We start from the raw sequence: 57,468 nt of genomic DNA, 5'->3' as shown, positions 1-57,468 counted from the left end.
GTAACAAGGGCCGTTTTCAAACTATTGTCAGTCATACAGGACTCCTGATTTGCAAGTCAGTGGGCGACGATGCCCTTGAGTCCTATGTTGCTTGTTTGCCAGAACTGGATAAATACAGCTAAATGGCCAACAAAATTCCACCGGGAACAACAATAGATGGATCGCTTCGATTCACTCCAGCTGTTCGCGCGTATCGTTGAGTTGAGCAGCTTCAGCCGCGCAGCGGCAGCGCTCGACATTCCACGTGCCACCGCGACTCACGCCATCAAAGAGCTGGAAAGTCGACTGGGGATTCGACTACTGGAACGCACCACTCGGCATGTACGACCGACAGTCGACGGGCAGGCGTTCTACGAGCGATGTGTTTTCGTGCTGAGTGAACTGGACGATGCCGAGTCATCATTGCGCCACGTAGCGTCTAATCCGCAAGGATTGCTGCGCGTGGATATGCACGGTACTCATGCGACCAAGATTGTGCTGCCAAGGATTGATGAGTTTCGGGCGCGCTATCCAGGAATCGAATTGACAGCCAGTGGTGGTGATCGCTTGGTGGATCTCGTTCGGGAGGGGGTAGATTGCGTCGTGCGCGCAGGCACCCCCCAAGACTCGACGCTGGTAGCCAGGCCTCTTGCGGTGATGCCCCAGATCATTTGCGCGAGTCCTGAATACCTGACGCGTTTCGGCAGCCCTAAAAAACCTGAAGATTTGGCCGTGCATCAAACAGTAAAGTTCTTTTCGAGCAATGGCTCCTCGAATCTTCCTTTGGAATTGGTCCTCGGTGGCCAGATACGCCAGTTCACACTCAATGGCTGGATGGCAGTGAACGATGCTGAAAGCTACGTCGTATGTTCATTGCGTGGCTGCGGTCTGATTCAGGTGCCTCGTTACCACATTGAAGAGTATCTGGAAGCGGGGCGCCTGGTGGAAGTCTTGAGCGACTGGAAGAGCCCCGGCCTGACAGTTTCTGCCATGTACCCGCATCATCGGCACCTGTCGCCACGGGTACGCGTTTTCATTGACTGGCTGGGTGAGATCTACAGCGACATGTTTGGCACACTTCCAGCCAACTACTTGCAATCGACTTGAGGCGCTGGGGTGTCCAGTCGCGATGAGCTTTGTGCGATGCCGGCATGTGTTCGCTCTGGGTGCTGTAGGCGCCGCGCGAGCAACAGGTGGGTGGCGACCCGGCGATGTCCGTGCAGGATCTCGACGGTAAGTTGCACATAACGTGAAACCGGCACGCCTACGAACGCACTGAATTGTCGATGGAAGTGAAACGTCGAAAAGTTCGCCACCTGGCTTAACGCCCTCACCGACAGGTCGCCTTCGAGATTGGCATCTCTGTAGGCGAGTACGGCGTTGAAACGTTTTGTGTAAGCGAAATGGGTCGGCATGTAGGCACGGGAAAAAGCTCCTGGAAGTACGGCCATCAATAGAGTCGACTATAGCGTCGTGAGCACGCCTCGCCGCATTTGCTAAAGACACGCTTTGGGTTTGCCGATGCGATCCTCTTCCAAGGCGATTTAAAGGGCGGGGCAGTTCAACAATGAGACGGATCGAGCGGGCGTACCGACGCAGTGGTGCCGTACGCCGAGGCTCAGTTAAAGCTGCCCAGGTAGGAAATCGCTGTCTGGATGCCCACATCGGCTGTTATGTTTCGAGCCTCACGAGCAAAGGGAAGTGTCATGAAACCGCCAGCAACCAACGCGGCACTGCTGATCATCGATATGCAGCAAGGCATGAACCAGCCGAAGCTGGGGCGTCGCAATAACCTCGACGCCGAAGTGCAGATACAGCGTTTATTGAGCGCGTGGCGCCAATCCAACCGTCCTGTCGTTCACATCCGGCACATATCCCGCTCACCCGTCTCGGTATTCTGGCCGGGCCAGCCGGGCTGTGAGTTCCAGCCCGCGCTGCAACCACTGGCGCATGAGCATGTGGTGGAGAAGAACGTTCCGGATGCCTTCACCGCCACCGGCCTGGAGCGCTGGCTGCATGCACGCTCGATCCGGCAGTTGGTGATCGTTGGCGTGATCACTAACAATTCCGTCGAAGCCACGGCGCGCTCTGGCGGCAACCTGGGTTTTGCTGTGAGCGTGGTGGCGGATGCTTGTTATACGTTTGATCAGACTGATTTATCCGGACGGCTGTGGCCGGCGGAGGATGTGCATGCGTTGTCGCTGAGTAACCTGGCGATGGACTACGCCAAGGTTGTGGACGCCTCCGTAGTCCTGGGCGGGCTATGAATAGTTGGCGCGTCGCTGGCTTATCATTTGGCGAGTAAAGGCGCGAATGTCACCGCGCTGTGTGCCCTCGCCCGGCATGCCGATGTTGTGGTGCTCACCTGCTCGACCTTGGGTCCATCCATTGAAAGAATCGCACCCGATATTCAGGTACCGATTTTGAGAGCGGATGAAGCCTTGGCCGCTACGGCGGTTCGCCACGGCGGCAAGATCGTCGTGCTTTGCGCCATCGAGACAACCGTAGAACCCACCACACGGCTATTTCACAAGGCCGCTCAGCAATCAAACGCAGAGGTTGATGTACAGCTGGTTCCGGGTGCATGGCATCAGTTCAAGGCGGGAGAGTACCAGGACCTGCCCGAAGAGCTGAAGAAAGAGGTACTCGCGTTTGCCGATATCAACGTAGCGTGGCTCGCAGCAGTTCTCACGGACATCGGCAATGGCAGTGCCACTGACCACGAGCGGCGCGCGCGCGCCATCTACACCGCCATCGCGGGCGCGCAGTTGATTGCTCGTACGCGCATCGATATCGGCCTGTATGACGAACTCGTTCAGAGCTATCAGGACGCAGGGCTTATTCCGGCCTGATGGACTGAAGGGTCACCTGCGACAGGTAGACGAAAATGCCCTTGTTCATCGATGACCTCGCCCTCTGATCCGAACACATGGACATCCCATGGCCGCGTCGTTGGGGCTCGACAGCTCCCACAGTCGCTCAACCTACCCCCACCTCCACCACCCCACCGTTCAAACGCACCGGCCAGACGCGCAGGCGCTGGTCTGGCGCCTCCAGGCATTGCCCGTCAGCCAGGCGGTAATGCTGCTTGTAGATCGGCGCAGCCACCACCAACTCGCCTTTGATACTGCCAATCAACCCCCTACCGATCACATTCGCCCCCGATTCCGGGTCGTGGTTATCAATGGCATACAGCGTCTGGTCTTGCGCACCCGGCAGGTAGAACAACGCCACTTGCGCGCCGTCCAACCACACCACCACGCCGGAGTTGGTCACCAGGTCTTGCCTGTTGCACACGGTTTTCCAGATGGGCTGGCTCATCACGCAATCTCCTCGATGACCGGAATCAAGTTGAGTTCAGAGGCCATGATCGGCCGGCGCTGGCCGCGCTCCTGGACGAAGTGGATGTCCGGGTCCGGGCGTTTGTCGTTGACGAAGGTGCGGAAGCGCTTGAGTTTCTCCGGGTCCGCGAGCGCGTTGGCCCACTCGCATTCGTAGCGGTCGACCACCCGTTGCATCTGCGCTTCGAGCTCGGCGCCCAGCCCCAGGCTGTCCTCAAGGATCACGTCCTTGAGGAAATCCAGGCCGCCCTCCAGGCTTTCGCGCCATACCGAAGTACGCTGCAACTTGTCGGCGGTGCGGATGTAGAACATCAGGAAGCGGTCGATGTAGCGGATCAGCGTGGCATCATCCAGGTCGGTGGCGAACAGCTCCGCATGGCGTGGGCGCATACCACCGTTGCCAGCGATGTAGAGGTTCCAGCCCTTCTCGGTGGCGATCACGCCGACGTCCTTGCTCTGGGCTTCAGCGCATTCTCGGGTGCAGCCAGACACCGCGAACTTGAGCTTGTGCGGCGAGCGCAGGCCTTTGTAGCGATCCTCGATCAGCAGCGCCATTTTCACGCTGTCCTGCACGCCGTAGCGGCACCAGGTGCTGCCCACGCAAGACTTCACCGTGCGCGTGGATTTGCCATAGGCATGCCCGGTCTCGAACCCCGCCGCGATCAGTTCGCCCCAAATGTCCGGCAGTTCATGCAGCTGCGCGCCAAACAGGTCGATGCGCTGGCCGCCGGTGATCTTGGTGTAGAGGTCGTATTTCTTCGCCACTTCGCCGATCACAATGAGTTTTTCTGCAGTGATCTCACCCCCCGGAATGCGTGGTACCACCGAGTAGGTGCCGTTCTTCTGCATGTTGGCCATGAACGTATCGTTGGTGTCCTGCAACGGCACCAAGGATGCGTCCATGATCGGCTGGTTCCAGCACGATGCCAGGATCGAGCCGACTGCCGGCTTGCACACATCGCAACCGGTGTGGCCACGGCCGTGTTTGGCCAGCAGTTCGTCAAACGTGATGATGCCGTCCACACGCACCAAGGCGTACAGTTCCTGCCGGGTGTAGGCGAAGTGTTCGCACAGGCTTTTGTCAACGCTGACGCCACGGGCGATCAGCTCATGCTCGAACACCTGCTTGAGCAACCCGGCGCAGCCGCCGCAACCGGTGCAGGCCTTGGTCTGGGCTTTAAGCAGGCCGAGGTCGCTGCAGCCGCCGTCAATGGCTGAGCAGATCGAACCTTTGGTCACGTTGTGGCAGGAGCACACGGTAGCCGACTCCGGCAACGCGCCGGGGCCCAGGGTGGGAGCGCCGCTGGACGATGGCAGGATCAGGCTGGCCGGCTCGGACGGCAATGTGATGCTGTTCTGCATGTATTGCAGCAAGGTGTCGTAGTAGCTGTTGTCGCCCACCAGTACAGCACCAATCACATGCTTGCCCGAAGCATCCACCACCAGGCGCCGGTAACTGGCGCTGGCTTCGTCGATAAACTGGTAGCTGCGCGCGCCGGGCGTGTGGGCATGGGCATCGCCGATGGAGCCCACGTCCACACCGAGCAACTTGAGTTTGGTCGACATGTCGGCGCCCACAAACGGCTCGCCGGTTTGCTCGCAGAGCAGCGCGGCAACGCCTCGGGCCATCTGGTAGCCCGGCGCGACGAGGCCGAACAGGCTGCCGTTCCAGGACGCGCACTCACCAATCGCGTAGATATTCGGGTCGATGCTCAGGCACTCATCGTTGATCACCACGCCGCCGCGCGGGCCGATTTCCAGGCCAGCCTGGCGAGCCAGCGCGTCTTGGGCACGGATGCCAGCGGAGAACACGATCACGTCGGTTTCCAGGAATTCGTCATTGGCGAAGTTCATGCGGTAGCGATACTCCGCGCCCGCGCTGATCGACTGGGTTGCACGGGACAAATGCACACCGACGCCCAGCCGCTCGATCTGCGCCTTGAGCGCGAGGCCGCCAAAATCGTCGAGTTGCACCGGCATCAAGCGCGGCGCGAACTCCACTACATGCGCTTCAAGCCCCAGGCTTTTCAGCGCGTTAGCGGCTTCCAGACCGAGCAGGCCGCCCCCCACCACCACGCCGCGTCGCGCATTGGCGGCCGCCTTGCGAATCGCATCCAGATCCTCAAGCGTGCGATACACCAGCCGCGAATCGCCTTCAGCGCCTTCGATGGGCGGCACAAATGGATAGGAACCGGTGGCCAACACCAGCTTGTCATAGGCCACGCAGCCGTCGGCGGTGATCACCTCGCAGCGGGCGCGGTCGATCTCCAGCACCGGCACGCCCAGGTGCAAGGTCACGCCTGGGGTCTGGTACAACGAAGCGTCGGACAATGCCAGCGACTCGGCATCACGGCCGGTGAAATATTCGGACAGGTGCACCCGGTCATAGGCGCGCATCGGCTCCTCGCTGAACACGTGCAAGCGGTAGTGATCCAGCGCGCCGCGTTCGATCAGTTGCGCCACACAGTGGTGACCGACCATGCCATTGCCGACGACGATCAGGGTTTTGAGACTGTTCATATAAATCACCCGACAAAGCTCATCACGGTTTAAAAAGCAAAAAAAAACGCCTGAAACCTTGCGGTTCCAGGCGTCTTTGCCTGTTCTTATGCGGGTTCTGATCGGGCGACTGCGCCGGACTCACCGCTATTGCCCAATGGTGTCGATCGTCGTTGACCGAGGTGGGTTGAGAGGGAGCATGCAGGGTCTGTGCCAATCGAAGACAAGGGCTGGATTCACGGCATCACAACGTAATCAGCGGTTTTTTTCGCGCGCTTTCAGCGCCTCCAACTGGTGCGTCCCGCGTCATAAAAGTGCACCCCAACGGCTTTTGTAGTGAGCGGGCTTGCCCCGCGCTGGGTGGCAAAGCCGCCCCAATAGAGACGCCGCCGGTATCCAGCTAGAACCAGGTCGCCTGGTTTGGGGCGGCTGCGCCACTCAGCGCGGGGCAAGCCCGCTCACTACAGCCAGATAAAAAACCTGGCGCGTGACTTGCTAGGAATACTTCAACCAGGCAGTCAACGCTGATTGCTCTCTCACGACAAAGGCGCCGTGTAATCCCCGTTTTCAACGGAGGGTTACAAGGCGCCTTTTTTGTTTACGGGGTTACGGATGGCAAACCAAAACGTGCGCAGCGTGTGCCCTTATTGTGGCGTGGGCTGCGGCATCGTCATGCACGTCGAGCACAACACAGTGGTCAAGGTGGTCGGCGACAAGGCCCACCCCACCAACTTCGGCCGGCTGTGCACCAAGGGCACCACCTGCGGGCACGCCATCGCCGAGTCCGGCCGCATGGAAAGTGCCTACGTGCGCGAGGCGCGCGATCACGACCCGGTGCGCATTGCCATGGACAAGGCCATCAGCGAAACCGCCGCCCGCTTGCGCCACACCCTCGATACCCACGGGCCGGATGCGCTGGCTTTCTACGTGTCGGGCCAGATGTCGCTGGAATCCCAATACCTGATCAACAAATTGGCCAAGGGCTTCGTGCGCACTCCCAACATCGAATCCAACTCGCGCCTGTGCATGGCCAGCGCCGGCAGTGGCTACAAACTGTCGCTTGGCTCCGACGGGCCGCCGGGTTCCTACGAGGACTTCGACCGCGCCGACTTGTTCTTCGTGATCGGCGCGAACATGGCCGACTGTCATCCGATCCTGTTCCTGCGCATGATGGACCGGGTCAAGGCCGGCGCGAAGCTGATCGTGGTCGACCCCCGACGCAGTGCCACGGCGGACAAGGCCCACCTGTTCCTGCCGATAGAGCCCGGCACCGACCTCGCCTTGCTCAATGGCCTGTTGCACCTGCTGGTCAAGAACGGCCACACCGACCCTGCCTTTATCGCGGCCTTCACCGAGGGCTGGGAAGCCATGCCCGCGTTTCTGGAGGACTACTCGCCAGACCGGGTCGCCGCCATAACCGGCCTTGCCGAAGCCGATATCCGACAAGCCGCCGGCTGGATCGGCCAGGCTGCCGAGTGGATGAGTTGCTGGACCATGGGCCTCAACCAGAGCACCCATGGCACCTGGAACACCAACGCCCTGTGCAACCTGCACCTGGCCACCGGTGCCATCTGCCGCCCCGGCAGCGGACCGTTTTCCCTGACCGGGCAACCCAACGCCATGGGCGGGCGCGAAATGGGCTACATGGGCCCCGGCCTGCCAGGGCAGCGCTCGGTGCTGGTCGAGGCCGACCGCGCCTTTATCGAGGACCTGTGGCAGATCCCCCACGACAGCCTGCCGCGCCAGGCTGGCGGCGGCACCGTGGCGATGTTCGAGCAGATGGCGGCTGGGCAGATCAAAGCCTGCTGGATTATCTGCACCAACCCGGTGGCCAGCGTGCCCAACCGGCAAACGGTCATCAAAGGCCTGCAAACCGCCGAGCTGGTGATCACCCAGGACGCTTTCCTCGACACCGAGACCAACCGCTACGCCGACATCCTTTTGCCTGGCGCGCTGTGGGCCGAGGCCGAAGGGGTGATGATCAACTCCGAGCGCAACCTGACCCTGATGCAAAAGGCCGTCGAGGCCCCCGGCGAGGCCCTGCCCGACTGGCAGATCATCGCCAGGGTCGCCTGTGAGATGGGCTTCGCCGAGGCCTTCACCTACGCGTGCGCCGCCGACGTCTTTGAAGAGATCAAACGCGCCTGGAACCCCAAGACCGGCTATGACATTCGTGGCGCGAGCTACCCGCGACTGCGTGACAAGCCGCTGCAATGGCCCTGCGCGTCAGACGACGCAGCGGACCGCAACCCGATCCGCTACGTGAAGGACGGCACGCTCGCTTTCGCCACTGAAAACGGCAAAGCCCAGTTCCTCGCCCGTCCCCATATGCCGCCGGCGGAAATGCCGGATGAAGCGTTTCCCTTCGTGCTGAACACCGGCCGCGTGCAGCACCAATGGCACACGCTGACCAAGACCGGCAAGGTCGCCACGCTGAACAAACTCAACCCTGGCCCCTTCGTGGAACTACACCCCGAGGACGCCGCCCGCCTGGGTATCAAGGACAAGGACCGGGTTGAAATACGCTCACAGCGCGGCCGCGCCGTACTGCCTGCGGTAGTCACCGACCGTGTGCGGCCGGGCAACTGTTTTGCGCCGTTTCATTGGAACGATGTGTTTGGCGAAAACCTGGCGATCAACGCCGTGACCCATGACGCCGTGGACCCGATTTCCCTTCAGCCGGCGTTCAAGTTCTGCGCCGTCGCCCTGGCCCGGGTCGAACTGATCAATCACCCGTTTCTGGACCTCCACGCTCCCGAACGAGAGGACAGCAACTTGTCGCGTCTTACCGCCTTCGCCGACATCATCGGCTTCCGTCATCTAGCGCCGCCGCCATTGAGCGACAGTGAGCGCACCTATCTCGCCGGTTTCCTCAGTGGCCTGCAATCCGCCGCGCGCCAGGCTGGCGGTGTACCGACGATGCCGGCGAATGCGCCATTGGCAAGGGAATCCAGGCTGTGGCTGGACGGCCTGCTTGGCGGTTTGTTCAGCCGTACAGACGCCATCGCAGCGCCCTCCCCGGCAGTCACGCTGCTGTGGGCGTCGCAAACCGGCAACGCCGAAGCCTTGGCCGAGCGTTTTGCCAAACGCCTGCGCGACGCTGGGATCACGGTGCAACTGAGCGCGATGGCGGACTTCCCCGCGAGCAAACTGGCGAGCACTCACACCCTCGCGCTGATCAGCAGCACCTTTGGCGACGGCGACCCACCGGACAACGGCGAAAGTTTCTGGCACAGCTTAAGCACCGCCGAGATGCGCCTGGAATCCCTGCGCTTTGCGGTGCTGGCCTTGGGCGATCCCAATTACGACCAGTTCTGCAACCACGGCAAGCAACTCGACCAGCGCTTGCTGGAATTGGGCGCCACGCGCCTGCTGGAGCGTGTCGACTGCGACACCGAATTCGAGGAACGCGCCGATGCCTGGCTGGTGCGGTTCCAACACACCCTAAACCCGGCAAAGCCCATAGCGCCGGCCACGCCAGCCGGTAAAACCAAGCTGTACGGGTCACGGCTGCTGCTCAACCGGCACCTGAACCCCCACAGCGCCCACAAGGAAACCCGCCAGTTTGCCCTGGACCTGGCTGACTCCGGGCTCACCTATGAAGCCGGTGATGCCCTCGGAGTACGGCCGCGCAATTGCCCTGAACTGGTCAGCGAACTGCTCGACCTGATCCGCCTGAGTGCGAGCACGTGCGTGAACATCGACACCTTCGGTGATGTGCCGCTGCAACAGGCGCTCACCCAGCACTTCGAAATCGCCCGGCCGAGCAGCGACACCTTGGCCCTCATCGCCGAGCGCAGCGCCAACCCAGGCCTCAAACACTTGCTCAACCCCGAGCACAAGGCCGAACTGAATGACTGGCTGTGGGGCCGGCAGCTGGCGGACGTGCTGCAGGCATACCCTATCGATTGCGCCGCGGACGAACTGCTGGGCACCCTCAAGCGCCTGCAGCCACGCTTGTATTCGATTGCCTCGAGTGCCAAGGCCTACCCGCAGGAAGTACACCTCACAGTGGCCGCCGTGCGCTATGGCAAGCGCAAAGGCGTGTCCTCGACCTTTCTCGCCGACCGCGCGGGCGACGCTGAGGTGCCGTTGTTCGTGCAGCCGTCCAAACACTTCCGTACACCCAGCGATGGCGACGTGCCGATGATCATGATCGGGCCTGGCACCGGCGTCGCGCCGTTCCGCGCGTTTTTACAGGAACGCCGCGCCTTGGGGCATCAGGGCCGTAATTGGCTGTTTTTTGGCGAACAGCACGCGGCCAGCGATTTCTACTACCAGGACGAACTGCAAGGCATGCAACGCGACGGCATGCTCACTCACTTGAGCCTGGCGTTCTCCCGCGACCAGCCGCAGAAGGTCTACGTGCAGGACCGCATCCGCGAACAGGGCGCCGAGCTGTGGCGATGGCTGCAGGACGACGCCAAGCTGTACATCTGCGGCGACGCCAGCCATATGGCCAAAGACGTCGACCAGGCGCTGCGTCAGGTCGCGCAAACCCACGGCGGGCTTGGCGTGGAAGCCGCCGTGGATTACTGGCGGCAGTTGAGTGAACAGAAGCGTTATCTGCGTGATGTGTATTGATTGGATACAGAACAATAAGCAGTTTGTATTGTGTACAAAAAACCCTAAAGTTTTATCGCAGAAGGGCCGAAACATCAGTGATAGCAAATCGCCGTGCTTGCGTGATGGAGAACGATGATTTGGCCGCCCTCTACGCTGATGGTCGTCTCGATGAAAATAAAAAATAAGTTGGTACTGGCATTCGTCTCTGTTGCGTTTATACCGGTAAGCCTGGTGGCTGTGATCTCGGTCATGAACACGCGGACCCAGGCGGTGGATCAGTTTATCGACGGCAGCACCCGGGAAATCCGTCAGATCGATGGCAATATCCGCCAGTTCTTCGACGGCACCCTGCAGAACGTCGATCAAATGGCCACCGATCCTGTATACACATCAGTTAACACGCTGAAAAACTACCAGCCCGCCGACGCGGCCAGCCAGCCCATGCCGGCCGAGGCGCAAGCCGTCATCGACCGATTCGCACGCTTTGGCGCCACGCACCCAGCGGCGGCGATTCTGTCCATCGGCCTGGAAGATGGCACCTATGCCAAATGGCCGGATGACCCGCAACTGTCCAAGTACGACCCTCGCACGCGCCCCTGGTACAAAGCGGCCATGGCCAGCCCCGGCAAGACCGTCCGTACGCCCGCCTACTATTACGACAAAGACGACGTGGCGTTGGTCGGCACCGCACGGGCGCTGTTGGATAACGGCAAAGCCAAGGGCGTGTTTGTGGTCAGCGTCTCATTGAAAAACCTCACCGAGCTGGTCAAGAGCATCAAGCTGGGTGAAAGCGGCTACGTGATGCTGATCGAAGACGGCGTGGTGCTGGTGGACCCGCGCGACGCCGCCCACAGTTTCAAACCGCTCAAAGACCTGGGCGCCGCCTATGCGCAACTCGCCGACACACCGCAAGGCTCCACCGAAGTGGAAATCGACGGCGTGCGCTACATGGCCAACGTGTGGACCTCCCCCAGTCTTGGCTGGCGCTACATCGGGCTGATCGAGCAGCGTGAAGTCATGGCTGAAGCCACCCGCATGACCTACCTCACCGCGATCATCGTCGGCGTGCTGGTACTGATCTTCGGATTGATTGCAGCCGCGTTCTCCAAGGTCATCGTCAAGCCCATTGGCCAGGTCAGCACGGGATTGCAGTCCATCGCCGAGGGTGAAGGTGACTTGCGCCACGAACTGCAGGTGCAGGGCAAGGATGAAACCGCCGAACTGGCCGGTTGGTTCAACAAGTTTCTCGCAGCGATTCGCCAACTGATCCAGCATATCGGCGCGGCGTCGGCCAATCTGCAGAACGCCTCCAAGGTCAACAGCGAGGTCGCGCACAACATGAACAAGGCGGCGGGCCGGCAACGTGAGGCGGTTGAATTGGTGTCCACCGCGTTCAACGAAATGGTTGCCACCGCCAACGAAGTCGCGCGCTCATGCAGCGGCGCAGCGGAGTCCGCCGAAAACGGGCACCGTCGCGTGGCCGAGGGCAAGCAGCAGATCGAGGTCACTACCGATAACGTCAACCGCTTGGGCCGCCGTCTCACCGAATCGTCCCAGGCCATGATTGAACTGGAGGCCGGCAGTCGCAGCATCAACCAGATCCTCGGCACCATTCGCGCGATTGCCGAACAGACCAACCTCTTGGCGCTCAACGCTGCCATCGAAGCCGCCCGCGCCGGTGATCAAGGCCGTGGCTTTGCCGTGGTGGCCGATGAAGTGCGCGCACTGGCCAAGCGCACGTCAGACTCCACCGGCGAAATCGAGCAACTGCTTGGCACCCTGGAAAACAAGACCCAGGAGGTCACGCAAAAGATGGGCAGTTGCCTGGACCTGTCGCGGGACAGCGTGTCGTCCATCGAAAGCGCGCGGGACAGCTTCGAAGGCATTCAACTGTCAGTGAACGAAATCCGCGACCAGAACCTGCAGATCTCCGCCGCCGCCGAGGAACAACACAGCGTGGCCGAAGAGATCAATCGGCATATCCAGCAGATCTACGACGAGGCACGACTGGTGGAAAGCCTGGCCAACTCGGCGCAGGACGATTCGGGGCGGTTGTCCAACCTTTCGGATGAGTTGAATGGGTTGGTGGGACGGTTCAAGTCTTAGGACCCGTGTGCTTCGGTTGTACCTGCGAACGCAATTTCAGCAGCGGCGCCGATCAAATGTGGGAGCTGTCGAGCCCCGGCGAGGCTGCGAAGGCGGCGGTATTGCCAACCTATTGATCGCCTGACACACCGCTTTCGCAGCCTCGCTAAAGCTCGACAGCTCTCACAGGAGATCTGCTTTGGATTTCGCCTATACCGGCGAACACCAGCAGAACTACGCTCGCTGTAAAACCATCCAGCTCAGAAAGGCCTGAAGTCGGGCTGAGAATTTTTCGCCGTCGGCACTCGGGTTTCGGGCTTCAAACAGGAAGAACGCCACGTTAACCATCATTGTCGGATGCCACTGGACGAACAGCGCAACGTGCTCTTCGAGTGTCTGCGGCCACGTCGCCGCATCCTGCGAACGCAATACATGGGTCGCCCTGATCAGCTTGCGTGACGCTTCGCGCTGCCAGCGAAGTCGCTCCCGCTCGGAGTCGGCGTCTGCGATGCGTGTGAGGTAGGCGGTCAATACCGGTTCAAAGTCACCGTTCATGGCCAAGGCAATGTCCACCGAAGGCCGAAACCGCTCAATGTGCAGCGCAAGGTCCTCACCCCACACGCATCGGCAATGGTGCTTGAGCCAGAAGCCCCAGCTGTTGCGGTTTTCCGCCGCCATGACGTCCCCACGGCTGCCAATATCGAAATCCACCTTGGTGACTTGCGAATGCCGCCGCTCCAGGTCGCGCCGGATCACTTCCAGCCGTTCCAGTACCCGTGAAGTCGGCGACTCGCGCAGCACCAGCGTGAGATCAAGATCGGAAACACCCGGGATGGCATCTCCGCGCGCCACACTGCCGTAGAGGTAGATACCCTGCACTCCCAGCGCTTCCTGCGACAGAGCGGTGCAGGCCTCCTCAAGCAATGGCTGAAACTCGCTCTGCACGGACGTTTCGAGGACGGTGAGGATGAAACCTTCGGCGTCGACCCCTTTAAAATGCGCTGCACTCACGAGCGATGCACCTCAATCACCAACCCCTCCTCCTCACTCGGCACACAGAAGTGGCGTGTGATCAGGTCAAACTCGGCATCCGTCGCCGCAAAATCGTGCTCACCGTGCGCATTACGCGCATGCAGTCGAGCGCGGCAGGTGTCGTCGTCCAGTTCCAGGTAGTGCAAGCAGTGTGGCACCCCGGCGGCCTGCGCCAGTCCCAGCAGCCACTGGCGGTTAGCCAACGTGTTAGCCGGAAAATCCAGCACCACGTTGAGGCCCGACTCCAGCAAACCTACCACCAGCGGCCCCAACACCCCGCGGATGCGTTGGGCGCAGCGCAGGTAATCCGCCACCGACAAAATTTCGCCGGGATACAACTGTGCAAGCCACGGGTCCTCGCTTAACCGCATCGCCGCGTGTTCAGCGCTGAGGGTGCTGGCGAGCGTTGATTTGCCCGACGCTATCTTGCCGCATAGCAGATGCAGGGTTGGCATGAGTAAAGGTTCCCTTTTTTAAACTGAACGTCGCTTGAAATGCCCATAAAACGCCCAAGCTGCCACATTCTTGTCCTTGGACTCCAGCATGATGTCGAAGCGATCGAAAAACTGCAGCGCATAGTCGTTGGTCCAGCGGTTCCACATGTGTGCGCTGTGGGCATACAGGTCGCGCTTGTAAGCCACCTTCAACAGTGCGTCCACTTCCAGCGTGCTCGGCGTCGAAACCGGGCGCCTGCAAGACTTCTTGGGGCTGGGAGTAATGCAGGGTAGGCCGCACGCTCTGTGCCGAATGGTGCGAAAAACATCTCGACACCAATCCCTAGTGAACTTTCTGATAAACGAAAAGCTCCTCTGCTATGCGAAGTCACCGCGCCCTGACGCCAGGAGCGCTGAACAATAAGGAGCCGCTACCCCCATGACTACCCTCCCCGCCTACTACGCGACAAGACCTGGCCCGCTGCATTCGATACTGCTCGCCGGCAGCGTGCCGCTGTTTCTGGGTGCACTGCTCAGCGACATTGCCTACGGCCAGACCTACCAGATTCAGTGGGCCAACTTCGCGTCCTGGCTGATTGCCGGCGCGCTGGTGTTCAGTGGATTTGCGCTGTTGTTCGCGCTGATCAATTTATTGCGCGCCGAGCGTAAATCCGGGCGACCAGCCGCGTATTTCCTGCTGTTGTTAGCCGCCTGGGTAGTGGGCCTGGTCAATGCCTTTCAGCATGCCAAGGATGCGTACGCCATGATGCCCACGGGCTTGGTGCTGTCGGCGATTGTCACGCTGCTGGCATTCGTCGCAACGTGGATCGGCCTGACTAACCTGCGCTCGGGAGCTGCCCAATGAAAACGTCCAGCACGCTGACCCTATTAAGCGCTGCGCTGTTGCTGACCGCATGCGGTGGCGAAGGCGACAAGACCCAGGCCCGCGGCCCAGACCCCAAGTTGCCGGAACAGCAAAGCAGCCTGTTACCCAGCATGAAGATTGCCGAGCCCGTGCCTTGGGGCGAGCAGAAACCCAAGGTACCGGACGGCTACAGCATCTCCGCTATCGCCACTGACCTGGCCATCCCACGCCAGACCCTGGTGCTGCCCAACGGCGACATCCTGGTCGCCGAAGGCCGTGGCGGCAGCGCGGCCAAGCTCAAGCCCAAGGATGTGATCGCCAGCCTGATCAAGGCCGAAGGCAACACCAAGGTCAAGGGCGGCAACCGCCTGACCCTGCTGCGCGACGCCGACGGTGACGGCACCTACGAACTCAAGACCGTGTTCGCCGATAACCTGAACGCGCCGTACGGCCTGGCCTTCGCCGACGGCAAGCTGTATGTGGCCAACCAGGATGCGCTGGTGCGCTTCGACTACACCGACGGCCAGACCAAGGCCAGCGGCGCGCCCACCAAAGTCACCGACCTGCCGGCGCAGATCAACCACCACTGGACCAAATCCCTGGCCGTGAGCGCTGACGGTCGCCAGCTCTACGTGGGTATCGGCTCCAACAGCAACGTGACCGAACGCGGCATGGAAGTGGAGATCGACCGCGCGATGGTCTGGCAGATCGATGCTGCCACCGGCGCGCACAAACCTTACGCAACAGGCCTGCGCAACCCGACGGCGCTGACTATTCAGCCGGACACCGGGCAACTGTGGACGGTGGTCAACGAACGCGACGAACTCGGCCCGGACCTGGTGCCGGACTACCTCACCTCGGTGCGTGAAGGCGCGTTCTACGGCTGGCCCTACAGCTATTGGGGCCAGAACGTCGACCCACGCGCACAGCCACAGAACCCGGCCAAAGTGGCCGCCGCGATCAAGCCGGATTACAGCCTCGGCTCCCATGTGGCGGCACTGGGCGTGGACTTTTCCATCGCGCAAATGGGTGAGAAGTTTGCCGACGGCGTATTTGTTGGCGAGCACGGCAGTTGGAACCGTGACAACCCGGTGGGCTACAAGGTGATCTTCGTGCCCTTCAGCAACGGCAAGCCCTCTGGTGAACCCATCGACTTTGCCACCGGTTTTCGCGGTGACGACGGCAAAACCCGCGGCCGGCCGGTGGGTGTGACGGTGGACCCGAAAGGCGCGCTGATCATCGCGGATGATTTGGCCAATACCGTGTGGCGAGTGACACGTAACCCATAACCCTGCACGACAGGGGCGGACAACGCCCCTGTCATCCTTCCTCCTGCAATTGCGCCTCAAGCCAGGCGAGCAGCGCCGCCACCTCATCCCGCTTCCCTGCTGCTTGATGCCGATAAACCGAAATAGCCTCGGGCAAGTGCACGCTCTCGGCGCACGGCCTCACCAGCGCGCCACTTTCAATCAAGCGGCTCGCGGTGCGACGCCAGCCCATGGCAATCCCGTACCCCTCGACAGCGGCCTGCAACATCAGTGGGTAGCTGTCGAAAGTGGCACTGCGCGCGTCCACGGCCAACCTCTGGCCAAACACCTGCAGCCACTCATTCCACTCCATCAGATGCGGCGGCGGCGCGCTGTGGTGCAACAACGTATGACGCTGCAATGCATTCAGTGACAGCGCTTGCTCTACGGCTAGATAGTGCGGACTGCACACCGGAAAGACTTCGTCCGAGGCTGTGAATATCAGCGGATGAGCCCCGCTGGCGCGCCGTGTGCTTTGCAGCGCAACGTCAAAGGGGTCGTTGAATTCAGTCAAGGGTCGAGTGGTGGTCACCACCTGGATTTCAATCTGCGGGTATTGCTGGTGAAACGTCGATAAGCGCGGCATCAGCCAATAAAACGCTTCACACAACTGGCAGAGCAGCACCACACGGTTACTGCGGTGCACCGCGCGCAGGCGGGCGGCGCTGTCACCAATGCTGCGCAACGCCTCGCTGATCACCCGCCCCAGCTCGCGCCCCTCTGGCGTGAGGAACACGGCACGATTGCGCCGCTGAAACAGTTTGATCCCGAGGTTATCCTCGAGCCCACGAATCTGCCGGCTGATCGCGGCCTGAGTGATGTGCAGCTCATCGGCCGCCTTGGAGAAACTCTCCAGGCGTGCCGCCGCTTCGAAGGGCAGCAAGCTGGCAAGGGGCGGTAAGGTTTTGCCGAGCGCGTTCATAATCTTGGGTTATGTATCCAGGGCCGAGAACTCGTTTGTAGCACGGCCGCGCGGCTGGGCACCATGCGTATCCATTACCTGATGGATGACCCGGATGAATTCTGCACCCGCTTCACTACTGCTCGGACTGTTCCTAGCGGTGATGGCAACCCTCGGCTGGGCGCTGAACTTCATCACCCCCTACGTGACCGGCGACTACAGCCTCTACGACCTGATGCTCGTGCGATTCCTGTTCGTCGGCGGGCTGGGCGGCGGTTGGATACTCCTGAGTCGCGCCCATTTGCACCTGATCACGCCTGGCCAGCGGTTACTCGCCGCAGGGTTGGGCGCGTTGGGGTGCCTGGGTTATGGCGTGTGTATCGCCGCCGGCGTGCACTTTGCCGGACCGGTGCTCACGCCGGCGGTGATCGGGACGGTGCCGGTGCTGCTCGCGTTGCTGGGCAATGCGCGGCACAAGACGGTCGAATGGCACCGACTGATCACGCCCTTGTCGTGCCTGATGACAGGGCTGGCATTGGCGAACGTCGGCAGCCTTCATCAACCGTCGTTGAGTGCAGATTCGTGGCTGGCGGGGTTGTTTTGTTCACTGGGTGCCGTGGCGTTATGGCTACTGTTCAGCGTGCTCAACCAACAGCACCTAGTGCAGTTGCCGGCTCAGGCGACCGGGCTATGGACCGCGCTGATGCTGGCGGGCGCCGGCATCGCCGCGCTGTGCCTGTGGCCGATCATGCAGGCACTGGGGTTGCTGAGGCTGCCAGTCCTCGGCGCTGGGTTTGAACAGGCCGCGCCGTTGTATGCCTGGGGCGTGGTCATCGCCGTGATGTCCACCGTGGTCGGCGCGTGGGCCTGGAACGCCGCAACGCGTCGCTTACCCATGGTCCTGAGCGCCCAGTTGATTGCCCTTGAATCACTGTTCGCCACCCTGCTCGGCCTGGGCTTCGCAGGCCGGGGCCCGACGCTCATGGAAGCAGCAGGCCTGGCGGCGGTGCTGATCGGCGTGGTGATGGCGGTGCGCATCATCCTGATAGCCAGGCCCGACACCGCCTCGTCCATGCCAATTACAGGTCAGTGATTTCCTTGTGACGCGGCACCAGCGCCTTCATCACGCTCCAGGCCACCAGGTAGGCCAGTGCGCAAATGGCGAACATGATCATGTAGCCGGTGTGGATGTCGTTGATGGACTTGTAGTAGTCGAACACCCAGCCGCCGATCTTGGTCATCACCACGCCGCCCAGGCCGCCGGCCATGCCGCCAATGCCGACCACCGAGGCTACGGTCTTCTGCGGGAACATGTCGGACACGGTGGTGAAGATGTTGCACGACCACGCCTGGTGCGCCGACGCGCCCACGCCGATCAGTAATACCGGGATCCAGAAGCTGATGTGACCCAACGGCTGCGCCAGCAGCACCACCAGCGGGAACAGCGCAATCACCAGCATCGCTTTCATGCGACCGTCATACGGCGCATCGCCGCGCGCCATGAAGTAGCTGGGGAACCAGCCGCCGCCAATACTGCCCACCATGGTCATGCTGTACAGCACCGCCAGCGGCAGCACGATGTCGGGGCCCTTCATGCCGTATTGCGCCGACAAGTAGGTGGGCAGCCAGAACAGGAAGAACCACCACACGCCGTCAGTCATGAACTTGCCGAAAGCAAAGGCCCAGGTCTGGCGGTAAGTGAGCAACTTGAACCACGAGACTTTTTTCGCCACTGCGCCAGCGGGTTCAGGCGTGAAGGGCTGCACGGTCTGGTCGCTGCGGATGTAGGCCAGCTCTTCGGGAGACAGACGCTTTTGCTCGTCCGGCTTCTTATAGAGTGCGACCCACACCGCCACCCACACGAACCCCAACCCACCGATCACAATAAATGCCGCTTCCCAGCCCCATAAACCGGCAATCAACGGCACGCAGATAGGCGCCAGGATGGCACCGACGTTGGCCCCGGAGTTGAAGAGGCCGGTGGCGAGCGAGCGTTCTTTCTTGGGGAAGTATTCGGCAGTCGCCTTGATCGCAATTGGGAAGTTGCCCGCCTCGCCAATCGCCAACACTGCACGGGACAGCATGAACCCTGCAATCGACACAGGAATCACCGCCAATCCAATCGCGCCGCTGATCGCCGCGATGCCCTCGCCCATCGGCACCGAGAACGCGTGCATGATGGCGCCCGTGGACCAGATACCAATCGCCAATACGTAGGCTGCCTTGGTGCCGATCTTGTCGACAAAGCGCCCGGCGAACAGCATGGAGATCGCGTAGACAAACTGGAAAACTGCAGCAATGTTGGCGTAGTCGGTGTTGCTCCAGCCAAATTGCGTCGACAGCTGCGGCGCCAGCAGGCTGAGCACCTGGCGGTCGAGGTAATTGACGGTGGTCGCGAAGAACAGCATCGCGCAGATGGTCCAGCGATAGTTGCCTACCGCTTGGCCAACGCGGTGGGCGTGGATGGGCTCGTTCAAGTTCATGGCATCACTTTTTATTTTTGTTAGGCAGGACATATGTAACGTCATATGTCATCGTACAACTTCGGCTTTTATATCGGGACGCCCACACGGTGTCAATCTGAAATATTGCCGTTTATCACGGTATTGCGCGGCTATGTGATAGGTCAGGCAAAACCAGTTGTAGGATGACAAATACGAAACACCAGGCTCGGCGACTTGCCCGGCACATCGTCAAGCGCGCCGAAAGGCTGCATGCCGATCTTTTCCAGCACGCGGATCGACGCTGCGTGATCCGGTCGTACCAGGCCAAATACTTCGGGCACGCCCAGGGTGTCAAATGCCAGCGCCAGCGCATCGCGGCCAAGTTCGGTCGCGTAGCCCTGCCCCCAGGCTTGCACTGCAAACCTATAACCCAGGTTGACGCGCTGCTCGGTCAAGTAGTTGAGTGGCGCTATCCCACCGAAGCCGATGATGTGTTCCGGCGCCTCATTTCGCGCAATCGCCCACCAGCCATAACCCTCAGCGGCCCACTGCCCTAGCCAGCGATCCAGCAGGCGTTGCGCCTCGTCGAGGGTGGCAATGGGGCCGGCAGGATTAAACAGGTTGGTCTGCGGGTCGCCGAAGATCGCGAACAATCGCTGCACGTCTGCAGGCTGTGGTTGACGGTAGATCAGGCGGGAGAAAGTCGTTGGCATAGAGATCGCTCCGTTGTGAACCGAAGAAGTTCAATGCACCTGCAAAAAAAAGCAAATAACGCTGAATTATTTCGTGTCCGCTTGTATCTGAACTGACAGAGCGGCGCCATCGCTGCGATGGCACCTCCCCTGTTCTGCTTTAGAGTGCCCCGCATGAAATTACGTAAGAAAAGCGTCAAACCGATCGGATTGAAAGACATCACCATTGTCGACGACACCAAGGTGCGCAAGGCAATCACCGCCGCCGCACTGGGTAACGCCATGGAATGGTTCGACTTTGGCGTCTACGGATTTGTCGCCTATGTGCTCGGCAAGGTGTTCTTCCCCGACGCCTCGCCCAGCGTACAAATGATCGCTGCACTCGGCACCTTCTCCGTGCCGTTCCTGATCCGCCCCCTGGGTGGCCTGTTCTTTGGTGCGCTGGGCGATAAGTACGGGCGGCAAAAAGTACTCGCCGCGACCATCGTGATCATGTCCCTGAGCACCTTTGCCATTGGCCTCATCCCCGGTTATGCCTCGATTGGCATCTGGGCGCCGATTCTGCTGTTGCTGTGCAAAATGGCCCAGGGTTTCTCGGTGGGCGGTGAATACACCGGCGCGTCGATCTTCGTCGCCGAGTACGCCCCGGACCGCAAGCGCGGCTTCCTGGGGAGTTGGCTGGACTTTGGTTCCATCGCCGGTTTCGTCCTGGGCGCAGGCGTGGTCGTACTGATTTCCAGCGTCTTGGGCGAAGCGGACTTCGAAGCATGGGGTTGGCGCCTGCCGTTCTTCCTCGCCTTGCCCCTGGGCATCATCGGCCTGTATCTGCGCCATGCGCTGGAAGAAACCCCAGCATTCCAACAGCACATGGACACACTCGAGCAAGGCGACCGCGAAGGCCTGACCCACGGCCCCAAAGTCTCGTTCAAGGAAGTCGCAACCAAGCACTGGGGCAGCCTGCTGACCTGCATCGGTATCGTCGCGGCGACCAACGTGACGTACTACATGCTGCTCACCTACATGCCGAGCTACCTGTCGCATAACCTGCACTACAAAGAAAACAGCGGCGTGCTGATCATCATCGCGATCATGGTCGGCATGCTGTTCGTGCAGCCGTTCATTGGCTTTATCAGCGACAAGGTCGGCCGCAAGCCCTTCATCATCGCTGGCAGCATCGGTTTGCTGTTCCTGTCCATCCCGGCGTTTATGCTGATCACCAGCGGCAAGATCGGGCTGATCTTCGCCGGCTTGCTGATCCTGGCCGTGATCCTCAACTTCTTCATCGGCGTGATGGCCTCGACCCTGCCCGCGATGTTCCCCACCCACCTGCGCTACAGCGCCTTGGCCGGCGCGTTCAACGTTTCGGTACTGATCGCCGGCCTCACGCCAACCGCCGTGGCCTGGCTGGTAGAAAGCACCAACGACCTGTTCATGCCCGCCTACTACCTGATGGTGTTTGCCGTGGTCGGCCTGATCACCGGCCTGACCATGAAGGAAACCGCCAACAAGCCACTGCGCGGCGCAGCGCCGGCCGCTTCGGACATGGAAGAAGCCAAGGAGTTGCTGCAGGAACATCACGACAATATCGAGCAAAAAATCGAAGACATCGATGCAGAAATTGCGGCTCTGGAAGCCAAGCGCCAGAACCTGGTGCAGCAGCATCCGCGGATCAATTAAAGCCTGAATGTGCGGGGTGGCCCCGGCCACCCCGCCCTCAAAAGATAGGTAGATGCCAATCCCTCCATCGGAGTGTCACCCAGGGTTGGATTCGCGCGATGCTGTCCGAGCTCCCAACCTGCCGGAAACTCTGAGCCTGTTTGCACGGTCGAGAACCCTGCCCGACGATGCCGAAGCCGGGGGCGGCTTGATGGTTGCGATCATTCAACTGGCGATCGCCTCGGGCGCTATCGTGGGAGGCCTGGTGTTTGGCCTGAGCGGGTATCAGGCGACATTCGAGTTGGGTGCGGCAGTGCTGGGCGCCGCGGCCTTACTGGCTTGGCTGGCAGCACGCGCCAGCGGTAATCACCTGTGGCGGTCTAAATATTTCGCCGGGCTCGCCGATAACAAGGGATAACTCTTGACTTGCAGCGACGCCCTGCGGGAAACAATGCCGAATACTCTCGCCCCTATTGTCCGCTCGCTTTCCGATCGCACCAGCCTTTCGCTGGCACGTACCTCACTGTTCAAGTTCATGGCGTTGCTCGCCGTCGTCTTTGCGGCGGCGGCTTATTCGCTGGTTTACCTTGCCTATGAGATGGACCGCACCGAACAGGCGGAAAGCGCCTTCCATACCCGTAAAGCCTTGCAATCCCAGGAAAAATCCCTGCGGGTGACGGTCAAGGACTACGCCTTCTGGAGCGATGCCTACAAGCACCTGCACGTTAAAGTGGACAGTGATTGGGCGTATGTCCGGGGCAATATCGGCGCCACGCTGTTCGATGATTTCGGTTTCCAAGGCCTGTTTGTGGTCAACGATGCCAACCGCACGGTCTATGCGGTCGTCGATGGCAAGCTGCAAGATGTCGAACTCACGCAATGGCTCGACCAGCCCTTTGCCGGGATTGTGGAGCAGGCTCGTGCAGGCGCCGACAGCGAAACCTCCGTCACAGCCTTCATCAACGTCAAGGGCAGCCCCGCGCTGGTGGCCGCAGCCGCCATCACCCCCGGCACAGACCCCACGGTGAAGCCCGATGGCCGGCCCGCTTCGGTCCTGATCTTCGTCGACATCCTCAACAGTGCCAAGCTGGCCGTGATCGGCAATGAATTCGGCGTGGCCAAGCTGCACATCGCCACCCCTGATGAAATCGGCCAGACGTTGCTGCTCCCCCTCGGCGACAACGGTGCTGCCGGCAGCCTGCATTGGGAGCCGGCCCGACCCGGTTTGCGCTTGATGGGCGTCGGCCTGCCCCTGCTTGGCCTGGCAGCGTTATTGGTATGCGTGATGAGCTGGGTCATTTCACGCCGCACCACGGCGGCCGCGCTCGCCCTGGACGCTAGCCATTCGTTGCTGCAGAACAGCCAGAATGCCCTGGCGACCAGCGAAGCACGCTTTCGCGATGTGGTAGAGGCGAGTTCCGATTGGGTGTGGGAAATCGACGCCAGTTGGCGCTTTACCTACCTGTCGGAGCGCTTCGAAGGCGTCACCGGGTTGGCGCGGCATGCGTGGATCGGTGCGACGATGAACGACTTGCTCGAGACCGAGACCGGTCTGCTCTCGCAATGGCTCAGCACCCCCGGACGCCGCCCGGATATCAGTGTGCAGTGCCGCTACGTCGATGCACTGGGGCTGGAACGCAGTACACGGCTGTCAGCGCGGCAGATGCCGTGTGGCGGCTTTCGCGGGACGGCCACCGACGTGACGGAAGAAGTCGAGTCCCGTCGACGCATCGAGTTCTTGTCCCAGCATGACGCCCTCACCGGGCTGCCCAATCGCACGCGGCTGCAAGCGTTCCTGGAGGGCAAGTTCAAGGCGCTGTCGAGTACGGCGCTGTCGGCAGCTGAGTTGTCCACCTCAACGCAGCCGTTGGTAATGCTCAGCCTGGACCTTGATCGGTTCAAACCGGTCAACGACCTGCTCGGGCACGCTGCCGGCGACCGGGTGCTCAACGAAGTGTCCGCCCGCCTGGCCGCCTGCGTGCGCCATGGTGATCTGGTCGCCCGTGTCGGCGGTGATGAATTTGTACTGATCCTGACCGATGCAGGGGCTCAAGACGAAGTCGAAACGCTGTGCAAGCGCTTGATCGAATCGATCGAGCGCACGATCAGAATCGACGAGCAAGAGGTGTTCGTCAGCGCCAGTATTGGCATCGCCCTCGCCCCCAACGATGCCCGCGAAGCCACGGAGCTGCTGCGTTACGCCGATATTGCACTGTACGAGGCAAAGGCTGCGGGCCGTAATACCTGGCGGTTCTACTCCGGCGATATGAACGCGCGGATCATTGAACGCCGACGCCTGGAGAGCGACCTGCGCTTTGCAATCAAACATGCCGAGCTGCGCCTGCACTTCCAACCGCGCTATCGCATCGCCGACGGCCAGATGGTCGGCGCGGAAGCCCTGGTGCGCTGGCAACACCCGTTGCGCGGCCTGATCACGCCGGACACCTTTATTCCGATCGCCGAAGAGTCCGGGCTGATCCTGGCCCTGAGCGACTGGGTACTTGAAACCGCTTGTAAATGCGCCGCCCAGTGGCCCGAGCATCTTTTTGTGTCGGTGAACCTGTCACCCATGGAATTCAGGCGTGGCAACCTGGTAAAGCGCGTACGGCAGGCCCTGAAGACCTCAGGTATCGAACCCGCGCGCGTGGAACTGGAAATCACCGAAAGCGTCATGCTCGAAGATGCCACCGGGGCGCTGGAGGTCATGCGCACGCTCAAGCAATTGGGCATACGCATCGCCATGGATGACTTCGGCACCGGCTACTCATCCCTGAGCTACCTGCGTACGTTCCCGTTCGACGGTTTGAAGATAGACCGCAGCTTCCTGACCCGGCTGGAAGAAAGTGATGATGACAAGGCGATTATCCAGGCCATCGTCGGCCTGGGTCGGGCCCTGGCACTGACCGTAACGGCCGAAGGCGTGGAAACGGCTGAACACCTGGCATTGCTCAAGGCCGTGGCCTGTGAAGAGGGCCAAGGCTATTTCCTCAGTCACCCTCTGGATATCGAAACCTTCACTCGCCTGTTGGGCGTGCACGCCGGCATCGTGCAGGGATAACGCCGGGCGCTACCTGAAAAAATGGCTGGGCGTCTTGCCGAACTGCTTCTTGAACATGCTGGTGAACGCGCTCGGGCTTTCATACCCCAGCTCCAAGGCGATATCGATCACCTTTTCGCCCACCGCAATGCGCTCCAGCGCCAGCAGCAGCCTTGCTTGTTGGCGCCACTGGCCGAACGTCATGCCGGTTTCCTTGCGGAACAGGCGCTGGATGGTTTTCTGGTCAAGGTTCAAGCGCTCGCTCCAGTCCGCGACCGTCGAGGCGTCGCCCGGTTCATCCTGCAACGCCAGGCAGATCCGGTGTACGCGCGGGTCGGCAGGCAGCGGCAGCAACAGCGGCAACGCCGGTAACAACGCCAGCTCGTCCAGAATCAGGTGCATGATGCGCGCATCCCGGGAGTCCTCGGCATACGGTGGTTTCAAGCTCACCGACGCCTTGATCAGCTCACTCAGCAGGGGCGAAATACTCACGGCCTTGGTATCGGTGGGCAAGTTGGGAAAGCTGTCGGGACGGACAAAGACGCTGCGCATCTTCAACGGGCCTACACAACGCAAGGAGTGGACGTGCCCACTGGGCATCCAGAAGCCGCGATTGGGCGGCACCGTCCACTGGTTCTGCGCCGAGTGCACCACCATCACGCCTTCGGTGGCGTATAGCAGTTGATGCTTCTCATGGCTGTGGTCGGGGATCACCCAGTTCTCCGGATAATCGGTGGCCGAACTGATGACAGCCCAATCGCCCTCGTCGATCTCCTGTAGAAAAACGTCCAGTGACTTGATCATTTCGCCCTTTTTGCGATAGTTGCCTCCCGAATTTCGCGAGACAGGCATTTGCGGCGAATCTAGCATAGCTCCCGAATCATTTTGTATTGGATGGCGACCTTAAGAAGTTGCCACCTGTGTTCGCCGCCTTGAATGGAATGCCTGCATGTCGACCCTCACTGCGTCACCCGCCGCTGCAACCACTGCGCCCCAGGCCAGCCCGTTGGTCATGCGCGTCCTTGGCGCCTGCGCCCTGGCGCATTTAATCAATGACCTGATCCAGGCCGTGCTGCCGTCGATCTACCCGATGCTCAAGGCCAACTACGGCCTGTCGTTTACCCAGGTGGGCCTGATCACCCTGACCTTCCAGCTGACCGCCTCGTTGCTGCAGCCGTGGATCGGCTACCACACCGACCGCCACCCTAAACCGTGGCTCCTGCCAGCGGGCATGGTGTGCACCCTGATGGGCATCCTGATGCTGGCGTTTGTCGGCAGCTTCCCGGCCATCCTGATCGCCGCCGGCTTGGTCGGTGTCGGCTCGTCGACCTTCCACCCGGAAACCTCGCGCGTCGCACGCCTGGCCTCTGGCGGGCGCTACGGCCTGGCGCAGTCGACGTTCCAGGTCGGCGGCAACACCGGCAGCGCCCTGGGTCCATTGCTCGCGGCGGCAATCATCATTCCCTACGGCCAGGGCCATATCGCCTGGTTTGGGCTGTTCGCGGTGTTCGCGATCCTGGTGCTCTACGGTTTGAGCCGCTGGTACCGTAACCACCTCAACCTGTTCAAGCTCAAGCAAGGCGGCCAAGCCTCCCATGGCTTGTCCAAAGGCCGTGTGACCTTTGCCTTGGTGGTGCTGGCTGCGCTGGTGTTTTCCAAGTACTTCTACATGACCAGCCTGACCAGCTACTTCACCTTTTACCTGATTGAAAAATTCCAGCTGTCCGTCGCCAGCTCGCAGATGTACTTGTTCCTGTTCCTTGGTGCGGTTGCCGTCGGCACCTTCGCGGGCGGCCCGATTGGCGACAAGATCGGCCGCAAGAAGGTCATCTGGTTCTCCATCCTCGGCGCCGCGCCATTCACCCTGGCGCTGCCCTACGTTGACCTGTACTGGACGGCGGTACTGAGCGTGGTGATCGGTTTTGTGCTCGCCTCGGCGTTCTCGGCCATCGTGGTGTTTGCCCAGGAACTGGTGCCGGGCAATGTGGGCATGATCGCCGGGATATTCTTCGGCCTGATGTTCGGCTTCAGCGGGATTGGTGCAGCGTTGCTGGGGTTGCTGGCCGATAGCCACGGTATCGAATACGTCTACAAAATCTGCTCGTTCCTCCCGTTGGTCGGCATCCTGACGATAGTGTTGCCGTCAACCAAAGGCGTTTGACGTCTACGGCATGCGCAGGCACGAACGCCTGCGCATGCTGAGCAGACCAATCCATGTTTAAATCCTTGTTTGGCGGCTTCCTGTGCGTTCACGCTTGCCGCCCCACCAAGGAACACCCGTATGCGCCTGGCAGATTTCATTATTGAGAACCTCGAGCCGATCCTTCAGGCCTGGGAGGACTTTGCCCGGACCATTCAGACCCCCGGGGCCGATCTCAACCGTATAGACCTGCGTGATCATGCCGAACAGATGCTGCGGGCCATTGCGCAGGATCTGCGCAGCGCACAGACCGCGCAGGAGCAAATCGACAAGGCCCAGGGCCTCGCACCGCAGGACGAACACGAAAGCCCGGCCGAAACCCATGCCATGACGCGCTTGATGGCGGGTTTTTCGTTTGATCAGATGGTGTCTGAATACCGCGCGCTGCGCACCAGCGTGCTCAGCCAGTGGCTCCGGCAGGCCAAACACGGTACGCCACGGGATATCGATGACATGAACCGCTTTCATGAAGCCATCGATCAAGCCCTCACGGAGTCCATTGCCAGTTACTCGCGGGCGGTGGAAGCCTCGCGCAATGTGTTCCTGGGTATCCTCGGCCATGACTTGCGCACGCCCTTGGGCGCCATTCTGCTAGGCGCCGACATGCTCCGGCGTGCGGAAGAGGTCGGGGAGCGCGGCAACAAAGTCGCCGGGCAGATTTACACCAGTGTTCAACGGGCGAGCCAAATTGTCAGCGACCTGCTGGATTTGACCCGTTGCCAGATGGGCCCCGGCATCCCCGTGAAACGCATGGACATTGACCTGGCCCCCTTTTGCGAACGCATCGTCGAAGAAATGCGCTCGTTTCACCCACACGCGCAACTCGAATATGAAACAACAGCGCCCGCACTTGGTGCGTTCGACGGCGCGCGCATGGAGCAGGTGTTCTCCAATATCATCAGTAACGCCGTGCAGCACGGCGATGCTTGCCTGCCGATCACGGTACGACTCGCGGTTTCAGATGGCCGCCTGCTGTTCACCGTTCACAATCAAGGCGAGCCGATTCCGGAGGATGTGCTGCCGTTCATTTTCAATCCCATGGGACGTTTTTCGCAGCGCTCGGTGATTGAACATGGCCCTGCGGAAGGCCTTGGACTGGGGCTTTTCATCGCGTCTGAGATCGTGGCGGCCCATGAGGGTTCGATCGAGGTCACGTCAACATCGCAGTGGGGTACGGAGTTTCGGGTAACGGTGCCGTTGCTTGCGCCTTGATGTAACCGTAGATCAAATGTGGGAGCTGTCGAGCTTTAGCGAGGCTGCGAAGGGATCACCTCGGTGTACCTGATGAACCGCGGCGCCTGCATCGCAGCCTCGCTAAAGCTCGACAGCTCCCACATTCAACCCGCTTCGTGTGGAGGTAAAGGTTTGCCTTAAGAGAGCTCATTCATCTCGGTACCCATTCATCACGAGATAGAGCAACGGCCCCACCGACACAAGCACCGCCGTCAGCACCCAGTACGGCACCACCGAAGCTACCGACCGCCCTCGCCGGCGCGCATCCCGGTACATCCATGCGCACGCCAGCACCGCCATCAAGTACAGGTCTATCACCACCTGCGCCGTGTCCGGCCGCGACATCAGTTGCAGCCCAAATGCCAGCAGCGACTGCTCCGCCGTCAGCATCGTCGCCAGGGTGTACAGCGAAAATCCCAGCAAGCCCGCCAGGGCAATATAGGGTCGTCTCATGGTCGCTTCCTTGGAATGATGAAGGCTTAAGTTAGTGATAAGGTTCAGCCCTTCGCAATGACCTCGGAGGTCATGACCACGCCATGGACACCCCTTCTACTGCGGGCGAACAACTGCGCCAATTGCGCCGACAGGCCAAGCTGAGCCAACTCGACCTGGCGCTCATCACCGGTATTTCCCAGCGCCACCTCAGTTGCCTCGAAACAGGCCGAGCCAAGCCGAGCCCAGCCACCTTGCATAACCTGCTGACGGCGCTGGAGGCACCGTTGGACCAGTGCAACCGAGTCTTCCTCGCGGCCGGATTCGCTCCGCGCTACACCGCCACACCGCTCGCCTCGCCCGCCATGGCCGCGATTCGCGAAGCGGTCAGCCATGTATTGCACGCCAACAACCCAGCGCCTGCGATCCTGTTGGACAGCCAGTGGCAAGTGCTCGCGGCGAATGCCAGTACCGGCGTGCTGTTTGCATTGGTGGGTATCCCGTCCGAGGCGGCTGAAGGTTTGAACCTGCTGACCACGCTCCTCCAAGCCGGCGGCCTCGGCGATCATCTGCTCAATCCCGATGAGATCCGCACCCTGGCCTGGCAGCGTGCCACTCGCGAGGCGCTGGGCAACCCGGACCTGGCGCCGCTGCTGGCGAGCCTGCCAACCCCGACGAACGCTGAACTGCCCGCGCACCTGCCACCGCTGGTGCTGACCCGCCTGCGCTCAACCCAGGGCGAGCTGAGCTTTTTGTCCACCTTCACTACCTTCGGCATGCCCCAGGACATCACCCTCACCTCCCTGCGTATCGAACACCTGATTCCCGCTGACGACGCCACGTGGCAGGTGATGCGCGGCGCCTATGCGGATTATGCGGCGCTGGTCTTGTGAAATATCTGTACGTAGACTGCCGCCATACCCCCACTTGAAGGCGGCGAAAAACACGTGATGCAAGTTACCGAAGTCTCCATTGCCCAATTGCGCGCGGCGCTTGAGTCCGGCCAGACCACGGCCGTTGAACTGGTCCAGGCGTACCTGGCGCGAATCGATGCCTATGACGGTCCGCAGACCGCCACCGCCTTGAACGCCGTGGTGGTGCGCAACCCCCAAGCGCTGAAAGAAGCCGAAGCGTGCGATGCACGCCGGGCCAAAGGCGAAACCTTGGGGCCCTTGGACGGCATTCCTTACACGGCCAAAGACAGCTACCTGGTCAAGGGCCTGACTGCGGCATCCGGCAGCCCGGCATTTGCCAAGCTGGTCGCGCAGCGTGATGCGTTCACCATCGAGCGCCTGCGCGCCGGCGGTGCCATCTGCCTGGGCAAGACCAATATGCCGCCGATGGCCAATGGCGGGATGCAACGTGGCGTGTATGGCCGCGCAGAAAGCCCGTATAACGCCGATTACCTGACCGCGCCGTTCGCCTCCGGCTCGTCCAACGGCGCTGGCACCGCGACGGCGGCGAGTTTTGCGGCCTTTGGCCTGGCAGAAGAAACCTGGTCGAGCGGGCGCGGCCCGGCGTCCAACAATGGCCTGTGCGCCTACACCCCATCGCGCGGGGTGATTTCGGTGCGCGGCAACTGGCCGCTCACGCCGACCATGGACGTGGTGGTGCCCTACGCCCGCACCATGGCCGACCTGCTGGAAGTGCTCGACGTGGTGGTCGCCGAAGACCCGGACACCCGTGGCGACCTGTGGCGCCTGCAGCCGTGGGTGCCGATCCCGAGCGTCACCTCGGTGCGCCCTGCTTCCTACGCTGAATTGGCGGCGCCTGCCGAGTCCCTGGCGGGCAAACGCTTTGGCGTGCCGCGCATGTACATCAACGCCGACCCCGACGCAGGCACCAGCGAAAAACCCGGAATCGGTGGCCCGACCGGGCAGAAAATCAACACCCGCGCCAGCGTGATCGACCTGTGGCAAGACGCACGCCAGGTGCTGACAGCGGCCGGCGCGGAAGTGATTGATGTGGATTTCCCGCTGGTGTCCAACTGCGAAGGCGACCGCCCTGGCGCACCTACCGTGTTCACCCGGGGGCTGGTGTCCAAGGAATTCCTCCACGATGAACTGTGGGAACTGTCAGCCTGGGCGTTTGACGACTTCCTGCGCGCCAACAACGACCCGGCGCTCAACCGCCTGGCGGATGTGGACGGGCCAAAGATCTTCCCCCACGACCCGGGCACCCTGCCCAACCGTGAGGACGACTTGGCCGCCGGCATGGACGAATACGTGCGCATGGCCGAGCGCGGCATCACCCCGTGGGACCAGATCAGCACCGTCCCCGATGGCCTGCGCGGATTGGAGCAAACCCGGAGAATCGACCTGGAAGCCTGGATGGACAAGCTCGGCCTCGACGCGGTGCTGTTCCCCACCGTGGCCGACGTGGGCCCGGCGGATGCCGACGTGAACGAAGCCTCGGCCGATATCGCCTGGAGCAACGGCGTCTGGGTGGCCAACGGCAACCTCGCCATCCGCCACTTGGGCGTGCCGACCGTTACCGTGCCGATGGGCGTAATGGCGGATATCGGCATGCCGATAGGGCTGACATTCGCCGGGCGCGCCTATGATGATTCGGCGCTGCTGCGGTTTGCTTACGCGTATGAAGCGACGGGCAGCAAACGCCAGATTCCGCCGAGCACACCGCCGTTGACGCGAGTGTAAATGACGACGATCCGACCGTAAGGCCTGACGCGCAATGCCCCTTGGACCAGAGGATAAGCGGCGACAAGTCTGGCGCCGCGGTCAGGCTTGCTCCAACCTTGCCCGGCAGCACGATCACATCGCCGACGCGGGGGATCTGACCACTGATGTACAGGTGGTTGCCGTCGCGAACCAACGGCGTGTAGTTGCCGCCGATTTTGAATTCGTCCAGCTGATAGCCAAGGCGTTGCGGGGCGGCCTGGTATTTTTCATCAGGTGTCAGGGGCGTGAACCCTCGGTTCGGCGTTGCCACTCATCCACCACGTCGCCCAGGGTCTTGGGCTGGCCGTTGCGAATCCAGGCCATGAAGGGACGGTCGAACTTGAACCCCGGACCGCAGTGCTCGAGCATGAAGCGGCGTACGTTTTGAGTGTTTTTATAGCGTGAGGTCACGGGGGTGCTGCGAGTGATGGGATCGCTGTGCCAATTGAAGTCCATTTGCTTGACGCTCTGATGCCTCAGGAGCCTACAGCATAGCGTCAAAAGGCCACGCTGAACGCCGGTCAACCGGCGTTCAGCGTGGTTTTTTTGAGTTACCCGCCGAAACCCGCGTCTCGCGTATTCACGAACAGCGCATAGATCGAATGGCTGCCGGCCATGAACAGGCGGTTGCCTTCGCGGCCGCCAAAACACAGGTTGGGGCAGCGTTCGGGTAACGAGATATGCCCGATGGCCTTGCCTTGTGGATTGAACACGCGCACGCCATCGAGTTTTTCCAGGTCAGCCTTGGGGTCACCATTGCCGCCCCAACCGCACCACAGGTTGCCGCTCTCGTCGCACTTGATGCCGTCCAGCGCTGCGTAATCAAAACCTTCGATGTGCTTGCGACGGGCGCCGAGCGTGCCGTCGTCCCTGACGTCGATGGCCCAGATCAACCGGTTGGGTTTGGCCCGACCTTCCACCACGTACAAGACTTTTTCATCAGGTGAAAAACACAGGCCATTGGGCCCGTTCAGGTCGTCAATCACCCGCGTGACCGTGCCGCTTTCCCCGTCGATGCGATAGACGCCATGGGGTTGGGTGGGCGTGATCTTGTGCCCTTCGTAGTTGTTGCCGGTCTGGAACGGCGGGTCACTGAACCACACCGACCCATCCCGCTTGCACACGATGTCATTGGGCGAATTGAAAGGCTTGCCGTCAAAGCTGTCCGCCAGCACGGTGATGCTGCCGTTGTGTTCGGTACGGGTGATTCGCCGGCCCTCGCGGGTGGTCGTCGAACCTTCGCACACCAACAGGCGGCCCTGGCGATCGCGGCACATGCCGTTGGAGAAATTGGCGTTTTCGCGGTACACCGACAGGGTGTCGGTCACTTCGTCCCAGCGCACGATACGGTTGTTGGGAATATCGCTGACCAGCAGGTAGCGGCCATCGCCGACCCACACCGGCCCCTCGGCCCAGCGCAAACCGGTAGCCAGCCGTTCGACACTGGCGTTGAACAGGCGCAACGCCAGGAAACTGTCATCGAGCACTTTGATCAGTGGGTCTGGATAACGCTGGCTCAACGGCTCGGCGGCTTCTGCCAGGTGAGGCAGGTTGCCCAGCACCGCGACCGATGCGGAAACCGCCAAGGAACGCTTGAGGAAGACGCGGCGACTGTGGTCGGTCCGAGCAGGCGAAGGGGGAAGATCCATCGTGTGTCTCCGTTATTTTATTGTTAGACGGGACACCATTCTTAACCAGTGATGGGACATCGTACAAGAACAATGAAATTTCAAAACACACGTAAACCTGAAGATATGTAAATAATCGAAAATGTACTTTCCAAAATAAGCGTGGATATAGCAATGTTGTACGACGACACAAGCGCTAACGTGTTGTCCGCCACCCCAACAACAATAAGGAAACACCCATGCAAAAAGTCAACGTACTGATCGGTTTTCTGTGCCTGTTTACCGGCTTCGTCGCCGCAGCGCCCGCTCCTGCTGAAAAGGAGGTGGCCCAAGCGGTCGACCAACTGACCCAAGCCATGCTGCACCTGGACCTCAAGCAACTTGACGCGCTGACGTCCGACAAACTCACCTACGGCCACTCCAGCGGCAAGGTGCAGAACAAAGCGCAATTCATCGCCGACCTGGAAACCCACACCAGCGCCTTCAAGACCCTGGAAATGCAGAACCAGACCGTCACCCTGCAAGGCGACACCGCCCTGGTGCGCAACCACTTCCACGCGCAGGCCGTGAACAGTGGCGTTGATGTGCCGACCGATATCGACAACTTCCAGGTCTGGCAGAAGCAGAAAGGCAAGTGGCTGCTGATAGGGCGCCAGGCTTACAAGTACTGATGACCAGCGGTGAGCCGCGTGCGCCGGCTCACCACTCCACCACCTTGCGTACTGTCAGCAATGCCTCGCGCAGCGCCGGCATGTCCACCGAACCCAGCGCCAGGCGCAGCGCGTGGGGCACATAAGCCGTGACGGCAAACGGCTCGGCGGTGGATACCGAGATATTGTCGCACTGCAAGGCCATGGCGATCTGGTCGGCGCGCGCGTCCTCCGGCAGGGGTAACCACAAGAAATACGATGAGGGGTGGCTGGTGTAGGCCAGCCCTTTTAACACCTGCGCCGCCAGGGCTTGCCGCGCCTGGGCGTCCTGGCGCTTTTGCGCTTCCAGTTGCGCCACCGTGCCATCTTCGATCCACGCCACGGCAATGGCGCTCATAACACCGGGCACGTTCCAGGTGGTGGCCATGATGGTGCGCTCGAGTGCCTTAACCCAGTCACTTGGCGCCGCGACAAACCCCACGCGCAAACCGGTCGCGACACTTTTTGAGAGCCCGCCCACATACACCGTGCGTTCCGGCGCCAGGGTGGCCACGGGTGGCGGTGCGTTTTCGACCAGGAACGCGTAGGCCGCGTCCTCAATGATCATCAGATTGTGTTGCCGGGCGATGGAGACCAACTGCTCGCGCTGGTCCCTGTCCATCACCCAGCCAAGGGGATTGTGCAGGGTTGGCATGCTGTACACGGCGCGCACCGGGCGTTTGCGACACAGGTTTTGCAAGGCGTTCAGGTCCGTGCCGGTGGGCGTAACCGGGATCGCGACAACTTCCAAATGCAGGGTCTCGGCCAGCACCTTGAACCCGGAATAGGTCAACGCATCGACCGCGATCACATCGCCCGGCTTGAGCAACGCCATCATCGTCACCGCCAAGCCATGCTGGGCGCCGCTGACCAGCAACACCTGGCCGGCCTCTACCGTCAGGCCTCGGCTCAGTAAATGCCGTGCGACGGCAGCCCGCTCATGCAAACGCCCCGCGTGAGGCTGGTAACGCAACAGGGCCTCGAGGTCGCCGGACAGCGCCAACTGGCGCAACGCCGTGCGCAGCAGGTCCGCCTGGCCTGGCAGTGAGGGATAGTTGAAATTGAGGTCGAGCATGCCCGCCGCAACCGTCATCTGCCCACTGCCCTGCCCTGGCGGCAGCGAGATCTCGCGCACAAAGGTGCCGCGTCCGGTTTCACCGCTGACCAGCCCCATGGCCTCCAGTTCGGTATAAACCCGGCTTGCGGTCACCAGCGCCAGGCCATGATCGGCAGCCAGTTGCCGGTGTGTCGGCAGACGCGTACCCGGCGGCATTTTCCCCGAACGGATGCCCTCGGCAAACGTGTCGACCAACGTTTTATAGCGGGCGCGCGGCATAGGGATGTATCCATGACAATTTTTTGATTGTCTTAATGCTCACCCCTAGGATGGCTTGAACGCAACCCCCTCATTATTCGGGCGCCTCCTCATGGAACTTACATCCCCCTTCAGCACCCTGGATACCCGTACCCAAGGCTGGGTCAATGGCTTTATTGGCGTGGTGATTTTCAGCGGCTCCTTACCCGCCACACGGCTGGCCGTGATGGAGTTCGACCCGGTGTTCCTCACCATGATCCGTGCCGCCATCGCCGCCAGCCTGGGGCTGTGCCTGCTGTGGTGGTTCAAGGCAAAACGCCCCGCGCGCGCCCAATGGGCGCCACTCGCTCTTGTTGCTCTTGGCGTGGTGATCGGCTTTCCCTTGTTGACCGCACTGGCGCTGCAGTACGTGACCTCGGCCCACTCCATCGTGTTTATCGGCCTGCTCCCCCTCGCGACCGCGGTGTTTGGCGTACTGCGCGGTGGCGAGCGCCCGCGTCCGGTGTTCTGGTTGTTCTCGATCCTGGGCAGCGTGCTGGTGATGGGTTATGCCGTTGCCCAGGGTTTGAACGCCGCACCCGCCGGCGATTTGCTGATGCTGCTGGCGGTGCTGGTCTGCGGCCTGGGTTATGCCGAGGGCGCCACGTTGTCGCGCAGCCTGGGCGGCTGGCAGGTGATCTGCTGGGCGTTGGTGGTGGCGATGCCGGTGGTGCTGCCCTTGAGCCTACTCCTGGCACCGCCAAGCGTGCGCGGCATCAGCCTGCCCGCCTGGCTGAGCCTGGGCTATGTGGCGTTGTTCAGCATGTTGATTGGCTTTGTGTTCTGGTACCGCGGCCTGGCCCAGGGTGGCATTGCCGCCGTCGGCCAGTTGCAATTGCTGCAACCGTTTTTCGGCCTGGCATTGGCGGCGGGCTTGCTGCATGAGCAGGTCAGCCTGGGCATGGTGCTGGTGACGGTCGCGGTGATCGGCTGCGTGGCGGGCGCGAAGAAGTTCGCCCGTTAACGCTGCGGGGCAACCATCTTGAACTTGATGTTGATGTCATTCGACACCACGCTGTTGCCGGCCCACTCGCCCTCGCCAATCTTGAAATCGCCGCGTTTGAGGATGAATTCGCCGTCGAACACGCCGATACCGCTTTGCTCCTTGAGCACCACGTCGACATCCACTGGGCGTGTGATGCCCTTGATGGTGAGGTTGCCGCTGATCGTGTAGCGGTTATCCCCCAGGACCGCGACGCCGGTGGATTCGTAGACGCCCACTGGATAAGTCGCGGTGTCAAACCACGACGCACGTTGCAGCTCGTCATTCGCGTCCGGGCTGCCGGCGTCGATGCTGGCCAGCTGGATCTTGAGCAATGCATGCCCGGCTTCCGGCTTTTGCGTATCGAACGTCAAGGAGCCTTCGAACGCGCTGAAGGTGCCGTACACCCGCTGCCCCAACTGTTTATAGGTAAAACTGATCTGGCTGGCGGTGCGGTTGACGTCGTTGTACTCCACCGCCTGGGCGCTGGAATAGAACGCGAGGATCAGGACCAGTATGGCAACCGAGGGCATTCGACGTTTCATGCAACGCTCCGCAGAGGAAAAGACACAGGCACCGAGCCAACACGCTTTAACAGGGATTTATTCCCATCAGGCGTTTGTCCTGCTAAACAGAGTAGTCGCCCCAGAATAATAAGGACGCTCCATGCATTCCCCTTCGCTTCAGGACCTCACCGCGCCGGACGGCATCTGCTATGGCTGCGGTGGCAGCAACCCCCACGGCCTGCATATCAAGAGCCGTTGGGACGCGGACGGCATCCACCTGATCGCCGAGCATAGGCCCGACGCAAAATACAGCGGCTGGCCCGACCTGGTCTATGGCGGCCTGATCGCCATGTTGGTGGACTGCCATTCCAACTGGACCGCCATGGCCTACCACTACCGCGCCGAGGGGCGCGAACCCGGCAACCTGCCCCGCATTGACTGCGTGACCGGCAACCTGGGCATCAAATTCATCAAGCCAACGCCCATGGGCGTCACCCTCACCCTGCGCTCACGGGTCGAGGGTGACGTGGGGCGCAAGACCCGCGTGATCTGCGAGGTGTACGCCGGCGACGTGCTCACCGCCATGGGCGACTCGGTTTTCGTGCGCGTCGATACCGGCCAATTGGCAGCGGCCGCCCATGGGCGTGAGGGCTGATCCTGATCTACATTGACTGCCACCGCTAATCGAGGACGCACCGATGACTCGTCTCACCGCGAAAGACTTTGCCCCCGAACTGCTGGAACTCTACGACGGCTACGCCCACGGCAAGATCAACCGCCGCGAATTTCTCGACCGCGCCGCGCTGTTCACCTTGGGTGGCCTTACCGCCTCGGCCCTGCTCGCAGCCCTCAGCCCCAACTACGCACTGGCCGCACAGGTGAAATTCACCGACCCGGACATCGTTGCCGACTACATCACCTACCCCTCGCCCAAAGGCAACGGCACCGTGCGCGGCTACCTGGTGCGCCCGGCCAAGGCCGCGGGCAAGTTGCCAGCCGTGGTGGTCGTGCATGAAAACCGTGGCCTCAACCCTTATATCGAAGACGTCGCCCGGCGCCTGGGCAAAGCTGGCTTCATCGCCCTGGCGCCGGATGGCCTGACTTCGGTGGGCGGCTACCCCGGTAACGACGAAAAAGGCGTGGCGCTGCAACAGACGGTTGACCCGACCAAGCTGATGAACGATTTTTTCGCCGCCATCGAATGGCTGATGCACCACGACAGCAGCACCGGCAAAGTCGGCATCACTGGGTTCTGTTATGGCGGCGGCGTGGCCAATGCGGCGGCGGTGGCTTATCCGGAACTGGGCGCGGCCGTGTCGTTTTATGGGCGCCAACCAGAGGCCAAGGACGTGCCACGGATCAAGGCGCCGATCATGCTGCATTTCGGTGAGTTGGACACGCGGATCAATGAGGGCTGGCCGGCGTATGAGACGGCGCTGAAGGCTGCAGGCACGAACTATGAGGCGTATACCTACAAAGGCGCCAATCATGGTTTTCATAACGACTCGACGCCGCGATATGACGAGGCGGCGGCGAATCTGGCGTGGGAGCGGACGTTGGGATGGTTTCGCAAGTACCTTGCTTGATGCCAACACCGTGTAGGCGCTAGCGTGTCAGCGCCGACACATTGTTGGGTCAATGTTCGAGGGCATATCTGCGGCAATGGTTGAGGTACCCCTGCTCATGGCTACCCACCAGTTGCACCACACTGGTCCACAGCCAGGACGGCGCATCGAGTTGCTTGGAGCGGTTTTCCTGAAGCACCGCCATCCAGTCCTTGCGCGTATCGCGGTCCATCTGCCGAGCATGGGCAATGCCCACGACCCGCGCCAGGTAACCGGCGGCGTGCATGGCGTCGGTTTCGTTCAATTCGTCCAGCTCCAACTTCATGTCCTGGGGCAGCAGTTCGCGGATGAAGAATCCGTGATCCAGAAAACGCGTTGCCATCATGCGCTCACCCAGGCTCGGAGAGAGCTGACGCGCGCCCTCCACCACTCGACGACCATTATCCCTGGGCATCTTCGCCCGTGCCGCGCGGGGTGCAGCAGCGCCGACGGCTTCCTTGATATCAATCAGGCAATATTCCTCATCGCCCTTGTCACCCACGCCGAGCAGTACGGCATAACGGAGCAGCCCGAGGGAGCTACAACCCTTGACCCAGTAGGCCGAGTCCAGCAGTTCAACCCTGGCGTCCTTGGGCCGCCCCTTGAGCGAGGTGACCAACTGGTGGACTTCATCCGAGGCACAGAGGGTTTCCAGCGCAACCTTCTCGGCCCGTGACAACGACCAGAAGTGCTTGCCCAGCGGGATGGTCGGCCGAGCGTTCTCGATACGCTCACGCGCGAGGTTTTTCCAAGTGCGCTCCACCGCGGTGCGCATGCTCGCCTTGACCTGGGACGGGCGCGGCGGCGCGGCGTCGGGTTTGTCCTTGAACGCCTGTTCGTAGCCGCCCATCATTTCTTCAAGCATGCGCGCAGTGGTTACTCCAGGCAGGTCCGAGCCGCGCGCAGCAGTGGCCAGGGACAAGGCCAAGCGCACCAGGTCGTGAGTCGGGTTACCGATCACCGCCTGGTCAAGGTCACGGATATGCATATCGATGCGGCCCTTCGTGTCTCCCGTAGGGCCCAAGTTACCGGCGTGGCAGTCGCCGCAGATCCAGATCGCCGGGCCGTGGGGCAAACGTCGACCCGTCTGGCTGTGCAGCCACTCGTAGAATTGCACCGTGCTGCCACGTACGTAGGCGTGAGCAGAGCGCGCCATCTTGAGGTTTCGCAATTGGATCAGGTGGGGCATACGGGCGCAGGGGCGTGGTATTTTCATGGAATAACTCAGTACAGGTGTTGCTGTAGAGCGAAGGCCCTGAGCAAATGTTTCATTATATTTCAAAAATAAGCACGTTCAGCCTTGCATCTTCATTTCCTGCAACCACCCCTTGAACGCCAACATCGCCGACGTCTCGGCCCGCGACTGCAAACGCGTCAACCAATAGCTGCCGGTGGTGATGCCGACGTCGAACGGCTGGCGAATCACATCATTCTCCAGTTGGCGCGAAAACATCATTGCCGGCGCCAATGCCAACCCCATTCCTTGCAAGGCCGCTTCCATCATTGCCAACGAGGAATCAAACACGATACTGCGCGGCACCAGGGTGTCGGCGGGCAGGCCAGCGGCCTGGAACCACAGGCTCCACTCATCGGCGCGGTAGGAGCGCAGCAAGGTGTGTTTCAACAGGTCGACAGGGGTGTGCAGTTGCTCGGCCAGTTGCGGCACGCAAAGCACGGTGAGGGGCGCTTCCAGCAGTTCGCAGGCATCGGTGCCGTGCCAGGCTCCCGCGCCGAAGCGGATCGCGTAGTCGAGGCCTTCGGCGGCCACGTCGACGCGGTTGTTGTGGGTGGATAACCGCAGGTCGATAAAGGGGTAACGCGCGTGAAAATCCGCCAAGCGTGGCAGCAACCAGCCCACCGCAAAGGTGCCCACTGCGCCCACGGTGAGCACTTCGCGGTAGTGCCCGCCTTCGAACTGGCTGAGCGTCTGGGCGATGCGGTCGAACGACTCACGCACTACCGGCAGTAAGGTTTCGCCTTCACGGGTGAGCATCAGGCCTCGAGGAAGACGCTTGAATAATGTGACATTAAGTTGCGCTTCCAGGCTCTTGACCTGATGGCTGACCGCCGCCTGAGTCACGCATAACTCGATAGCTGCGCGGGTAAAGCTCAAATGCCGAGCTGAAGCCTCGAATGCGCGCAGGGCATTGAGGGGTAGATGGGAACGCAGCATGTTTGACCCCAAATTTTCTAATGGCTGGTGCGAAATATCATTGTTTGCCCAGAGGCAAGAATCCGCCTAAATTTGCGGCGCCTGCGCAGGCACTGATCGTTAGCCTATCACTTACATGGACGCCAATTACTATGTGCGAAAGATCTCACTTAAACGTACGAAGCTTCTTATTTTCGGCCTTTTTGTTCGCCTCCGGCACCTGCATGGCCAACACCGATTTGCGCAAGGTCGTGGACAATAGCGTTGAACCCCTGATGCAGCAACACGGCATCGCTGGCCTATCGGTCGCTGTGGTAAACAAAGGCAAGGTGCAATACTTTAATTACGGCATCGCCAATAAAGACACCCAGCAACCCGTCACCCAAGACACGTTGTTTGAGATCGGTTCGGTGAGCAAAACCTTCACCGCCACACTGGGGGGTTACGCCCAGGCCAGTGGCAAGCTCAAGCTGTCGGACAACGCCAGCCAGCACCTTGCAGCACTCAAGGGCAGCGCCTTCGACCGCATCAGCCTGCTACAACTGGCTACCTACACGCCAGGCGGCCTGCCGCTGCAGTTTCCGGACGCTGCCGACAGCGCGGGCACCATGCTCGGCTATTTTCAGCAGTGGAAACCTGCGTACGCGCCCGGTGCGCAGCGTCTTTATTCCAACCCTAGCATTGGCCTGTTCGGCTACCTGAGCGCACAAAGCCTCGGCGAGCCGTTCAACGTGGCCATGGAGAAAACCCTACTGCCCCAACTGGGCCTGAAGAACACCTATGTCAGCGTGCCGCCCGACAAAGCCAATCTCTATGCCCAAGGTTACGACAAGGACCAAAAACCCGTGCACGTCGGCCCTGGGGCGCTGGACAGCGAAGCCTATGGCATCAAAACCAGCACCCAGGACTTGGCGCACTATGTGAGGGTGAACATGCACCCGCAAACGCTGGGGAAACCGTTGCAACAGGCAATCGCCACCACGCATACCGGCTACTACACCGTAAATGGCATGACCCAAGGGCTCGGCTGGGAGTACTACCCCTACCCGATCAAGTTACAAGCGTTGATTGATGGCAACTCTACATCGATGGCGATGGAGCCACACAAGGTGAACTGGCTGAATCCCGCTCAGGTGCAACCAACCAACGCCCTCTACAACAAAACCGGTTCGACCCGTGGTTTTGGCGCCTACGTGGCGTATGTGCCGAGCAAGGATGTAGGCGTGGTGATCCTGGCGAACAAGAACTATCCAAATGCGGAACGGGTGAAAGTAGCGCATGCAATCTTCAGCGCGCTGAATCCGTGAAGCATTGACGCCCGTGACCTCAGGTCGTCCCCTGCAGCGGACGACCGCCGGCCAGACACTGCTGATAGTAATTATCAACTGGGCCATGCTCAAATCGAATGTCACTCAACACCCCCATTAAAGGACGCAGGTCATGTTCAGGATGTAGACGCGTGAGGGTTTCCAGGCGTCGTTCAATGGTTGCGTAAGTAGCATCTATTAACACCAAGGCGGCATCAAACACGCCGGCGCGACCATAGGCTTTGATTATTTTCTTTTTCTGTGCGTTGGTTTTTTTGCCTTTTCTCAATGGATCATTGGCAAGCATCATTAAAATTGACTTGGGTCCGCCTTCAAGGTCGGGAGCAAAGCCCTTTTTTTTGTAATGCGCAGTGTGGTTTACATCCGAGTAGTCGTTGACATAACGATAATAAACAGCCAATTCGAGAAGCAACACGTAGAGTTCCAGATACGTCGCTTCATCGATGGGCGTCAGGCATTGACACGCGTCCAGTAGAAAAACGAACAGACAACCCGTATTGGCTTGAGCGATTAATTCATATTCTTCCCAGGTCGGCAGGACATCGCCATTGCTGAACTGTAGATCCAAGTGCTGCCCCACGTGCAGGTGCTCAAGACTGGTGAGCGCGGCCTGCAGGACGCCAGCATTGAAAGACTGTGCAAGGAGTTGCAGACCGACAAGGTACCCACACATGCCGGAATTCAGAGCGATTTCAACGCCGAATTTAGCCCACACCGACGGAAGCCCGCGGCGAATATGATCGCCGTCAAGCACATCGTCATGTATTAACGTGGAGGTGTTAAGAAGTTCTATGGCTTCGCACAAAACATGGGTCTGATGGGGCGCAAGTTTATAGACAGCTGACAGCGCCACAGCAATCGCGCTGCGCACTTTCTTGCCACCCGCGCGCGCTTGGTATTCAAACGCTTCGCGCCATTGAGCGTGCGCAACTTTATAGTCAGTTCTTTCTGTCAGCGCGTCGGCAGTGATCATCGTAGCGGCCTCTAGTTTGCGAGCGACCCGCAAGGCTCTAACGCTTACCTGCGGTGCGGCACATGGATTACCTAGACGTAAAAGACCGGAACTGCAATGGACACCACTTTACGAGGACAGCGCCTTAACCGTAGCGGATGCCTGAAAAAAAGAAATACTTTTTCTTTGATTCTTTGATATAGCCCTGAGTGCGAATAAGTATAACGAATAAGCGTTCACCCCTTGATCACTCGATCTATGCTCTCACCCTGAACGTGTCAGACACCCTTGAAATGGACCGCCTTACCGTCCTGCATATAAAGCTCAGGAGAGCGGCTATGGAAGACGTCCTCATTCTGGTTGACGTGAATGATCAGCCGACAGGTTTCGCTGGCAAACAACAGGTGCATGAAGAAGGGCTGCTTCATCGAGCTTTTTCAATATTCATTTTTGACCCTCACTCCAGACTGTTACTGCAACAAAGAGCGGACAGTAAGTACCACTCTGCTGGGCTGTGGAGTAATACCTGTTGCGGGCACCCACGCCAGGGCGAGACGACGCCAGACGCAGCGCGGCGCCGTTTGTATGAAGAAATGGGGCTGACCTGCGAGCTTGAGCAATACTCCACGCTGGTTTATCGGGAACGCGTGTCGAAAACCATGACGGAATATGAATACGATCACGTGTTCGTAGGCTGCTGCGCGACTGACCCCATTGCCAATCCGGATGAAGCCAAAGCATGGCGCTGGGTGGAGCCTGAGCAATTACAGGATGAGCTGCAACACACGCCAAAAATATTCACGGCCTGGTTGCGTACCATCGTGAAAGGTGCCGGAGCCGCAGGCATCAAAGGATGGGCCCCTAAAGCTCAGAGGGCCCTTCAGACGCCGATAGTCGGCGGGGCTTTTGAACTCCCTCGCTGGCTGGCTGAAGCGCATTACCCGCTAAATCCTTATGCCGAAGAGGCACAACATCACACGCGTCAATGGCTCAAGAGCATCGGCCTGGAAGACACACCGCGCGCAGCCCGCCAATTGGACATTTACGTCCCTGGCACATATGCCGGTTATATGTGGCCAGACGCGCCGCGGCACCTGTTGTTGATTTTGTCAGACGTGGTGGGGTGGTTCAGTTGCCAAGATGATCTCGCAGACGAAGACTGCAAGGACCCTCACACGTTGGAACAATTGCTTCGGGGAGTTCACAGCAGTGCGTTCACATGCTACGCCCCCCAACCAGGGCTGCTTGCCTCAGGGCTCAAGGATATAATCAGGCGCTCCGCACGCTTGGCACCGCCTCTCTGGAAAGAACGGGCTGGCGAGCGGTATGCCTCTTACATTGCCCCCTGCATGACAGCGTTGATGCATCGAGTTCATCACACCCAGCCAGGAATCGAAGGCTACGATAGCCTTTGGCGGGACGCCGGAGGCTTCCAGTTCTGTCTAGAATTCATCTACTGGGTACAGAATATTTACCTGCCCTCCTCCCTCTACTACAGCAAGCCTTGGCAAGAGTTGTGCTTGCTGGCACTGAACCTCTTCAAGGCTGTCAACGATTTACTGTCGTTTCGAATCATGGAAGACCCCGATGATGACATCTATAACCTGCTGACCCATCTGCGGCACACCCAGGGTTACTCCCCTGAGGCGGCTGCCCGCGAAGTATCACGACGCATTGATCAATGGGCCCACGCGTTTACCGATGCCCAGGAACGGTTGCCTGCATGCCTGGCAAGCTACGGCTATGACGAGCAATCGGTGCAACAGATGATGATTTGTGCGCAAGCCCTGCAAAACCAGTGGCGCGGAAATATTGCCTGGCACCTGACAGCGCCGCGTTATCGGGAAATTCGCTTCGAGAACCTCCAAGGGGAAACCATCGACCCGCACCTCGTCGACGGCTTCGTGAGTTAGCCTCTACATCCCCAGCCAATGCGGCAGCGCAATGAATGACAGATAAGTAACCATGCTCAAGAACACCAACAGAATCATCAGCCACGGCAACGCCGCACGAATGGTCTGCCCCAGCGTCAATCCAGTCACCGCTGATGTCCCAAACAGGTTCAACCCCGCCGGTGGGTGCACCAGGCCAACTTCCATGTTCACCACCATCACGATCCTCAGGTGAATCGGGACAATCCCCAATTTCGATGACAATCGGGTCCGCCGCCTGGGCCAAGTCCGCGACAAACAGGGTGGCGGCTTCACAGCAGCGCCCTAGAGAGCTTGAGCATGGAAATCAGCTTCTTATTGTTGTGTTGCAAGGCAAGTTGCCTGATGCCAGGCGTGTAGTGAATTTCGGATTCTAGATACCTGCGTTCAGCCAGGCAGCCCCCAAATCTGAGACACAGCACAGATCCAATGTGCGAGCGCGCATCGTCAATTACTACTGTGCAGCCCAATAGCCGTTGTGCCCGCAACAACACCGGCGCATCCACCATCTGCCCATCGATCTGGTAGGCCCCTGCCCCATGCGCACCCGCGTCCACCACCCGTTTTGCCCAGGCCAAGTCTTCGGCGCTCGGCGCCAGGGCTTGGTGAATCACCGCTACCTGCCTGGGGTGAATACACAGCGCACCGGCAAACCCCATTTCATAGGCATGCCGAATCGAACGGCACAGCCCCTCTGGGTCATCGATGGCCGGATGCACCCCATTCAGCGGTGCGACAAGGCCGGCAGCGCGGGAATGCACGATCAGCGCCAGGTCCAGACCACCAAACGACAGGCGCTCCACCAGCGGCGCATGGGCAATTTCGGCCACGACCAACAGGCCACGCACGCTCTCGATAATCGGCCAGATGAGTTTGCCGGTCGCCGTCACCACGGCGACCTGTGCTGCACGTTCAACCTTAGGCAGTAGCACGCCCGCCACATTCGGATGGGCTTTGCAGAACGTCACATCCTCGAAATGCTCGGCATGCTCCGGCGCATTGATGCGCACCCATACCTGGGCAGTAGGGTTGGCCGTCAAAAACGCCCCGAGGTTATCGCGCGCCTGGCGCTTGAGCGGTTCTTCAACCGTTTCTTCAAAATCCACGATCACTGCATCAGCACCACTGGTCAAGGCTTTGAAGAATCGCTCCGGCCGGCTACCAGGCACAAACAACGCCGACAGGATGCCGCTGACTACAATCGATTTCAGGGTCGTTAATCGGCATACGCCCACGTCATCCGGAACGACGCTCCGCCCCATTCCGAATCCAGCACTTGCACCTGGCCGCCGTGCCACTGCGACACCCGTTGTACCAGCGCCAGGCCAAGGCCGAAGCCGCCGGTGCGACGGTCACGGCTGGCGTCGAGGCGCATGAAGGGCTGGAAGATCTTCGAGCGGCCTTCCTCCGGAACACCCGGGCCGTCGTCACACACCCGCACTTCATAGCCGCTGCCGAACGTGACCAGCGACACCTCCACACGGCGCTCGGCGTATCGGATCGCATTGCGCAGCAGGTTGATCACCGCTCGCGCCATAAAGCGCGGTTCGATCTGGATAAAGTCCACCTCGCACGTACGCAGCGACAGCTGAATACCGGCCGCTTCCGCTTCGAGGGCCACGCTGCCGATCACACTGTCGAGCCAGCTGTGGGCCTCGATGCGCTCGCGCGTGACCTGAGTGGCGCCACGTTCCAGGCTGGCATAAGTGAGCAGCTCGGAGACCATTTCTTCCAGCTCGCCGAGGTCGGCGTACATGTCGGTAATCAATTGGCTGCGCTGGCGCGGGTCGGTCTGTTGCTTGAGCTGGTCGAGCTCGAACGACAGGCGCGCAATCGGCGTGCGCAGCTCGTGGGACACGGCGTTGGTCAGCTCGCGCTGGTTGGCGATCAGGCTTTCAATGCGCTCGGCCATCTGGTTAAAGTGCCCCGCCAGCTCGCGCACGGTGGAGCGGCGTGGCAGCAGGATGCGGGAACTGAGGTCGTTGTCACCGAAACGTTGTGCCGCCAGGCGAATATGCTCCAGGTCGCGCCAGTGCGGACGAACCCAGAAATACAGCACAATTGCCAAGCACAACCCCAGCAAACCGTAGGCCCACAGGTACAACCATTTAGGCTCTTCAGGCAGCTTGATATTGAGCAGTTGCGGGCCGCCATCGATATTGGCGATGAACTCCATGAAGTCGCCCCGTACCACTAATTGGCCGGCCGCGAGCAAGTGCTGCTCGCGTTGGCTCAGCGCCAACTCATCGCGTTGCACCAAATCCAGACGCAGACCGTAATGCTGCTGCAATTCGCTCAGGCGCACCTCGCGGGCCTCGGCCGGCACGGGACGCAATTGCTCCACCAGGCCATAGGCGGGGCCGCGCAGGGCTTCGCGGTTATAGGTTTCGTTGGCCTCAGGGAGCAGCTCATCGAAGGTGTAGTTAACCAGCCAGATTGCCCCCGCCAGGCCCAGCGCCAGGATGATGTAAAGGCGGATGTAGAGCCGCAGCATCTAGACCTCCCACGCAAACGGGTTGAACAGGTAGCCCTTGCCCCAGATGGTCTTGATGCACACCGGTTCGCGCGGGTTGTCGTTGAGTTTGCCGCGCAGTTTGCTGATGTACACATCGACACTGCGGTTGAGGCCATCGAACGCGATACCGCGCATGCGGTTGAGAATGTCATCACGGGACAGGATCGTCCCCGAGTTGCTCGCCAGCAGCCACAACAGCTCGAACTCCATGGTGGTGAGGTCGATCTTGTCATCCCCCAGGCTGACGCCCCGGCAACTGCGGTCGATGGCCAACCGCCCGAAAGCGAGGGCGCCGCGCACCGTCGGTTCTGGCGCCTGCCGCCGCTGCAGGGCGCGCAGGCGTGCGAGGAGCACCGGGGGTTTGATCGGTTTGATCACATAGTCGTCAGCACCAGACTCCAGGCCGAGGATGTGGTCCAGGTCATCTTCCTTGGCGGTCAGGATCACGATGGGCGTGTCGGACACCGCGCGGATCCCGCGACACACATGCAGGCCGCTCTGACCGGGCAGCATCAGGTCGAGCACGACGATCTTCGGTTTGAAGTCCAGGAACGCCGCCAGGGCCTCATCGCCCCGGTGCACCACGCGCACCTCAAAACCATGCTGTGACAGAAAATGCGCGATCAGCCCTGCCAGCTTCTCGTCGTCCTCAACGAGCAAGACCTTGCCCAACCCCAGGTTTTCCATAAGTTCTCAGTGTGCAGATGCGGATTGAAGAGCGGGGATTATAGGTGGCAAGCTGGGCAACAAACGCAGCGGGCTCACACCGGCCGACCAAGCTTCATGTTTTTAAGAGTTTTTAACAAATAACCTGCAATCTTTAACGCCATCCACAGGGAGTTGCATGCGCAAGGATTACCTGGCTTTTTTTATCTCACTGTTCCTGTCACGGCTGGCGGACCAGATACTGCTGTTTATCGTGCCGCTGCTTGTGTTCCAGACCACCAACAGCGTCGCATGGGCCGGGCTTGCGTTTTTCGTCGAATCGCTGCCGCGCTACCTGGCTTTTCCAGTCTGTGGAGCGCTGTGCGATAAATTCTCGCCGGTGCGCATCCTGCATATCAGCCAGGTTTACCGCGCACTGGCGTGCGTAGTGGCCGTAGCGCTTTACGGGGTGTTTGACGGTATCTATTGGCTGGTAGCCCTGTCTGCGCTGTGCGGCGTGCTGACGACTCAAGGCATCATGGCCCGCGAAGTCGTGATGCCGCACATCTTCAAGCATTACACCTACGCCAAGACCTTGTCCTACTCACAAATAGCCGACCAGAGCGGCCTGGTGCTGGGGCCGCTGGTAGCGGCATTGATGCTGGAGGTGTGGGCCTGGCATTGGGTGGTGCTGGGGGTTGCCGGGCTGTTTGTGCTAGCAGATCTGGCGATGCGGACCTGGCAGCGCAACACTGCGGTGAATCTGGAGAGCTTTGAACAGCATCAGGACATCTGGCTGCAACCGCTGCGCATCGCATTCGGGCATATCCGCAACCTGCCAGAGCTGAAGCGCATCATTGCCCTCGCAGTCGGCGTGAACCTGATCATCGGCGTGACGCTGGCCACGTCGGCGGCGATGGTGACCGGGCAATTCGCCGCCGGCAAGGATGCCTATGCGCTGCTACAGGCTGCCGGCGCAGTGGTCACCATCGCTATTCTGTTTTACCTGGCACGCGCCACCCTGGCGTTGAAAGTGCTGGGCGGGCTGTCGTATTCAATGATCGGGGCCGGGGCCTTGGTCATTGCGGTCAGCCCCACGCTTTGGGCTTACACCGTGGGTTTCCTGCTGGTCACCGGTTTCGACAAAATGTTCAACGTGTACATGCGCAGCACCCGTCAACGGGTCATTCCGGTGCAAGACTTCGGCAAAACAGTGGGCGTGATCACCTTGCTCAACAACCTGGCGCAGCCATTGGCCGGCCTGGCGATTGCCGTACTCGCCGCGCCCTTGAGCACCCAGACGGTGATCCTGCTGCTGACCGCAATAACCGCGCTGATCGGCGTGGCCGTCGCGTCAGGCTGGCACGCCACTGTGAAAGCGGAACTCGATGTCGGGTGACTCGATCAGTTCCTGCTCGGCCGCCCTCACCCGCTCGATCACCTGGGCGATGTCCTTGGCGTCGCCATACTGGTACGCCAGCTTCAGGTAACCCTGGAAGTGCCGCGCCTCGCTTTTGAGCAAGCCGAAGTAGAACTTGCCGAGTTCTTCGTCCAAATGCGGCACCAATGCTTCGAAACGCTCGCAACTGCGCGCTTCGATAAAGGCACCCACCACCAGCGTGTCGACCAGTTTGACCGGCTCGTGGCTGCGCACGACTTTGCGCAAACCCGAGGCATAGCGCCCGGCGTGCAGTTGTCGCAGCTCGACCTTGCGCTTTTTGATCAAACGCATGACTTGCTCGTGGTGCACCAGCTCTTCACGGGCCAGACGCGACATCATGTTGATCAGGTCAACATGGCCGTGGTACTTGGCCATCAGGCTCAGCGCGGTGCTGGCGGCTTTGAATTCGCAGTTCTTGTGGTCGATCAGCAGGGTTTCCTGATCGGCAAGCGCGGCCTGGACCCAAGCGTCAGGGGTGCGGCAACCGAGGAATTCATGGATTTCTGGCAGGTTCATCGGGCTCACGGGTAAAAGGATCACAAAAGGCCGGCGATTATACCGACCCCGCCGCAGACCACCAGTCACGGGCCTTGATGTGCATCAACATGACGTGCGCCAGCCAGCAACTATAGTTGTTCCAGCCCCCGCCTCTTTTGGAGATCCGATCATGCAAGCCATCCGCAGCATCCTGGTGGTCATCGAACCCGAGCATTCGGAAAGCCTTGCCCTCAAGCGCGCCAAGCTGATCGCCGGGGTCACTGGCGCGCACTTGCATTTGCTGGTCTGCGACAAAAAGCATGAGCACTCGGCGCTGCTGGCGCTGCTGAAGTCGGGCTTGCAGGAAGATGGCTACAGCGTCAGCACCGAGCAGGCCTGGAATGACAGCCTGCATGAAACCATTATTGATGTGCAGCAAGCCGAGGGTTGTGGCTTGGTGATCAAGCAGCATTTCCCCGACAGCCCGCTGAAAAAAGCCCTGCTGACGCCCGCGGACTGGAAGCTGCTGCGCTATTGCCCGTCGGCAGTGCTGCTGGTCAAGACGGCTAAGCCGTGGACGAGCGGTGTGATCCTGGCGGCGATCGATGTGGGCAACATTGATGCAGACCATCGAGCGCTGCACAATTCAATCATCGACCATGGTTTTGATATCGCCAGCCTGGCCAAGGCGCAGTTGCATGTCATCAGCGCCCACCCGTCGCCGATGTTGTCGGCGGCAGACCCGACCTTCCAGCTCAAGGAAACCATCGAGGCGCGTTATCGCGAGCAATGTAAGGCGTTTCAGGCAGAGTTCGATGTTGACGACTCACACTTGCACATTGAGGAAGGCCCGGCGGATGTGCTGATCCCTTTCGCCGCCCATAAGTGGCAGGCGGCGGTGACGATCATCGGCACCGTGGCGCGCACAGGGATTACCGGGGCGCTGATCGGCAATACGGCGGAGGTGATACTGGATGCCGTGGAAAGTGATGTGTTGGTGCTCAAGCCTGACACGCTGATGGATCAGTTGGAGTAACTGGCCAGCAAGGCCTGACGGGGTCCTTCGGACGATTGCTCCCACATTGGGTTCTGTGTCATCCGCTGGAAAATGCATCTTTGAGAAAGCTTGGCGCGATATAGCGCTGGTAGTGCGCCTCCGACAGGATAAAGAACTCTCGATCAATGGCGTCACGCAGGTCTGGCAAGGGCCAATCGCGAAATTCCGGCAACAGCACCATGCCGTAAGCCTCCACGTTGGAAATCACCCGCGCACCACGGGCGATCAACTGGTAGGCCCAGCAATACTCGGATTGATGTGGCACGAAGCGAATCTTGCGCTGCTCCAACTGCCCACGCAGGGTCTTGGGGTCAAATACCTCGAGTTTGCCGGCCATTACCTGCACCAACAGTTGCTCCAACCGCAGCCAGACCGCGCGTTTTTCTTCTTCGTTATAGCCGTTCCACTGGATCACTTCGTGGTGGAAACGCTTGCAGCCACGGCACACGAGATCGCCGTAAACCGTGGAGCACAGGCCGACGCAGGGGGTCTTGATGGTTTGGTTGGACATGGGCAACGACACGCAGATAAGCAAAACAATGCGCCATGTTAGCCCTTTGTCTAACGGCTATCACCCTGCAAACTTGGCGAGGCAACTTACCTTTAGATTTTTTTTGCCGTAGAATCATCCGGCCTTGTAAGGCGCCAATAATCCGCTGGAAGCTGTTTTCAAAGCGTCACGAGCACAGTCGTTCCTTCAGAACGGTGTTGGCGATGGTGAATGACTCGGTAGGTCAACGCCCTCGCCAACCCTCATCAGCTCCGTTCTGCAGGCGTAAAACTTTGAAAGCAGCTTCTGTGAGAAATGCCGGCAGCGCTGGCTTTGTGGCCCAAAAAGCCCCCGAGCGCATGCGTGCCGTTCATTGCTGGATGAGCGTCCCGTGGGACCACTGATGAGGGTAATAACTGTGCTTGAAGCCTACCGCAAACATATCGAAGAGCGTGCAGCCCTGGGTATTGTTCCCCAGCCGCTTAACGCCGAACAAACCGCAGGCCTGGTTGAGCTGCTGAAAAATCCTCCGGCTGGCGAAGAAGAATTCCTCGTTGACCTGATCACCAACCGCATTCCACCAGGCGTTGACGAAGCTGCCTACGTCAAGGCCGGCTTCCTGTCTGCCCTGGCCAAGGGCGAAGCCACTTCCCCCCTGATCGACAAGAAACGCGCCGTTGAACTGCTTGGCACCATGCAAGGCGGCTACAACATCGTGACCCTGGTTGAGCTGCTGGACGACGCCGAACTGGCACCTGTCGCCGCGGCCCAACTCAAGCACACCCTGCTGATGTTCGATGCGTTCCACGACGTGGCCGAAAAAGCCAAGAACGGCAACGAGCACGCCAAAGCCGTGATCCAGTCCTGGGCTGATGGCGAGTGGTTCAGCAACCGCCCTACCCTGGCCGACAAGATCAGCCTGCGCGTGTTCAAGGTCACCGGCGAAACCAACACCGACGACCTGTCCCCTGCGCCAGATGCCTGGTCCCGTCCTGACATCCCGCTGCACGCCCTGGCCATGCTGAAAATGGCGCGTGAAGGCATCGTGCCGGACGAGCAAGGCAAGACCGGCCCGATGAAGCAGATCGAAGAGATGCGCGGCCAAGGCTTCCCGATCGCCTACGTCGGTGATGTGGTTGGTACAGGCTCCTCGCGTAAATCCGCGACCAACTCCGTACTGTGGTTCTTCGGTGACGACGTTCCTTACGTGCCGAACAAGCGCGCTGGCGGCTTCTGCTTCGGCAGCAAGATCGCTCCCATCTTCTATAACACCATGGAAGATGCTGGCGCACTGCCAATCGAATTCGACGTTACCAACATGAACATGGGCGACGTGATCGACCTGTACCCGCATGCTGGCAAAGTCTGCAAACACGGCACCGACGAAGTCATCACCACCTTCGAAATGAAGACCCCGGTGCTGTTGGACGAAGTCCGCGCCGGCGGCCGTATTCCGCTGATCATCGGTCGTGGCTTGACCGACAAGGCGCGCGCAGAACTGGGCCTGGGCCCTACCGACCTGTTCAAGCTGCCTGAAGCGCCTGTCGACACCGGCAAAGGCTTCACCCTGGCACAGAAAATGGTCGGCAAGGCGTGCGGTCTGCCAGAAGGCAAAGGCGTTCGTCCTGGCACCTACTGCGAACCGAAGATGACCACCGTGGGTTCCCAGGACACCACCGGTCCGATGACCCGTGACGAACTGAAAGACCTGGCGTGCCTGGGCTTCTCGACCGATCTGGTAATGCAGTCGTTCTGCCATACCGCTGCCTATCCAAAGCCGATCGACGTGACCACCCACCACACCCTGCCTGACTTCATCATGACCCGTGGCGGTGTATCGCTGCGTCCAGGCGACGGCATCATCCACAGCTGGCTGAACCGCATGCTGCTGCCGGACACCGTCGGTACCGGTGGTGACTCCCACACGCGTTTCCCGATGGGCATCTCGTTCCCGGCCGGCTCTGGCCTGGTCGCGTTTGCCGCAGCCACTGGCGTAATGCCACTGGACATGCCGGAATCGATCCTGGTGCGCTTCAAAGGCAAAATGAAACCTGGCATCACCCTGCGTGACCTGGTTCATGCCATTCCTTACTACGCAATCCAATCGGGTCTGCTGACTGTAGAGAAGAAAGGCAAGAAGAACGCGTTCTCCGGCCGCATCCTGGAAATCGAAGGCCTGAACGACCTGACGCTGGAACAAGCTTTCGAGCTGTCCGACGCCTCGGCCGAACGCTCGGCTGCCGGTTGCACCATCAAGCTGTCGAAAGAGTCGATCACCGAGTACCTGAACTCCAACATCACCCTGCTGCGCTGGATGATCGGTGAAGGCTACGGTGACCCGCGTACCCTGGAACGTCGCGCCCAAGCGATGGAAGCCTGGGTTGCCAACCCGGAGCTGATGGAAGCCGATGCCGACGCGCAATACGCCGAAGTCATCGAGATCGACCTGGCCGACATCAACGAGCCGATCCTCTGCGCACCGAACGACCCGGACGATGCCCGTCTGCTGTCGAGCGTTGCCGGCGAGAAGATCGACGAAGTGTTCATCGGCTCGTGCATGACCAACATCGGTCACTTCCGCGCTGCCGGCAAGCTGCTGGAGCAGGTCAAGGGCCAGCTGCCAACCCGTCTGTGGCTGTCGCCGCCGACCAAGATGGACGCTCACCAACTGACCGAAGAAGGCTACTACGGCATCTACGGCAAGGCTGGCGCGCGCATGGAAATGCCGGGCTGCTCGCTGTGCATGGGTAACCAGGCACGTGTAGAGCCGAATTCGACCGTTGTGTCGACATCGACCCGTAACTTCCCGAACCGTCTGGGTGATGGCGCTAACGTCTACCTGGCTTCGGCCGAGCTGGCAGCAGTGGCGTCTACCCTGGGTCGTCTGCCGAGCGTCGAAGAGTACATGGGCTACGCGGCGAAACTGGACACCATGGCCAGTGACGTCTACCGCTACCTGAACTTCGACCAGATCGCTGAGTTTCGCAAGATCGCAGCAAGCGCCAACATCCCGGTGATTCAAGCCTAATATGTTGATGTGAAGAAGCGCCGCGTATCGCAAGGTACGCGGCGTTTTTTTATGCCTGCAATACAGTATTAGCGACACCCCAAAACAAATGTGGGCTTGCTCGCGAATGCGGTGTGTCAGTCAGTGATTTATTCACCGATCCACTGCATTCGCGAGCAAGCCCACTCTCACATTTTTAGTGCCGTGCAGTCAGCTAGACCGCATCAGACTCAAGCAATAAACGAATACACCAACGCAGTAATCGCCACCAGGCCTACGGCGGTGACAAACACATTCGACGCCTGCCCACGGTACTTGGCCATGGCCGGAACCTTACGAATGGCGTACATCGGCATCAGGAACAGGATCGACGCGATGATCGGCCCGCCCAGCGTCTCGATCATGCGGAGGATACTTGGGTTAAGCGTGGCAACCATCCAGCACACCACCAGCATGAAAGCGGCAGTCATGCGGTCCAGGCTCTTGGCACCCGGGCGGCGACCCGTTTTCAGCACCAGCCCCTTGAGGCCTTCGCTGGCTCCGATGTAGTGGCCCAGGAACGACTTGGCAATCGCCACGAACGCGATCAGGGGGGCTGCGAACGCGATGGTCGGGTTATCGAAGTGGTTGGCCAGGTAGGACAGGATCGACAGGTTCTGCGCTTTCGCTTCGGCCAACTGCGCCGGCGACAGGGTCAGCACGCAGCTGAACACGAAGAACAGCACCATCCCGACCATTAACAGGTGCGCGCGGGACAGGATCTGCGAACTGCGCTCATCGGCATGGACACCGTACTGGCGCTTCTGGTCAACCGCAAAGGCCGAGATGATCGGCGAATGGTTGAACGAGAACACCATCACCGGGATCGCCAGCCACAGCGTATTGAGCAGTGCCGACGGGGCTGGGACTACGCTGGCGGTGCTGAGGATGCCGCCATTCCAATGCGGAACCAGGTACACCGCCAGGAACAGCAACGCGACGATGAACGGATACACCATCAGGCTCATGGCCTTGACGATCACTTGCTCGCCGCAACGCACCACGGCCAGCAGACCGAGGATCAGCACCAACGACAGAATCGCCCGTGGTGGCGGCATAATGTGCAGTTGGTGTTCCATGAAGCTGGCGACGGTGTTGGTCAGCGCCACGCTGTAGATCAGCAGGATCGGGAAGATCGCAAAGAAGTAAAGCAAGGTGATCAGCGCACCGGCCTTGATGCCGAAGTGCTCTTCGACGACGTCGGTGATGTCGGAGCCTTCTCGGCCGGACAGCACGAAACGAGTCAGGCCACGGTGGGCGAAGAATGTCATCGGGAAGGCCAGTACCGCGAGGATCACCAGTGGCCAGAAGCCTCCCAGGCCCGCGTTGATCGGCAAGAACAGCGTGCCGGCGCCAATGGCGGTGCCGAACAGGCCCAGCATCCAGGTGGTGTCCTGGCGGCTCCAGCGTGTGAGGGTTGCAGGTGTCGTCTCATAGCGTTGGTCGACGCTACTGGCCTGATCATTCATCCGATCGGATCTCCGCTTTTACACGGCCGGGACGAGTCAGAAAACCTGACAGGCAGCGCCCCGACCATAGAAGGGGCCGGATTGTCCGGGATTCTGTTGAATAAGCAAAGACTTAGCTGAGGAACGGTGGCGTGGTACATCGACGCGCCGCGCGCAACTCAAATACATTCGTTGACAACTAGGCGCCGCTCTCAGCATGATCCAGCCATGAACCGTATTCAGCTGAACCTCACCACCACCACCACCACCACCACGACCGCCTCAGGCGGGTCGTGCGGTTGCGGTGGGTGTTCACGCTAAACACCTCACAGATTCAACCCAAGGCCCCGCCAGCAATGGACGGGGCCTTTTTATTGCTCCGCCATCTGGCCATTGCAAGGAGCAACACCATGACTGACGCCCTGCTGATCATCGATATGCAAACTGGCTTATACGACGGTCCGGAAAAGCCCTTCGAGCGCGAACGTGTCCTCGCCACCATCAACCAACTGATTCAGCGTGCCCGCCCTGCAGGCGCACCGATCTTCGTCGCCCGCCACACTGGTCCGACAGGCTCGCCGATTGAAGCCGGCAGCGCGCCCTGGCAGCTATGGCATGGCCTGGATGTCGACGAGTCCGGCGATCTGGTGTTCAACAAAACCCGCCCCAGTTGCTTCCTGGGCACAGACTTGCAGCAGCAACTGAGGGCGGCGCAGGTCAGTCAATTGGTGATCGTGGGCATGAAAACCCAGTTCTGCATCGACACCACCTGTCGGGTAGCGGTGGAACTGGGCTTTTCGGTGGTGCTGCCGGAAGACGGCCATACCTGCATGGACACTGCGGCACTGAAGGCAGAGGCGATTATCGAGCATCACAACGCGACGTTGGCTGGGGCGTTTGTGAAGCGCACGAGAGCGGCTGAGGTCCGCTTCTGACAACGCAAATACTGCATACTCATGCCCTCAAACCCTTCAGCAAGAGCCTTCCGATGACCGCCACCGTTCTGGTCCTGGTAGAAACCATCAACGACTACCTGCCCATCATCGAGAGCAATGACTTTCACGTGATCCTGGCGCCGACACCTGCCGAACGCGCCGAAGCCATCAAAGCCCACGGCAGCCAGATCAACGCCGTACTGACTCGTGGCCCGCTGGGTTTGTACGCCGAGGAAATCGCCGCCCTGGCGCTGCTGGAAATCATCTGCGTGATCGGCGCCGGCTATGAGCATGTCGACCTGCAGGCCGCCAGCAATCGCGGAATTGTCGTGACCAATGGCGCCGGAGTGAATGCGCCGTCGGTGGCCGATCACGCCATCGCGTTGCTGCTGTCGCTGGTGCGCGGTATCCCGCAGACCGACGCCGCCGTGCGCCGCAGTGAATGGCCGAAAGTGATGCGCCCGTCGCTGGGCGGCAAGCAGCTGGGCATTCTCGGACTCGGTGCGGTGGGCCTGGAGATCGCCAAGCGTGCCGCCCTGGGATTCGGCATGGAGGTGAGTTATCACAACCGCCAACCGCGCGACGACGTGGACTACACCTACTGCGCCACCGCCGTGGAACTGGCGCGCACCTCGGACTTCCTGATCCTGGCCACGCCCGGTGGCGCCAGCACCCGCCACCTGATCGATCGCTTTGCCTTGGACGCCCTGGGGCCGAATGGCTATCTGGTCAACATCGGCCGTGGCAGCGTGGTGGTCACCGCCGACCTGGTCGCCGCCCTGGAGCAACGCCGCATCGGCGGCGCCGCGCTGGATGTGTTCGACGACGAGCCCAAGGTGCCCGACGCGCTCAAGAAACTCAGCAACACCGTGCTCACCTCCCATGTCGCGGGCCTGTCGCCGGAAGC

The 57,468-nt window shown here is 60.5% G+C and carries 47 protein-coding genes and 6 pseudogenes (2 of these 53 only partly in view); 27 read left to right on the top strand and 26 right to left on the bottom strand.

Features of this window, described 5'->3' with window-relative positions; all coding sequences use genetic code 11:
- Nucleotides 1-35 carry the start of an SDR family oxidoreductase gene (locus AACY44_RS16800; RefSeq protein WP_339427560.1) on the bottom strand. Its footprint begins 706 nt before the window's first position, so only the first 35 of its 741 coding nucleotides appear in the window; the start codon lies at nt 33-35; the stop codon falls past the left edge of the window.
- A gap of 121 nt (nt 36-156) precedes the next feature.
- On the opposite strand from AACY44_RS16800, the gene AACY44_RS16795 reads away from it, so the two are divergent.
- A complete protein-coding gene (locus tag AACY44_RS16795; protein WP_339427561.1) occupies nt 157-1,086 on the top strand; it encodes a LysR family transcriptional regulator in 930 nt (309 codons plus the stop codon).
- Between the two features lie 128 nt (nt 1,087-1,214).
- Here the strand turns inward: AACY44_RS16795 and AACY44_RS16790 are convergent.
- Nucleotides 1,215-1,394: pseudogene (locus tag AACY44_RS16790) on the bottom strand (AraC family transcriptional regulator); the annotation flags it as partial.
- 291 nt (nt 1,395-1,685) lie between these two features.
- Between AACY44_RS16790 and AACY44_RS16785 the strand changes: the two are divergent.
- A complete protein-coding gene (locus tag AACY44_RS16785) occupies nt 1,686-2,246 on the top strand; it encodes a cysteine hydrolase family protein (RefSeq protein ID WP_339416005.1) in 561 nt (186 codons plus the stop codon).
- 27 nt (nt 2,247-2,273) lie between these two features.
- Entirely contained in the window at nt 2,274-2,831 is a 558-nt protein-coding gene (locus AACY44_RS16780) for a hypothetical protein (protein WP_339416004.1), read from the top strand.
- Nucleotides 2,832-2,958: 127 nt separating this feature from the next.
- On the opposite strand, the gene nirD is transcribed toward AACY44_RS16780, so the two are convergent.
- Both nirD and nirB read right to left on the bottom strand, forming a co-directional pair.
- On the bottom strand, nt 2,959-3,300 hold the full coding sequence (gene nirD, locus AACY44_RS16775) for a nitrite reductase small subunit NirD (RefSeq protein ID WP_339436571.1): 342 nt from the start codon (nt 3,298-3,300) through the stop codon (nt 2,959-2,961).
- Entirely contained in the window at nt 3,300-5,840 is a 2,541-nt protein-coding gene (gene nirB, locus AACY44_RS16770; RefSeq protein ID WP_339427564.1) for a nitrite reductase large subunit NirB, read from the bottom strand. Before nirB ends, nirD begins: the two co-directional genes overlap by 1 nt.
- Nucleotides 5,841-6,431: 591 nt before the next feature.
- On the opposite strand from nirB, the gene AACY44_RS16765 reads away from it, so the two are divergent.
- The 3 genes and pseudogenes from AACY44_RS16765 to AACY44_RS27760 all read left to right on the top strand — a co-directional run bounded on the left by AACY44_RS16765 (nt 6,432) and on the right by AACY44_RS27760 (nt 12,491).
- Nucleotides 6,432-10,403 (top strand): bifunctional nitrate reductase/sulfite reductase flavoprotein subunit alpha, encoded by a 3,972-nt coding sequence (locus AACY44_RS16765; RefSeq protein WP_339530689.1) that lies wholly within the window; start codon nt 6,432-6,434, stop codon nt 10,401-10,403.
- Nucleotides 10,404-10,517: 114 nt separating this feature from the next.
- Nucleotides 10,518-11,636 (top strand): annotated as a pseudogene (locus AACY44_RS27765) (cache domain-containing protein); the annotation flags it as partial.
- An 87-nt stretch (nt 11,637-11,723) separates the two neighbouring features.
- Complete coding sequence (locus AACY44_RS27760; protein ID WP_445261128.1) at nt 11,724-12,491, top strand: methyl-accepting chemotaxis protein; 768 nt, start codon at nt 11,724-11,726, stop codon at nt 12,489-12,491.
- A 213-nt stretch (nt 12,492-12,704) separates the two neighbouring features.
- Here AACY44_RS27760 and AACY44_RS16755 read toward each other — a convergent pair whose 3' ends face one another.
- The 3 genes and pseudogenes from AACY44_RS16755 to AACY44_RS16745 form a co-directional block, all read right to left on the bottom strand.
- Complete coding sequence (locus AACY44_RS16755; protein WP_339415994.1) at nt 12,705-13,481, bottom strand: nucleotidyltransferase domain-containing protein; 777 nt, start codon at nt 13,479-13,481, stop codon at nt 12,705-12,707.
- Complete coding sequence (locus AACY44_RS16750) at nt 13,478-13,957, bottom strand: AAA family ATPase (protein ID WP_339415992.1); 480 nt, start codon at nt 13,955-13,957, stop codon at nt 13,478-13,480. Before AACY44_RS16750 ends, AACY44_RS16755 begins: the two co-directional genes overlap by 4 nt.
- An 18-nt stretch (nt 13,958-13,975) precedes the next feature.
- Nucleotides 13,976-14,249, bottom strand: a pseudogene (locus tag AACY44_RS16745) (UV damage endonuclease UvsE); the annotation flags it as partial.
- A 126-nt stretch (nt 14,250-14,375) separates the two neighbouring features.
- Between AACY44_RS16745 and AACY44_RS16740 the strand changes: the two are divergent.
- Together AACY44_RS16740 and AACY44_RS16735 are read left to right on the top strand one after the other, a co-directional pair.
- Nucleotides 14,376-14,801, top strand: a complete 426-nt coding sequence (locus tag AACY44_RS16740; RefSeq protein WP_339415991.1) for a DUF2231 domain-containing protein — start codon at nt 14,376-14,378, stop codon at nt 14,799-14,801.
- Nucleotides 14,798-16,090: a PQQ-dependent sugar dehydrogenase gene (locus AACY44_RS16735; protein ID WP_339415990.1), complete on the top strand. Its 1,293-nt coding sequence runs from the start codon at nt 14,798-14,800 to the stop codon at nt 16,088-16,090. Before AACY44_RS16740 ends, AACY44_RS16735 begins: the two co-directional genes overlap by 4 nt.
- Before the next feature lie 31 nt (nt 16,091-16,121).
- Here AACY44_RS16735 and AACY44_RS16730 read toward each other — a convergent pair whose 3' ends face one another.
- Complete coding sequence (locus AACY44_RS16730) at nt 16,122-17,030, bottom strand: LysR substrate-binding domain-containing protein (protein ID WP_339494694.1); 909 nt, start codon at nt 17,028-17,030, stop codon at nt 16,122-16,124.
- Between the two features lie 94 nt (nt 17,031-17,124).
- On the opposite strand from AACY44_RS16730, the gene AACY44_RS16725 reads away from it, so the two are divergent.
- Nucleotides 17,125-18,102: a DMT family transporter gene (locus AACY44_RS16725; RefSeq protein ID WP_339415986.1), complete on the top strand. Its 978-nt coding sequence runs from the start codon at nt 17,125-17,127 to the stop codon at nt 18,100-18,102.
- Here AACY44_RS16725 and AACY44_RS16720 read toward each other — a convergent pair.
- On the bottom strand, nt 18,089-19,492 hold the full coding sequence (locus tag AACY44_RS16720; protein WP_339415984.1) for an MFS transporter: 1,404 nt from the start codon (nt 19,490-19,492) through the stop codon (nt 18,089-18,091). The genes AACY44_RS16725 and AACY44_RS16720 overlap by 14 nt on opposite strands.
- Before the next feature lie 143 nt (nt 19,493-19,635).
- Complete coding sequence (locus AACY44_RS16715; RefSeq protein WP_339427570.1) at nt 19,636-20,166, bottom strand: GNAT family N-acetyltransferase; 531 nt, start codon at nt 20,164-20,166, stop codon at nt 19,636-19,638.
- Nucleotides 20,167-20,319: 153 nt separating this feature from the next.
- Between AACY44_RS16715 and proP the strand changes: the two genes are divergently transcribed.
- From proP to AACY44_RS16700, 3 genes and pseudogenes are all read left to right on the top strand, one after another.
- Nucleotides 20,320-21,822, top strand: coding sequence for a glycine betaine/L-proline transporter ProP (gene proP / locus AACY44_RS16710; RefSeq protein ID WP_339415981.1), 1,503 nt, complete (start codon nt 20,320-20,322; stop codon nt 21,820-21,822).
- Nucleotides 21,823-21,970: 148 nt separating this feature from the next.
- Nucleotides 21,971-22,219 (top strand): annotated as a pseudogene (locus tag AACY44_RS16705) (MFS transporter); the annotation flags it as partial.
- A gap of 33 nt (nt 22,220-22,252) precedes the next feature.
- The gene (locus tag AACY44_RS16700; RefSeq protein ID WP_339530685.1) at nt 22,253-24,859 is read left to right on the top strand and encodes a bifunctional diguanylate cyclase/phosphodiesterase; all 2,607 of its coding nucleotides are present in this window, start codon (nt 22,253-22,255) and stop codon (nt 24,857-24,859) included.
- A gap of 9 nt (nt 24,860-24,868) precedes the next feature.
- On the opposite strand, the gene AACY44_RS16695 is transcribed toward AACY44_RS16700, so the two are convergent.
- Nucleotides 24,869-25,690, bottom strand: coding sequence for an AraC family transcriptional regulator (locus AACY44_RS16695; RefSeq protein ID WP_339415979.1), 822 nt, complete (start codon nt 25,688-25,690; stop codon nt 24,869-24,871).
- Nucleotides 25,691-25,787: 97 nt separating this feature from the next.
- Between AACY44_RS16695 and AACY44_RS16690 the strand changes: the two genes are divergently transcribed.
- Nucleotides 25,788-26,999, top strand: coding sequence for an MFS transporter (locus tag AACY44_RS16690; protein WP_339415978.1), 1,212 nt, complete (start codon nt 25,788-25,790; stop codon nt 26,997-26,999).
- 120 nt (nt 27,000-27,119) lie between these two features.
- Entirely contained in the window at nt 27,120-28,250 is a 1,131-nt protein-coding gene (locus AACY44_RS16685) for a sensor histidine kinase (protein WP_339530683.1), read from the top strand.
- A 168-nt stretch (nt 28,251-28,418) separates the two neighbouring features.
- On the opposite strand, the gene AACY44_RS16680 is transcribed toward AACY44_RS16685, so the two are convergent.
- The gene (locus AACY44_RS16680; RefSeq protein WP_339415976.1) at nt 28,419-28,724 is read right to left on the bottom strand and encodes a DUF2834 domain-containing protein; all 306 of its coding nucleotides are present in this window, start codon (nt 28,722-28,724) and stop codon (nt 28,419-28,421) included.
- Nucleotides 28,725-28,807: 83 nt separating this feature from the next.
- On the opposite strand from AACY44_RS16680, the gene AACY44_RS16675 reads away from it, so the two are divergent.
- Nucleotides 28,808-29,596: a helix-turn-helix domain-containing protein gene (locus AACY44_RS16675; protein WP_339530681.1), complete on the top strand. Its 789-nt coding sequence runs from the start codon at nt 28,808-28,810 to the stop codon at nt 29,594-29,596.
- Between the two features lie 54 nt (nt 29,597-29,650).
- Nucleotides 29,651-31,360: an amidase gene (locus AACY44_RS16670; protein ID WP_339415972.1), complete on the top strand. Its 1,710-nt coding sequence runs from the start codon at nt 29,651-29,653 to the stop codon at nt 31,358-31,360.
- A gap of 258 nt (nt 31,361-31,618) precedes the next feature.
- Here AACY44_RS16670 and AACY44_RS16665 read toward each other — a convergent pair whose 3' ends face one another.
- Both AACY44_RS16665 and AACY44_RS16660 read right to left on the bottom strand, forming a co-directional pair.
- On the bottom strand, nt 31,619-31,837 hold the full coding sequence (locus tag AACY44_RS16665; protein ID WP_339415970.1) for a DUF6434 domain-containing protein: 219 nt from the start codon (nt 31,835-31,837) through the stop codon (nt 31,619-31,621).
- Between the two features lie 95 nt (nt 31,838-31,932).
- Nucleotides 31,933-33,030, bottom strand: coding sequence for an SMP-30/gluconolactonase/LRE family protein (locus tag AACY44_RS16660; protein ID WP_339427574.1), 1,098 nt, complete (start codon nt 33,028-33,030; stop codon nt 31,933-31,935).
- 218 nt (nt 33,031-33,248) lie between these two features.
- On the opposite strand from AACY44_RS16660, the gene AACY44_RS16655 reads away from it, so the two are divergent.
- Nucleotides 33,249-33,680 (top strand): nuclear transport factor 2 family protein, encoded by a 432-nt coding sequence (locus tag AACY44_RS16655; RefSeq protein WP_339415967.1) that lies wholly within the window; start codon nt 33,249-33,251, stop codon nt 33,678-33,680.
- A gap of 28 nt (nt 33,681-33,708) precedes the next feature.
- Here AACY44_RS16655 and AACY44_RS16650 read toward each other — a convergent pair whose 3' ends face one another.
- Nucleotides 33,709-35,034, bottom strand: coding sequence for an aminotransferase-like domain-containing protein (locus AACY44_RS16650; protein ID WP_339530679.1), 1,326 nt, complete (start codon nt 35,032-35,034; stop codon nt 33,709-33,711).
- A 91-nt stretch (nt 35,035-35,125) separates the two neighbouring features.
- Between AACY44_RS16650 and AACY44_RS16645 the strand changes: the two genes are divergently transcribed.
- Nucleotides 35,126-36,016, top strand: coding sequence for a DMT family transporter (locus tag AACY44_RS16645; protein WP_339427576.1), 891 nt, complete (start codon nt 35,126-35,128; stop codon nt 36,014-36,016).
- Here AACY44_RS16645 and AACY44_RS16640 read toward each other — a convergent pair.
- A complete protein-coding gene (locus tag AACY44_RS16640; RefSeq protein WP_339530677.1) occupies nt 36,013-36,579 on the bottom strand; it encodes a YceI family protein in 567 nt (188 codons plus the stop codon). The two genes, AACY44_RS16645 and AACY44_RS16640, sit on opposite strands and share 4 nt — an antisense overlap.
- Nucleotides 36,580-36,700: 121 nt before the next feature.
- On the opposite strand from AACY44_RS16640, the gene AACY44_RS16635 reads away from it, so the two are divergent.
- The gene (locus AACY44_RS16635; RefSeq protein WP_339415962.1) at nt 36,701-37,195 is read left to right on the top strand and encodes a PaaI family thioesterase; all 495 of its coding nucleotides are present in this window, start codon (nt 36,701-36,703) and stop codon (nt 37,193-37,195) included.
- Between the two features lie 43 nt (nt 37,196-37,238).
- The gene (gene yghX / locus AACY44_RS16630) at nt 37,239-38,126 is read left to right on the top strand and encodes a YghX family hydrolase (protein ID WP_339530675.1); all 888 of its coding nucleotides are present in this window, start codon (nt 37,239-37,241) and stop codon (nt 38,124-38,126) included.
- Between the two features lie 49 nt (nt 38,127-38,175).
- Here yghX and AACY44_RS16625 read toward each other — a convergent pair whose 3' ends face one another.
- Together AACY44_RS16625 and AACY44_RS16620 are read right to left on the bottom strand one after the other, a co-directional pair.
- On the bottom strand, nt 38,176-39,360 hold the full coding sequence (locus AACY44_RS16625) for a DUF2252 domain-containing protein (protein WP_339415959.1): 1,185 nt from the start codon (nt 39,358-39,360) through the stop codon (nt 38,176-38,178).
- 78 nt (nt 39,361-39,438) lie between these two features.
- Nucleotides 39,439-40,317 (bottom strand): LysR family transcriptional regulator, encoded by an 879-nt coding sequence (locus AACY44_RS16620; RefSeq protein WP_339415957.1) that lies wholly within the window; start codon nt 40,315-40,317, stop codon nt 39,439-39,441.
- A gap of 131 nt (nt 40,318-40,448) precedes the next feature.
- Here AACY44_RS16620 and ampC point away from each other — a divergent pair, with 131 nt between their 5' ends.
- Nucleotides 40,449-41,603 (top strand): class C beta-lactamase, encoded by a 1,155-nt coding sequence (ampC, locus tag AACY44_RS16615; protein WP_339427577.1) that lies wholly within the window; start codon nt 40,449-40,451, stop codon nt 41,601-41,603.
- Nucleotides 41,604-41,622: 19 nt separating this feature from the next.
- On the opposite strand, the gene AACY44_RS16610 is transcribed toward ampC, so the two are convergent.
- On the bottom strand, nt 41,623-42,597 hold the full coding sequence (locus AACY44_RS16610) for a polyprenyl synthetase family protein (protein ID WP_339494873.1): 975 nt from the start codon (nt 42,595-42,597) through the stop codon (nt 41,623-41,625).
- A 317-nt stretch (nt 42,598-42,914) separates the two neighbouring features.
- Between AACY44_RS16610 and idi the strand changes: the two genes are divergently transcribed.
- Nucleotides 42,915-44,489 (top strand): isopentenyl-diphosphate Delta-isomerase, encoded by a 1,575-nt coding sequence (gene idi / locus AACY44_RS16605; protein WP_339530672.1) that lies wholly within the window; start codon nt 42,915-42,917, stop codon nt 44,487-44,489.
- Nucleotides 44,490-44,492: 3 nt separating this feature from the next.
- On the opposite strand, the pseudogene AACY44_RS16600 reads toward idi, so the two are convergent.
- The 4 genes and pseudogenes from AACY44_RS16600 to AACY44_RS16585 all read right to left on the bottom strand — a co-directional run.
- Nucleotides 44,493-44,732 (bottom strand): annotated as a pseudogene (locus AACY44_RS16600) (TRAP transporter large permease subunit); the annotation flags it as partial.
- A gap of 242 nt (nt 44,733-44,974) precedes the next feature.
- Nucleotides 44,975-45,709 (bottom strand): annotated as a pseudogene (locus AACY44_RS16595) (HpcH/HpaI aldolase/citrate lyase family protein); the annotation flags it as partial.
- A gap of 14 nt (nt 45,710-45,723) precedes the next feature.
- Entirely contained in the window at nt 45,724-47,001 is a 1,278-nt protein-coding gene (locus tag AACY44_RS16590; RefSeq protein ID WP_339415952.1) for an ATP-binding protein, read from the bottom strand.
- Nucleotides 47,002-47,709, bottom strand: a complete 708-nt coding sequence (locus AACY44_RS16585; protein ID WP_339427580.1) for a winged helix-turn-helix domain-containing protein — start codon at nt 47,707-47,709, stop codon at nt 47,002-47,004.
- A gap of 157 nt (nt 47,710-47,866) precedes the next feature.
- Here AACY44_RS16585 and AACY44_RS16580 point away from each other — a divergent pair, with 157 nt between their 5' ends.
- Nucleotides 47,867-49,066: an MFS transporter gene (locus AACY44_RS16580; RefSeq protein ID WP_339530669.1), complete on the top strand. Its 1,200-nt coding sequence runs from the start codon at nt 47,867-47,869 to the stop codon at nt 49,064-49,066.
- Here the strand turns inward: AACY44_RS16580 and AACY44_RS16575 are convergent.
- Complete coding sequence (locus AACY44_RS16575) at nt 49,022-49,624, bottom strand: tRNA-(ms[2]io[6]A)-hydroxylase (RefSeq protein ID WP_065872862.1); 603 nt, start codon at nt 49,622-49,624, stop codon at nt 49,022-49,024. The genes AACY44_RS16580 and AACY44_RS16575 overlap by 45 nt on opposite strands.
- A 151-nt stretch (nt 49,625-49,775) precedes the next feature.
- Here AACY44_RS16575 and AACY44_RS16570 point away from each other — a divergent pair, with 151 nt between their 5' ends.
- Entirely contained in the window at nt 49,776-50,621 is an 846-nt protein-coding gene (locus AACY44_RS16570) for a universal stress protein (RefSeq protein WP_339415946.1), read from the top strand.
- Nucleotides 50,622-50,679: 58 nt separating this feature from the next.
- Here AACY44_RS16570 and AACY44_RS16565 read toward each other — a convergent pair whose 3' ends face one another.
- Nucleotides 50,680-51,153 carry a DUF1289 domain-containing protein gene (locus AACY44_RS16565; protein ID WP_339415945.1) on the bottom strand — a complete coding sequence of 158 codons (474 nt, stop codon included), beginning with the start codon at nt 51,151-51,153 and terminating at the stop codon, nt 50,680-50,682.
- A gap of 397 nt (nt 51,154-51,550) precedes the next feature.
- On the opposite strand from AACY44_RS16565, the gene acnB reads away from it, so the two are divergent.
- Entirely contained in the window at nt 51,551-54,160 is a 2,610-nt protein-coding gene (gene acnB, locus AACY44_RS16560; RefSeq protein WP_339530703.1) for a bifunctional aconitate hydratase 2/2-methylisocitrate dehydratase, read from the top strand.
- A 209-nt stretch (nt 54,161-54,369) separates the two neighbouring features.
- Here acnB and AACY44_RS16555 read toward each other — a convergent pair whose 3' ends face one another.
- On the bottom strand, nt 54,370-55,647 hold the full coding sequence (locus tag AACY44_RS16555; RefSeq protein WP_339415944.1) for a serine/threonine transporter: 1,278 nt from the start codon (nt 55,645-55,647) through the stop codon (nt 54,370-54,372).
- 389 nt (nt 55,648-56,036) lie between these two features.
- On the opposite strand from AACY44_RS16555, the gene AACY44_RS16550 reads away from it, so the two are divergent.
- Complete coding sequence (locus AACY44_RS16550) at nt 56,037-56,561, top strand: cysteine hydrolase family protein (protein ID WP_339530667.1); 525 nt, start codon at nt 56,037-56,039, stop codon at nt 56,559-56,561.
- A gap of 53 nt (nt 56,562-56,614) precedes the next feature.
- Nucleotides 56,615-57,468, top strand: the 5' portion of a protein-coding gene (locus AACY44_RS16545) for a 2-hydroxyacid dehydrogenase (RefSeq protein WP_339415941.1). It continues 100 nt past the right edge of the window; the window shows 854 of its 954 coding nt (coding positions 1-854); it begins with the start codon at nt 56,615-56,617; the stop codon falls past the right edge of the window.

The organism is Pseudomonas sp. RA_15y_Pfl1_P11, assembly GCF_963970975.1.
Lineage (GTDB): Bacteria > Pseudomonadota > Gammaproteobacteria > Pseudomonadales > Pseudomonadaceae > Aquipseudomonas > Aquipseudomonas tritici.
The sequence above is the reverse complement of the archived record's forward strand: the minus strand, read 5'-3'. Positions and strand labels throughout refer to the sequence as shown.

Bases quoted from the DNA above. Each gene is read 5' to 3' on its own strand.
- nirD (WP_339436571.1), bottom strand. From the start codon at position 3,300: ATGAGCCAGCCCATCTGGAAAACCGTGTGCAACAGGCAAGACCTGGTG.
- AACY44_RS16590 (WP_339415952.1), bottom strand. From the start codon at position 47,001: ATGCTGCGGCTCTACATCCGCCTTTACATCATCCTGGCGCTGGGCCTG.
- AACY44_RS16720 (WP_339415984.1), bottom strand. From the start codon at position 19,492: ATGAACTTGAACGAGCCCATCCACGCCCACCGCGTTGGCCAAGCGGTA.
- nirB (WP_339427564.1), bottom strand. From the start codon at position 5,840: ATGAACAGTCTCAAAACCCTGATCGTCGTCGGCAATGGCATGGTCGGT.
- AACY44_RS16575 (WP_065872862.1), bottom strand. From the start codon at position 49,624: ATGAACCTGCCAGAAATCCATGAATTCCTCGGTTGCCGCACCCCTGAC.
- AACY44_RS16740 (WP_339415991.1), top strand. From the start codon at position 14,376: ATGACTACCCTCCCCGCCTACTACGCGACAAGACCTGGCCCGCTGCAT.
- AACY44_RS16585 (WP_339427580.1), bottom strand. From the start codon at position 47,709: ATGGAAAACCTGGGGTTGGGCAAGGTCTTGCTCGTTGAGGACGACGAG.
- AACY44_RS16700 (WP_339530685.1), top strand. From the start codon at position 22,253: ATGCCGAATACTCTCGCCCCTATTGTCCGCTCGCTTTCCGATCGCACC.
- AACY44_RS16625 (WP_339415959.1), bottom strand. From the start codon at position 39,360: ATGAAAATACCACGCCCCTGCGCCCGTATGCCCCACCTGATCCAATTG.
- AACY44_RS16665 (WP_339415970.1), bottom strand. From the start codon at position 31,837: ATGGACTTCAATTGGCACAGCGATCCCATCACTCGCAGCACCCCCGTG.
- AACY44_RS16570 (WP_339415946.1), top strand. From the start codon at position 49,776: ATGCAAGCCATCCGCAGCATCCTGGTGGTCATCGAACCCGAGCATTCG.
- idi (WP_339530672.1), top strand. From the start codon at position 42,915: ATGGAAGACGTCCTCATTCTGGTTGACGTGAATGATCAGCCGACAGGT.
- AACY44_RS16555 (WP_339415944.1), bottom strand. From the start codon at position 55,647: ATGAATGATCAGGCCAGTAGCGTCGACCAACGCTATGAGACGACACCT.
- proP (WP_339415981.1), top strand. From the start codon at position 20,320: ATGAAATTACGTAAGAAAAGCGTCAAACCGATCGGATTGAAAGACATC.
- AACY44_RS16785 (WP_339416005.1), top strand. From the start codon at position 1,686: ATGAAACCGCCAGCAACCAACGCGGCACTGCTGATCATCGATATGCAG.
- AACY44_RS16680 (WP_339415976.1), bottom strand. From the start codon at position 28,724: ATGAGACGACCCTATATTGCCCTGGCGGGCTTGCTGGGATTTTCGCTG.
- AACY44_RS16795 (WP_339427561.1), top strand. From the start codon at position 157: ATGGATCGCTTCGATTCACTCCAGCTGTTCGCGCGTATCGTTGAGTTG.
- ampC (WP_339427577.1), top strand. From the start codon at position 40,449: ATGTGCGAAAGATCTCACTTAAACGTACGAAGCTTCTTATTTTCGGCC.
- AACY44_RS16685 (WP_339530683.1), top strand. From the start codon at position 27,120: ATGCGCCTGGCAGATTTCATTATTGAGAACCTCGAGCCGATCCTTCAG.
- AACY44_RS16550 (WP_339530667.1), top strand. From the start codon at position 56,037: ATGACTGACGCCCTGCTGATCATCGATATGCAAACTGGCTTATACGAC.
- AACY44_RS16565 (WP_339415945.1), bottom strand. From the start codon at position 51,153: ATGTCCAACCAAACCATCAAGACCCCCTGCGTCGGCCTGTGCTCCACG.
- AACY44_RS16690 (WP_339415978.1), top strand. From the start codon at position 25,788: ATGTCGACCCTCACTGCGTCACCCGCCGCTGCAACCACTGCGCCCCAG.
- AACY44_RS16725 (WP_339415986.1), top strand. From the start codon at position 17,125: ATGAATTCTGCACCCGCTTCACTACTGCTCGGACTGTTCCTAGCGGTG.
- AACY44_RS16650 (WP_339530679.1), bottom strand. From the start codon at position 35,034: ATGCCGCGCGCCCGCTATAAAACGTTGGTCGACACGTTTGCCGAGGGC.
- AACY44_RS16620 (WP_339415957.1), bottom strand. From the start codon at position 40,317: ATGCTGCGTTCCCATCTACCCCTCAATGCCCTGCGCGCATTCGAGGCT.
- AACY44_RS27760 (WP_445261128.1), top strand. From the start codon at position 11,724: ATGAACAAGGCGGCGGGCCGGCAACGTGAGGCGGTTGAATTGGTGTCC.
- AACY44_RS16640 (WP_339530677.1), bottom strand. From the start codon at position 36,579: ATGAAACGTCGAATGCCCTCGGTTGCCATACTGGTCCTGATCCTCGCG.
- AACY44_RS16750 (WP_339415992.1), bottom strand. From the start codon at position 13,957: ATGCCAACCCTGCATCTGCTATGCGGCAAGATAGCGTCGGGCAAATCA.
- AACY44_RS16715 (WP_339427570.1), bottom strand. From the start codon at position 20,166: ATGCCAACGACTTTCTCCCGCCTGATCTACCGTCAACCACAGCCTGCA.
- AACY44_RS16655 (WP_339415967.1), top strand. From the start codon at position 33,249: ATGCAAAAAGTCAACGTACTGATCGGTTTTCTGTGCCTGTTTACCGGC.
- AACY44_RS16730 (WP_339494694.1), bottom strand. From the start codon at position 17,030: ATGAACGCGCTCGGCAAAACCTTACCGCCCCTTGCCAGCTTGCTGCCC.
- AACY44_RS16675 (WP_339530681.1), top strand. From the start codon at position 28,808: ATGGACACCCCTTCTACTGCGGGCGAACAACTGCGCCAATTGCGCCGA.
- AACY44_RS16635 (WP_339415962.1), top strand. From the start codon at position 36,701: ATGCATTCCCCTTCGCTTCAGGACCTCACCGCGCCGGACGGCATCTGC.
- AACY44_RS16645 (WP_339427576.1), top strand. From the start codon at position 35,126: ATGGAACTTACATCCCCCTTCAGCACCCTGGATACCCGTACCCAAGGC.
- AACY44_RS16660 (WP_339427574.1), bottom strand. From the start codon at position 33,030: ATGGATCTTCCCCCTTCGCCTGCTCGGACCGACCACAGTCGCCGCGTC.
- AACY44_RS16695 (WP_339415979.1), bottom strand. From the start codon at position 25,690: ATGCCTGTCTCGCGAAATTCGGGAGGCAACTATCGCAAAAAGGGCGAA.
- AACY44_RS16580 (WP_339530669.1), top strand. From the start codon at position 47,867: ATGCGCAAGGATTACCTGGCTTTTTTTATCTCACTGTTCCTGTCACGG.
- AACY44_RS16765 (WP_339530689.1), top strand. From the start codon at position 6,432: ATGGCAAACCAAAACGTGCGCAGCGTGTGCCCTTATTGTGGCGTGGGC.
- AACY44_RS16735 (WP_339415990.1), top strand. From the start codon at position 14,798: ATGAAAACGTCCAGCACGCTGACCCTATTAAGCGCTGCGCTGTTGCTG.
- AACY44_RS16610 (WP_339494873.1), bottom strand. From the start codon at position 42,597: ATGATCACTGCCGACGCGCTGACAGAAAGAACTGACTATAAAGTTGCG.
- yghX (WP_339530675.1), top strand. From the start codon at position 37,239: ATGACTCGTCTCACCGCGAAAGACTTTGCCCCCGAACTGCTGGAACTC.